Here is a 56,898-nt window from a genome sequence, read left to right on the forward strand (position 1 = left end):
AATCGGAAACCGAACCGGTCAGGGTCGCGAGCGAACCCGTCGCCGGATCAGACGAATCAGAAGCCGAACCCGTGGCCGGATCAGCCGAATCGGAAACCGAACCGGTCAGGGTCGCGAGCGAACCCGTCGCCGGATCAGACGAATCAGAAGCCGAACCCGTGGCCAGATCAGCCGAATCGGAAACCGAACCGGTCAGGGTCGCGAGCGAACCCGTGGCCGGATCAGACGAATCAGAAGCCGAACCCGTGGCCAGATCGCTGGAGCCGAGGTTGGCAATGATCGGGGCGAGTGAACCCGTCGCCGGATCAGCGGAGTCAGAAGCCGAACCCGTGGCCGGATCAGCCGAACCCGTGAGGCCCGACAGCGAACCCGTCGCCGGATCAGCGGAGTCAGAAGCCGAACCCGTGGCCGGATCAGCCGAACCCGTGAGGCCCGAGAGCGAACCCGTGGCCGGATCAGCGGAACCCGTCAGGTCGCTGAGCGAGCCAGTGGCCGGGTCGGCCGAGCCGAGCGCAGCATCGAGATTGAGGCCGAGCCCGAGGGAGTCTCCCAGGCCCAAACCGAGGCCGAGGCCGAGATCGGCGCTGCCCTGTGCGTTGGCGATGCCCGGCAGTCCGGCGAGAACGAGGCCGGAGGCCGCGATAACGGCCATCATGCGCTTTGCATTCTTCATAGAAAGTGCCTTTCGTTGATGTTGACGACCCGGCGACCAGGCTTCGCACCCTGTCGCCCGGTCCAGCGTCGGCTCAAGGCCACCACCGTCGGATCGTTCCATCACCTTATCGGCCACTTATCTGAGCGCGTTACAAAGGGACAGAAACAGCACAGGAAATACCCAGCTACCTGCCCTGCCCCAGACAGCGAGGTCCGACTATGAATTGTGCCGGTGACCCGCTACTTGTGCCGCTACCTCGTGTTATACAAACCTTAATAAGTAAACATTTGTACATATCAGCCGGCACTTATCGGCAATAGTGACCTTGATCACGTTTAAACGTTCTCGAGCCAACCTGCCCGAAGTCGCGCGCAGTCCGGCCTCGCGATGATCGAACTTGAGGATACCCTCGGAAAAGTCACACCCATCCACCCCAGGAGCGATATGTCGTCGAGTAGCACCGGAGTACAGTTCCCCACCGATTCCGACGGGAACCGTTCGACCGCGCGGCTGGCCAAGCAGGTCGTCGCTGATGCTCTCGCCGTCGTCGACCCCGCCGCGGCCGAGCGGGTCCCGAAGATAAAGGACTGGCGGAAGGGCTACATCGCGCCCTTCACCGAGATGGTCAGCGCCGGCGTCGCAGACCCCGCCAAATGGGACGGAGCGGCCCGCGCCGCACTCGACTCGCTCCAGTCCAGGATGGTGGGCGTGCACGAGGTCGACGGGAAACCGGTCGAGACCCCGATGTCGGACTACCTCGCCGTCGTCGAGCCGCGATCCACCCCGGGGACCGAGACGATCCAGGGCACGGCGACCCCCGTCCGCGAGCTCTCCATCCCCTACCGCGGTGAGAACCTCACCGGCGCGGCGCTCCGCGACCGGCTGGACAAGTGGGTCGACGGCGGCGTGATCGAACCGAGCTGCGCTGCCGCGATCCGACTGGTGCAGGACAACCCGGAGTGGCTCTCGCTCCCGGGGCGCGCCATGCTCGTCCTGGGCCTCGGTTCGGAGATGGGTCCGACCGGCCAGCTCCTACGGTGGGGCGCCGACGTCCTGGGCGTCGACCTGCCCTCGAGCCCGGCGTGGGATCGCTTCCGCGGGGAGTCCTCCGCGTTCGCGGGCCGGCTCCACGTTCCGACCGATCCCGAGGGTCGCCCGGGCGTGGACCTGCTGACCCAGCTCCCGGAGATCGCGGCCTGGGCCCGGTCCGCCGCCCCGGCTCCCCTCACCATCGGCAGCTACTTCTACGCCGACGGCGGGACCCACGTCCAGCTCTCCTCCGCAGCCGACGCCCTCGTCGTCGACCTCCTGGGGGACGGGACGGCCGACGCCCTCGCTTATCTCGCCACCCCGATGGACACCTTCGTCGTCCCCACCGACGTGCGGGAGGCCTCGGACGCCGCCCTCACCGCGCGCAAGGCCACCGACGTGAAGAAGATCGTCGGCGCGCTCACCCGCCGCAAGGTGTTCCACCGCAACTACGAGAAGGGTCACGGACCCGCGGTGCACGACGCCCTGGTCCCCCAGCAGGGCCCCAACTACACCCTGGCCAAGCGGGTCCAGCGCTGGCGCGCCACCACCGCGTTCGCGGACGGCCACACCGTCTCCGTCAACGTCGCGCCCGCCACCAACACGCACTCGGTCACCAAGAACAAGATCCTCGCCGCCACGTACAAGGGCGCCCACGTGTTCGGCATCGAGATCTTCGAGGCCGCCACCTCATCGGCACTCCTCGCCGCGCTGATGGTCCACGACCTCAACGTGGGGCGGCCGGACGTGACCGTCCAGTGGGAGCACGAGTCGCACGGCGCGGCCTCCGGCGGGCTGTGGCGCCAGCCGTACCTGCCGCGGACCGCCCTGCCGGTGGCCGCGCTGCTCGGTACCGTCAAGAAGTAGAAGCCGCCGCGAAAGTTAGGAACCGCCATGCCGAACCCGTTCTCCAAGGGCTGGAACTACCTCAAGGCCTCGCTCGACCAGAAGGTCGACGACAACGCGGACCCCAAGATCCTCGTCCGCCAGGCCATGGACAACGCCCGGCAGCAGCACAAGTCGGTGGCGGATCAGGCGGCCGCGGTGATCGGCAACGCCAAGCAGCTCGAGATCACCATGGGAACCAAGGCCCGCCAGCTCGACGAGGTCCAGGGGCAGGTCCGGCAGACCCTGCAGGTGGCCGAGTCGGCGCGGGCCGAGGGCGACGCTGCCAGGGCCGCCCAGTTCGACACCCAGGCCGAGCAGTTGGCCGGCCGGCTGGTCACGCTGGAGCAGGATCTGGAGCACACCCGCCAGCTCCACGGGCAGGCGGTCCAGGCCGCCGAGCAGGCCAAACACGCGGTCAAGGAGTCCGAGCACCGGCTTCGCGAGATCCTCGCCCAGGAGGACCAGCTGCTGCTCCAGGCCACGCAGGCCGAGATGCAGCACCGCAGCTCCGAATCCCTGTCCCTGGAGGGCGTGGGCGGCGGCAACTCCCCGACGTTCGACGAGATCCGCGCCAAGATCGAGGGCCGCTACACCACAGCGCTCGGCAAGCAGGAGCTCGCGGAGGCCACGGGGGCGGCGTCCAGCGCGCAGCTCGACGCCGCCGCGTTCACCCGCGAGTCGCAGGGCCGGTCCAAGCTCGAGCAGATCCGCGCGTCCATGGGCCTGACCGGCGGCGCCGGCGCGGCAGTCGAAGGCGCCGGGTCCGGCTCCGGGTCCAGCCCCCAGCTGACCGAGGGAGCAGGGGAGCCCGGACAGGCCGACGCGGGCGGGCACACCCCGGGGACCTCTGACTCCTCCGGCCCCTCTGACCCCGCCGGCTCCGACCCCTCCGGCCCGACGTTCCCGCGGGACACCCGGGAGTAAGGACTTTCGCCCGGCGGCTGCGGGTTCTATTGTCATCAGCGCGCGGTCCCGGGTTCCCCGTCGGTCGCATGCCCGCCGCGAACGAATGAGGAACCCCGTGACCCACAGCTCCCGTCCGACCGCCCGGCTCGGGGCAGCGCTCGCTCCGGTGCTGGCCCTCGCGCTGATCGGCGGCGCCGCCTCGCCCGTCGCGGCGCAGTCGGTTCCCGGTTCCTCTGCGGACATCGGCGCAATCAACTCGGTCGGGGGCAGCGTGGACCCGTCGAGCGCGGGCGCCGGCTCCGCCCAGGTCGGCTCCACCGGTTCCACGGGGACGGACTCGCTTATCGGCCTGGGCACGCTGCCGCAGCTGGGCACCGGTTCGCAGAACACCCTGGCCACCCCGCCGATCGGCATGGAACCCCAGCCGGTCACCGTCACCGAGGTGCGGGGCAAGGACATCGGCGACCCGCGGGTGGCCGGCGGCGACACCCGCTTCGAGCGCTGGTGGATCGCGTCCAAATCGATGAACCGTGTACTGCCGGTCGAGATCTGGCGGCCCGCCACCGACACCCCGGCCCCGATGCTCTACCTCCTGGACGGCGTCGACTCGCCCTCCCCCAGCGGTTGGCTGCTGCCCGGCAACGTCCAGGACACCTTTGCGCGCGAGCACGTCACCCTGGTCATGCCCGCGCGCGCGGATGGTTCCCTGCACGCCGACTGGAAGAACGACGACCCGGTCCTGAGCCGCAACAAGTGGCAGACCTTCCTCACCGAGGAGCTGCCGCCGCTGCTCGAGGGCGGCGCCCTGCCGTTCAACGGCAAGCGCGGCATCGCCGGTCTGTCCATGGGCGCGGCCAGCGCGGTCACCATCGCCGAGAGTCGCCCGGACCTGTACACCGCGGTCGGCTCGATCTGCGGCTGCTACACCGCCCGCGACGATCTGGGCTTCGCCCTGGCCAAGATCGTCGCCGAGACCCGCAGCGGCAACATCGCCAACATGTGGGGCCCGCGCACCGACCCGGCCTACGCGGAGAACGACGGGCTGCTGCACGCCGAGAAGCTGCGCGGCAAGACCCTGTACTTCGCCACCGCCAACGGCATGCCCGACGCCACCGAGTGGCAGCGCAACAACCGCGACCTGCTCAAGTTCTCCCAGGGCACCGGGCTCGAGATCGCCACCCACGCCTGCACAGTCGAGATGGACCGGCGACTGGACGAGCTGGGCATCGCCGCCACCGTGGACTACCTACCCACCGGCCTTCACAACTGGGATAATTTCAGCCGTTTCCTGGCTCCGATGCGCGATACGCTGATGCCGGTGCTGCGCTAGATCTGAGCCGGACCGGCCCCCGGGCTGAGCCTGAGCTGGACCGGCCCCCGGGCTGAGCCGATACCGCCGTGGCGCCTCTCGAGACCCCCGAGGAGACGCCATGTCCACCACTCCCACCGCCTCCGGCTATCTCAACGACTCCGGGGCCGTCGTGTTTCCCCGCCGCCTGCCGATTTCCCGCGAGCAGGCGTGGGCGGCGGTCACCGATCCGGCCCGCACCGCCCGGTGGATCGGCCCGTGGTCGGGCGACCCGGCATCGGGAACCGTTCAACTCACGATGACCGCGGAGGAGGGCGATCCGGTCGACGGGGTCGAGGTGGTGACCTGTGAGGCGCCGGGCCTCCTCGTCGTCAGGACCGGACCGGACGGGTGGCTCCTCACCGTGCGGGTCGAGGGCGACGACGACGAGGCGGTCATCTCCCTGGAACAGGACATCGCAGACGCCCAGTCCGCCTCCGACATCGGTCCCGGGTGGGATTTCTACCTGGACCGGTTGGTTGAGGCCGAGGCGGGCCGGGACCCGGAGGCACTCAACTTCGAGCCCGACTACCACCCCGGCCTGTCCAATTACTACCGCGAGCTCCTGGGCGGGTGAGCCCGGCTGGTTGATCCGGGCGACCCCGGCTGGTTGATCCGGGCGACCCCGCCCTGCGCTGTCATCGCCGCAGGCAGAGCATCGTGTCGTACCCCGCTGCTAGTCTTTGAATATCGAACACACGGGCGATGCAACAACGGTCAAGAGGAGGGGGCGAGTCGGATGACCACAGAACGCGTTTCGGGTATCGCAGCGGCCGGGCTTGCCGCTCTCGACGCGCTCCGCGCCGAGAACCGCGCAGCCGCCGCCCGTCTGCGTGCCTGCCACGCCCTGCACGACCTGTGCGAGGAAGAACAGTTGCTCCGCGACCTCGAAGCCGGCTACTACGAACCCGACGGCCCCGAGCGCCCGGCGGACCACGCGGTGCTCGACCCTCGTGATGTGGCCTGCGCGGAACTGGTGGCGACGTACGGCGTCCACCACAACCGCGCCGCGGCCATGCTCACCCTGGCCCGCACCCTCGTGACCCGGTACCCGGGGATCGTCGAGGCGATGGAGTCCGGCCTCCTGGACGAGCGCACGGCGGAAATGCTGGCCCGGCATATGCGGACGGTCGATTCTTCGGTCATAGATTCCGTGCACCGCCTCGTGGTGGACTGGTTACTGGACTCCATCAAGTCCGGTGACCGGCCCGGACGTTCGGCGATCCTGGCGCAGACAGACCGCATCATCGCGGCTCACGACCCCGAGGGGGTCCTCGCCCGGGCCGCCGCCGCCGTCCGGGAGCGCCGGGTCCGCATCCGGCGCGCCGTGGACGGAATGGCCGACCTGCACGCCCATCTCACCTCGTCTGAGGCCGAGGCACTGAACGAGGTCCTTGAGGACACCGTCCGCGAGGGCCTCGCCCGCGAGAAACTAGCCCGCGTCGAGGCCGTCCGCAACGGCGCCGGCCAGCCGCTCGATGCCGACTCGCACCGAACCAAGGACGAACGCCGGGCGGACGCCCTGGTCGACGCGGTCCTGGGCACCAGCAACGGTAACGGCACCGGCACCGGCGAAACCTCCGACGACGCCCAGGGAAGAACCCCCGCAGTGCAGATCCGGCCGAACATCACCGTCCTGGGGCCGTTCGGCCCCGGCGACGAGCCCGAGATCTATCACCCCCGCGGAGGTCCGGCGACGATCGACGCGCTCATCGCCCTTCTCACCCGGAGCGCCGGCGCGACCATCGCTGTCCCCAACCCCAAGCCCGGTGCGGTGGACTCCCCCACAGGGGCACGCCGCTACCGCATCAGCGCCGAGCTCGCCAAGCGGATCCGCCTACGCGACGGCACCTGCCGTCACCCGGGGTGTTCGGTTCCAGCAGATGATTGTGACCTCGACCATGTGATTCCCTTCGACCACTCCGGCCCCGACCGGGGCGGACTCACCGTCGAAGGCAACCTCATGTGCCTGTGCAGACGCCATCACCGACTCAAGACGTTCCACACCTGGCACTACCGGCTCGCCCGGGACGGAACCCTCACGGTCACCACCGACACGGGCCACACTCTCGTCACCGATCCGCAAGGGCCTCTCGCCCGCTGGCGCCTGCTGACTTCGCCAGACTCCGACACCCTCACCGAGACGGGGACGATCAAGCGCCCCTGGCTCGACCCGCGGCCCCGCAGCACCCACTGGTTCCGGCGAGCGTGTCGGATCGCCGCCGAGCGCCGCGATAACGTCGCCGCGGCGCGGGGCGACCGTCCGGTCGGCAGGACGGACGACCGGTCCGACGACCCCGACCTTGATCCGCCACCGTTCTGACAGCGCGCCGGGCGCCTCAGCGGTGCTTGAGCAGGACCCCGCGGATCCCTTCGTGGAAGCCGTCACGCAGCCGGACACGCTGAGCCTCGGTCAAGGTGAACTCATTGAGCACCTGGCATGCGAACTGCAGCAACGGGCGGTCGATCGCCGGCGGGAGCACGCCGCCCGAGAGCAGGTGCGCCCCGTCTCGCTGTTCGTCGGAGGCGGCCTGCTCGTACCACCAGGTGGCGTACTGCTGTCCCACGTCAAAGGGGGTCTGCTCGCCGGACGACGTCCACACCTCCTCGGAGAGCGGGACGAACTTGGACCGCAGGGGACGGCGGTGCCGCGCCATCATCGACGGGCTGGGCCGGGACAGGCCGTTGGCCTGGGGACCCGGTCCGGGAGTCGGCACGAGACCGGTCGGTTCGGGATCCTGTTGGGTAGGCTCGGCTTGCTCAGCGGGTGGGACCTGACCGGCGGGCGCGGCCTGACCGATTGGTGGCTCGCGGGTCTCGGGCTTCGAGACGCTCCCCTTCGGAAGGGTCCCGGTGAACGGCTGCGGCTGCGGCCGCGGCTCGGGCTCGGGCTCGGGCTCGGCCCGGATCGCCTCCGGCTGAGGCTCGGATTGGACCGCCCCGGCGACGGCCCCCTCCGCCTGCGTCTCGGTGAGTACAACGCAATCCTGCTCGTCCGCAGCCAACTCCTCAGCGTCGGCGGCTCGCTCCTCGTCGGCGATCGTGAGTCGGGCCTCGTCCGCGACCGAGGTGGCAGCGGCGCGGTCGGACCGGAAGTTGACCTCGACCAGATCCACCGAGCCCTCACCCTCCGCCACCGGGGCTTCGTCGCCGGGAGTCGCGGGCCGCACCGTCGTAGACCGCACCTTCGGCGGGATCGGACCCTCGAGGACGCGGATCTGCATCGCGTCCTTGAAGTCGGTGCGCGGGTCCAGGACCGTCGTGGTGTCGCAGGCGTGACGGAGGGCCGAGGAGATGGAATCCCAGCCGAAGCCCACCAGGTGCATCCGCACGCCGGCGTCCACGGCGACCCGTACCCCCGGGATCATGTCCGCATCGCCGGTCACCAGCACCATGTCCGAGCAGTGACCCTTGTAGGCGGCCAGGATCATGTCCGCCACGAGAAGGGTGTCAACCGCCTTCTGAGTCCGACGCTCGCCCCATTCGATCAACTGCCCCGCCCGGAGCTGCACGCCCTCGATCACGCGAAGGGTCCGCTGGTAGCGGTGGGGGCCGGAATCCGGGATCCCGTCGTACCAATTCTGGCGCTGGACGGGCTGATCTACGAGCCCGTGGGCGACCTGATCTAAACGGTGCACGACCGTGGCCAGCGACAACTCCAACTGTCCTCGCGCACCCTCCTCCCACGAGTTGTAGAAGCTGGCTAATAAATAGGACGTATCCACTAGGACGAGTGTCCGCTGAAGCATGATGATCACTACCTGTCTATTTGTCTACGGTTCACTTCCAGCATGCCGCAGGCTGCACGACCCCGCAGGACAGGCCGCCTAACCCCTAGAGGAGACCCTCGATGTCGCACCCCTCCACCACCCCGCCCGACATGACCGGAAAAGTCGTACTGGTCACCGGAGCCGCCCGCGGGCAGGGTCGGGCGCACTGCGAGGCGTTCGCGGCGGCGGGATGTGGCGTCATCGCCGTGGATCTCTGCCGCGACATCGAGACCGTGCCCTATCCGATGGCGAACCCGGAGGACCTCGAGGCCACAGCGGCGGCCGTGCGCGCCCTCGGTCAGCGCTGCGTGACGGCCCAGGTCGACGTCCGCGATCTGCCCGGGATGAAGAACGCGGTCGACGCCGGAGTCACCGAACTGGGCGGCCTGGACTTCGTGGTGACCAACGCCGGGGTCTCCCCCCAACCGGCCGCGTCGTGGGAGCGCACCGAGGAAGAGTGGGACACCACCCTGGACATCAACCTCAAGGGCACCTGGGTGACGACGACGGCGGCGATCCCCCACATCCTGGCCACCGGCCGGGGCGGGGCGGTCATCATCATCAGCTCGATGGTCGGCCTGCGCGGCGCCCCGTTCACCGCCAGCTACACGACCTCCAAGTGGGCCGTCCGGGGTCTGGCCAAGTCGCTGGCCGGCGAACTCGGCTTCTCCAACGTCCGGTGCAACTCGATCCACCCCGGCAACGTGCGCACGCCGATGATCGACAACCCGTCGATGATCGCGATGATGACGGGCGGCACGGGCACGACGCTCGAGGACGCGGCCGAGACGTTCAGCGGGATGAACCAATTGCCGGCGCCCTGGGTCGAGGCGTCCGCGATCGCCTCGATGGCCCTCTACCTGTGCAGCGATGCAGGGGCGGGCATCACCGGGGCGTCGATCCCAATCGACCTCGGCGGAAGCGAGAAGTTCGGACTCTGACCAGGGGACAGACCAAAAACACCGGCCCGCCCCTCGGATGAGAGGCGGGCCGGCGTGTGTCCGGATCGCTACCCGGCGCGTTCACTCACTCGATGGGAGCGCTCGGGCGGGGCACGCTCAGGGTCGAACCGGTGACGCTCCACACCAGAGTCCAGAAGATGTCGACGACCGGCTGGATGGCCTGGAGGAAAATGGTGTTGAGGCTGGTGCTCATGGTGTGTCCCCTTGATGGTTTGTTGTGCGATCCGTATTACCGCACTTGGAGTCTGCGTGAATTCTCAGAGCCACTGGCCGGTTCCCGGAGTACCTGGAGCCGTCCGCGGCAGTGACGACCCGATTATCGCCACGTACCCGACCGACGTTACACAACCGTGACATCTGCGTCCGAATCAACGAGGTTCCACCCTGGTCAGGGCCCCTCCGCGGGTGAGGGGACGGACTGAAGGAGACGCCTTGCTTACCAGCCCTCTAGTGACAAACCAAACAAACACTACCTACGCGACCGTAAGTTACGGTACCGTAGCTTTATGGCAATCACCGACATCCCGGAATTCGCACACCTTTCCGAGACCGACATCGAAGCCCTCGGTGCCGAGCTCGAGCAGATCCGCCAGGACATCATCGGTTCCCTCGGCGAGCGCGACTCTGACTACATCCACAACACGATCCGCTTCCAGCGCGCCCTCGAAGTGGGCGCCCGCGCACTGCTCGTGGTCGGTTCGCGCAACCGCACGGCATGGGCGATCGGAGCCGGCGCGCTCGGCCTCTCCAAGATCGTCGAGAACATGGAGCTCGGGCACAACATCATGCACGGGCAGTGGGACTGGATGAACGATCCGGAGATCCACTCCACCACGTGGGAGTGGGACATCGTCGGCACCGGCGAGCACTGGAAGCAGACCCACAACTACATCCACCACAAGTACACCAACATCGTCGGCATGGACGACGACGTCGGGTACGGCGTGCTCCGGGTGACGCGCGACCAGCGTTGGTACCCCTTCTACTACGGCAACATCGCCTACAACGCGGCCCTCGCGCTGCTGTTCCAGTGGGGCGTCGGCATCCAGCACCTCGAGCTGGGCAAGGTCGTCAAGGGTCGCGACGACCGCCCCGAGACCAAGCGCAAGGTCGCACTCTTCGCCAAGAAGGCCGGGCGACAGCTCGCCAAGGACTACGTGTTCTACCCGGCGCTCTCGCGCAAGGGCTGGAAGTCCACGGTCACCGCGAACCTCGTCGCCAACGGCATCCGCAACGTGTGGACCAACGCCGTGATCTTCTGTGGGCACTTCCCCGACGGCGCCGAGAAGTTCACCAAGAAGGACGTCGAGAACGAGACGCGCGCCGAATGGTACCTGCGGCAGATGCTCGGCAGCGCCAACATCACCGGCGGACCGGTCGTCGACTTCCTCTCGGGGAACCTGTCGTACCAGATCGAGCACCACATCTACCCGGACATGTCCTCCAACCGCCTGGCGGAGGCGTCGGTGCGGGTTCGCGAGGTGTGCCGTAAGTACGACCTCCCCTACGTGGCGGGTCCGCTGCCGGTGCAGTACTTCAAGACCTGGCGGACGATCGCAAAGCTGTCGCTGCCCAACCACATGCTCCGTCGCACCGCGGACGATGCCCCGGAGACGCACTCCGAGCGGATGTTCGCGGACGTCCCCGAGGTGCTCCCCACCCAGGCGGGACAGCGGGCCGGCCTCAACACTGCGCTCAACTACATCCGCTCGCATCGCGCCGGCAAGGTCGCCACGGCGGCCTGACACGCCCCCGCTTCACAACGGCACGCCCCGACACCGAACCCGGTGCCGGGGCGTGCCGTTGTTTCGGACCGTGAACGGAGCTCCGACGATAGGCTGACGCTCGGATCGGCGGTCACCGTCGACGGCCGGTGCTACAGCGGTCGAGCCAGACGCCACGTGCAACACGACGACGGGAGCCACCATGGAGGACCGGCGCATGCTCATCGCCGACTCGGCGATCGAGGTGGTGGCCAGGGACGGGGTCCGCGCGCTCACCCACCGCGCCGTGGACTCCGAGGCGGGGCTGCCCTCCGGCTCCACGTCCTACTACTGCCGCACCCGTGCGCAGCTCCTCTCCATCACCGTGGACCGGCTCACCTCGCTACTGCGGGGATTCGTCGAGGTCTCGGGGATCCAGGAGCTGTCGTCCTCCGACGCCGACGACGTCCTGTCGTTGCTCACCCGCATGATCGAGGGCCTCCTCGCCGACTACCGGGGCGAGCTCGCGGCCCGCTCCGCGCTCATAATGGAGCTCGCCGGCAAGGAGGACACCACCGACCTCGTGGCCGCCCTGCTCGACCCGAGCGACCTCGCCAGCGCACTCGACGCCGCCGGCCTACGCGATCCGGCGGTGGCGGCACTCGACCTCCTCACCGTGTACGAGGGCCTGCTCTGGGAACGCACCGTGGGCCGACTGTCCGCCACGGAGGTCGATCAGAAGCACGACGCCGAGATCCTCGGCGCCGTCCTGGCTCGCCACGAACACCGCGGTTCGCGCAACCTGTTCGGCCTGCTGCGGTAGTGCCGCAACGGACCGAACAGGTCTGGACCGAACAGGTCCGGGCTGACTAGTCCGCGATCGCCTCGAGCGGGCCCGTCTTGGCGGCCCGGTGCGCCGGCCACAGCGAGGCGAGCACGCCCACGAACGCCGAACACACCAGGACGACCCCGATCGTCCCCCACGGGATGGTGGTCTCACTGAGACCGCTGTCCGCGAGGACGGAGACGAACGCCCAGCCCAGGTAGACGCCCACGGCGGCGCCGATCAGGGCCCCGAACACCGCGATCTGCGTGGATTCGAGGTTGATCGTCCGCCGGATCTGCGACCGCTGCATGCCGATCGCCCGCAGCATGCCGATCTCGGTGCGGCGCTCGATGACCGACAGCGCCAGGGTGTTGACGATCCCCAGCACCGCGATCACCAGGGCCAGGCCGAGCAGGGCGTAGATGATCGTCAGCAGCTGGTCGATCCCACCCGACTGGACGTCGATGTACTGCTGCTTGCTCTGCACGGTCGCGATCGGGATATCAGTGAGCTCCGCGGTCACGCCTTCCAGGACCTCGTCCGGCGACGTGCCCTCGGCCGCCTTGGCCAGCACGATCGCGGTCGAGCGCAGATTTTCCGGCACCAGCCGGTCGTAGACGTCCATACCGGTGTAGAACTCCCCGAGGATCTGGGCGTCGGTGTAGATGCCGGTCACCCGCAGGGTGGACTCCGTGCCGTCGGGGCCGACCAGCGGGACACTGGTGCCCATCGTCCAGCCCTTGTCGCGGGCCAGATCCTGGGAGACGACGAGGGCGTCGGCCTCGGGCTCGAGTGAGCCGTCGACCACCGTCGCCTCGAGCAGTTCCTCGACGGGTCCGCCGGCGGCCGCGATCCCCTGGGGTTCGCCGCCGAGCTGGCCGAAGCCGAACGCCAGCCAGGCCACGTCTCCGACGCCGTCGACGCCGGCGATCCGGTCCTCGATGCCGCCCGCCAACGGGGTCGGCGGGCCCTGGGAGGCCACGCCCTGGACGATCACGTCCGCCGTGATCCCCTGATCGATCAGCCCGCTCACGCTCTCCTTGGTCGTGGCGCCCAGGGTCCCGAACGCTGCCACCAGGGTGAGCCCGAGGGTGAGGGCGAACGCGGTCGCCGCGGTGCGACGGGTGTTGCGGCCGGCGTTGGTGGCCGCCAGCTTGCCGACCGCACCGAACGGGGCGCCGATGAGTCGGCCGATCCCCCCGGCGATGGGCCTGGCCAGAGCGGGCATCACCAGGAAGCTGCCGACGATCAACGCGGCGGCGCCGATGCCCACCGTGATCGCCCCGCTCTTGGTGGTGTCCTGCCAGGTGCCGATGAGCGCGAGCATCAGTCCGCTCACCACGGCGAACACGCCGACCGACGTGCGCCAGGCCCCACCGGCCTCCGCCGACGCCGCCCCGACCCGCATGCCCTGGACCGGGGCCACGCGTCCGGCCCGCCGGGCGGGTGCCCACGCGGAGAACAGGGTGACGACGAAGCCCAGCACGAGCGGGGTGACCACGGACATGGGGGTCAGCGCCAGGTCCCCGGAGGGGATCCCCAGGTCAAAGGCCTCGAGGACCACAAAGATGACCTTGGCCAAGCCGAACCCGGCCAGCACGCCGAGCGCGGACCCGATGAGTCCGGTGAGCGCGGCCTCGGCCAGCACGGACCGGGTGAGCTGACCGCGGGTGGCGCCGATCGCCCGCAGCAGGGCGAGTTCCCGCAAGCGCTGCGCGACGAGCATGGAGAAGGTGTTGTAGATGATGAACGTGCCCACCAGCAGCGCGATCAGGCCGAAGGCCACGAAGAAGTAGTTGACGAAGTCCAGGATGGTCGAGAGCTGCTCGGAGAGCTTCTCCTTGACCTCCGCCCCGGTGCTCACCGAGTACTCGGGGAACTCGGCGGCGAGGGTGTCGCGGACCTCCTCCTGGCTCACCCCGGGCGCGGCCTTGACGGCCACGTTGCGGGCGTTCTCGCCGTCGGTGAACAGCGCACGGGCCCGCTCCGAGGTGAAGCCGACCCCGACGTAACCGCCCACGTCCGTCTCGCTGGCGAAGGAGCCCACGATCGTGACCTCGAGCATGCCGGCGGAGGTGGTGTACACCTGCGCGGGATCCCCGATAGCCAACCCGGCCTTGTCCAGCACCGATACGGGGAGGACCACCTCGTCGTCGTCGGCCGGGGCCCGCCCGTCGGTGATCCAGTCGCTGCTCCCCACCGCGGCCTCGGGATCGACCCACTCCAGGCCCTCCGACGGGGCTCCCCCGGACTGGTAGGGCGTGCCGTCGGAATTGAACAGCACGACCGTGCCGGTCACCCCGGGCGTGGCCGCCTCGACCCCGGGGAGTTCGAGAGCCCGCTCGGCGACCTCGAACCGCACGCCGGCGCCCCGGGGATCCTCGGGCTCGATCATCGCGGACAGGTCCTGCGTGCCCTGGTCGAGCAGCCCGTCAAAGGTGCTCTTGAGCGTCGAGGTGAACACCAGCGACCCGGTGACGAACGCGGTACCCAGCACCACGGAGAGGACCGAGAGGACCAGGCGCAGTTTGTTTGCCGCGATGTTGCGCAGCGAGACCTTCAGCATCGGCCGGGAGTTCCCGGAGGAGTGTCGGGCGGCGTTCCCGGAGGCGTGGCGGGCGCTGCCCTCCCCGGCGACGGCCATCACAGCTCCTCGAGGGCGCCCATGGCTGCCAGGATGTCGTCAGCGGTGGGGTGCTCGAGTTCGCGGACGACCCGGCCGTCGGCCAGCAGCAGGACGCGGTCGGCGTAGGTGGCCGCGCGCGGATCGTGGGTGACGATCACGACCGTCTGTTGGAAGTCGTCGGCCGCGCTGCGCAGGATCGCCAGCACCTCCGCCGACGAGGTGGAGTCGAGGTTGCCGGTGGGCTCGTCGCCGAACAGGATGTCCGGCCGCCCCACCAGGGCACGCGCGCAGGCCACGCGCTGCTGCTGACCACCGGACAGCTCCGACGGCCGGTGCGAGAGCCGGTTCCCGATCCCCAGGCGCCCGATCACCTCGTCGAACCACGCGCGGTCGATGCCGTGGCCCGCGATGTCCTGCGGGAGCGTGATGTTCTCCTCCGCGGTCAGCGTGGGGACGAGGTTGAAGGACTGGAACACGAACCCGATCCGGTCGCGGCGCAGCGCGGTGAGGTCCTTGTCCGCCAGACCCACGATCTCGGTCTCCCCGATCCGCACCGACCCCGACGTCGGCCGGTCCAGGCCCGCCATGCAGTGCATGAGCGTGGACTTGCCGGAGCCCGAGGGGCCCATGATGGCGGTGAAGCGTCCGCGCTCGAACGAGGCGCTGACGTGATCCAGCGCGCGGACCTCGGTCTCGCCCTCGCCGTAGGTCATGACGAGGTCGGTGGCGACGGCAGCGAACTGCGTCCCCTCCGCCCGGTGCTGGGTCTCGGCCTGCGTGGTCATCTGTTCTCCCAGATCATTGTGGTCGGACTAGAGCTTGCAGGAATTCGGAGCCGATGCCGATGGGGGATGGCCCGGGTTTCCACCCTGAGCTTTCCCGGGTGCCCACGCCTCCAGTGTCCTACGCGTCTGGAACCGCCGGTCCTCACCCGTCACGGGGTCCACGAAAGCGATCGACTCGGCGAGCAACTGCAGCGGCCGGGAGAAGTCGCCCGGTTCGATCTCCCGCACGCGGGGATAGAGGTCGTCACCGAGGATCGGCGTGCCGAGCGCGTTCATGTGCACGCGGAGCTGGTGGGTCCGCCCGGTGGTGGGTTCCAGTCGGTACAGGCCGAGCCGCGCGCCCGGGCCCGCGTCCGTGCCCGCGTCCGTGCCCCTCGAGCCCGAGCCCCCCGAGCTCGTGCCCGCCCTGGTCTCGAGCAGCGTGATCCGGGTGTGCGCATCGGGTTCGCCGTCCACCTCGGCCGCCTGGAGGATCCCGCGCGTCTTGTGGATCCGGCTGGACCGCTCGCGCACCTCGGGCGTCCCCGGGGGCGCGGGGGCCACGGCCAGATAGGTCTTGCTGACACGCCGGGCGGCGAATAGATCCTGGTAGGCGCCGCGCACGGACGGGTCGGCGGTGAGGACCAGCACTCCGGCGGTGAGGCGGTCCAGACGGTGCGCGGGCGCCAGGTCGTCCAGCCCGAGGTCGCGGCGGAGCCGGACCAGCGCGGTCTCGGTCACGTGCCCGGCGCGGGGGGTGGTGGCCAGGAAGTGCGGCTTGTCGACGACGACGAGGCGATCGTCAACGTGCAGTATCTCGATCCCGAAGGGCACGGGCACCTCCGGCCCGGGGGTCCGGTACGTCCAGACGTCCATCCCCCGGTGGCGCCGGGTGGCCTCGGTGACAGGTTCCCCGTCGGCGGTCACCACCTGCCCCGCGGCGAGGGCCGAGTCGAGGTCCGCGCGCTGGGCGGGGAAACGCCGGCGCAGCTCCTCGGCGATGCTGCGCGGCCCCTGGCCGGGGTCGGCGAGCCGGACCCGAACCGCGTCGACCCCGTCGCGCAGCGGAAGCGGCCGACGCAGACGTCTGGGCTTCGGCATACGCCGAGCTTAGTCGCTGGGCTACACTCACCTGCGCACCACCAGACCCTCACGCCACTTGCAGCGTCACGCACCACTCTTACCTCGGGAGCACCCATGATCGATGCCGTCGTCGACTTCTTCCTCTTCGGCCCCGGCCGCGCCGTCCTCCCGGCGTTCCAGGGCAGCTTCAACATGGCGTACCCGGCCAACGCCCCCTTCCCGGACGAGTTCTGAAGGCGGGTCCACTGACCGCATGTGACGACTACCCTCAGGGCATGGCCACTCTTGAGAATTCCGTAGTCGTAGGCGTCGACGGGTCGGCCGCGTCCACCGGCGCGGTCGCCTACGCCGCCAACACCGCCGCCACCCGCGGGATCCCGCTCGTGCTCGTGACCACGTACACGATGCCCGCAGCCATGTTCGCCGAGGGGATGATCCCGCCCCGGCCCGTCTACGACGAGCTGGAGAAGGAATGCCTGCCGATCATCGAGCAGGCCAGAGCCAGTGCACTCAAGGTCGCGCCCGACATCGAGGTGTCGCACGCGATCGTCGAGGGCAACCCGTCGCAGGTCCTGATCGACTACACCCGCAAGGCCAAGCTCATCGTCCTGGGCTCACGCGGTCTCGGCGGCATCAAGGGCATGGTCCTCGGTTCGGTCTCCGCCTCCGTGGCCAGCCACGCGTTCTGCCCCGTCGTGGTGACCCGGGAGGACACCGACGACCTCGACCGCTCGGGCCCCGTCGTGGTGGGCATCGACGGCTCCGAGGTCAGCGCCAAGGCCACCGAGTGGGCTTTTGCCGAGGCCTCCGCCCGCAACACCACCCTCATCGCCGTGCACACCTGGATGGACCCGCAGGTCCAGGCCGCGGCCGCCGGGATCGCCCTCACCGAGGAGGACTGGAAGCAACTCGAGGAGCAGCAGCTCGAGACGCTGTCGGAACGCCTCGCGGGCTTCTCCGGTCGCTACCCGGATGTCACCGTCGAACGGTTCGTCACCCGCGATCGGGCGGTCCGAGCACTTGTCGAGAAGGGTCGTGACGCCCAGCTCGTCGTCGTCGGTTCCCACGGCCGCGGCGGCTTCACCGGCATGGTCCTCGGCTCCACCAGCCGCGCGCTGCTGCAGGCCGCGCCGTGCCCGGTCATGGTCGTCCGCCCGGAGTGCCACCCGTGAGCGCCGCCGGGAACGAGGCCGGGAACGAGGCCGCCGAGAACGTGCGGGTGCAGCGCAACGCGGCGGCCGGCCGGTTCGAGATCCTGGTCGACGACGTGGTGGCGGGATACGCGGACTACGGCGATTCCGGCGGCGTGCGCACGTTCCCCCATACCGTGGTGGCCGAGGAGTTCGGCGGCCGAGGGCTCGCCGGGCAGATGGTCGGAGAGGCCCTGCGGATCACCAGCGAAGAGGGACTGCGCGTGCGGCCGGCCTGCTCGTTTGTGGAGCGCTATGTCGAGAAGAACCCCGGCTCGGCGGAACTCGCCTGAAACGCCCCGCGCCAGTTCACTATTATAGCGCGGCTAGATAACGAATAAGCGACGTTTAACAGCACACGGGCTCTCACAGGAAGCAATCAGGGCCGCGACGTGTTCTCCTGTAGAGGTGGCCCGTCCGGGGCCAACACAAGACTCTCGGGAAAGGACCAATCGACATGGGCACAATTATCGCCTGGATCATCATCGGCGGGCTCGCCGGCTGGATCGCCTCGAAGATCATGAAGCGTGACGCTCAGATGGGCATCGTCGCCAACATCGTTGCCGGCATCGTCGGCGCGTTCGTCGTGGGCTGGATCGTCTCGTTCCTCACCAACGACGGCAAGGCCATGCCGGAGGCCTTCTCCATCTTCGGCGTCATCGCCGCGATCGTCGGCGCGTGCCTCGTGATCTGGATCGTCAGCCTCGTCACCGGCCGCCGTAAGGGTCACGCCCGCGTCTGATCGCTTTTCGATCGGAACAGCTCCGACGGCCCGGCCCTGGTATCACTGGGCCGGGCCGTCGGCGCATCGGGCGCATGCCCGGCTAGCGAAAGGATCTGTCATGAGTTTCATCAACAAGATCAAAGATTTCGCAGCAAAGAACCCGGACAAGGTCAACGCCGCCGTCAACAAGGCCGGCGACCTGTTCGACCAGCGCACCGGCGGTAAGCACGCCAAACACACAGATACCGCCCAGGAAAAGGCCGGCGAGTTCCTCACCGGACGCAAGGCGGATGGCCCGGGCAGCACGACAGATGCCACTCGGTCTGCCAACCCGGCTGCGACCCCGCCCGTCACACCGACCGACGCCCCTGACGCGGGCCGTCCCCCGACCGGCGGGCCATCTCCGGCGTGACCACCGGGGCCGGTGTCGCCTCACGCGGCACCGGCCCCGTCGAGTCCGGGTTCACAGCCGATAGTCTGTCCACTGTGACGAGCACACGGTCGACCAAGCCCGGCCCGCGGGAGCGGCTCCTGGCCACGGCGACCCGCCTGTTCTCCACCGACGGGATCCGGGCCGTGGGCATCGACCGGATCCTCCGCGAGGCCGGCGTGGCCAAGGCCAGTCTCTACAACACCTACGGGTCCAAGGACGAGCTCGTCGTCGCGTACCTGACGGCGGTGGCCGGGCGGGACCGAGCCCTGTGGCAACGCCGCGCCGACGCCGCGCCCGACGCCCGCGGACGGATCCTCGCGCTGTTCGACATCGTCCGGGAACGTGTGCAACCCGCCACTCCGGGCTCGTGCCACCTCGCCGCGGCGATCGAGTTCCCCAGCCCCACCTCCGATGGCGAGCGTGCCATCCGCGCGGCCGTCTCCGACCAGCGGCAATGGCTGGCCGACACCCTGCGCTCCGAGCTGGCGGGGATGGGCCTGCAGGACCCCGACAACATCACCGACCTCGCCGATCGTCTCGCGATCCTCCACGACGGCACCGTCACCGCCGCCATGCTCGGGGAGGTCGAGACCACGGCGATGACGGCCCGGAGCATGGCCGAGCTCATCCTGGGGATGGTCACGGAACCCTTGTGAGACGCACGCTCCCCGTGAGACGGACTGTGGGCGTCCTGGGCGAACTACTCCTCACGATCGGCGTGGTCCTGGCGCTCTTCGTCGTCTACCAGGTGTGGTGGACCGACATCGGCGCCGCGCGCGGCCAGTCCGCCGCAGACGCGGAACTGGACGAGCGCTGGGCCGCCCCGGGCAATACGCGGGAGCGCGGGGTGTCCCCCGGAGTTGCAGAACTCGACGGGCCGGGCGCCGACGGCACCGCGTTCGCCCGCCTCCATATCCCCGCGTTCGGCTCGGACTACCGGTTCGCCGTGGTCTCGGGAACCACCGGCGCGGACCTGGAGATCGGTCCGGGGCACTACACCGAGACCCAGGCGCCGGGCGAACCGGGGAACTTCGCCGTCGCCGGCCACCGGGTGGGCAGGGGTTCGCCGTTCAACGACCTCGATGCCCTGCGCCCGTGCGACGCCCTCGTGTACGAGACCGCCGACGAGTGGCTGATCTACCGCGTCCTGCCCGTCGACGCCCCGGACCGGGAGACCGCTCGTACCCAGGCCGGGAAGTGCCTCCCCACGGACATCGCTGACCGCGCGACGTCCGGCCCGTACGAGGGCCTGTCCGGAGTGAGCGTGGTCCGCCCCGAGGACGTATGGGTGATCGACGCGGTGCCCGGATTCACCGGGCCGGCCTCCCCCGACCTGCTGCCCCTGGCCACGCTCACCACGTGTCACCCGCAGTTCTCGGCGGCGGAGCGGCTCGTGGTGCACGCCGTGCTCGAGCGGGCCGAACCGCGGATTGCCGGCGATGTCCCCGCCGAACTGAGAGGTCCGTGATGTACGCCTGGCTCTACCGCAAGCTCCCCGGCCCGACCCTCCTCCGGATGGTGCTGCTCCTCGCGCTGGCGGCAGTGGTGTTCCTGCTGCTCATGGAGGTCGTCTTCCCCGCGGTCGAATCGCTGATGCCGTACTCCGACGTCTCCGTCGACCACCCGCGGTAATTCGGCTCCCAGTACCGCTGGCCCGCGACCCGCTACTCCGCCACCAGCCACTCCGCGGACCAGTTACTCCGCGACCCTGGGGGCGACGAGCTCCGCCACCCGCTGGGCCTTGACCGACTGCTCCTGCGTCGACTGCACCGCCAGGACCTGTGTGCCCCGCGCCAGGACCACCAGTGCGCCACTCGGACCGCCGGTCCGGCCCCCGGTCCACCCGCCGTCGACGTCCGAGCGCTCGGACTCGCCGACCGGCGCCGACTCGTCGACCAGCTGCGCGGCCCGGTCCTCCGACGCCACCGAGTACACGTTGGTCGTGAGCTGAACGGCCCCGTCGGCGCCATAGAAGAAGCACGACGCGGGGTCTGTCCGGTCGTCGATCCGCACCTCGGTGGCCAACTCCCCGTTGAGACGCGACGCCTCGTCGGCGGACAGGTACGGGCATTCGGCCTCTGTCACCGGTTCTGCCTGGGGGATTTCCGGCTCGGTGGTCTCCGGCGGAGCCGTCCGGATGGTCCCCATCTCCGGTGCCGGCTCGGAACCGCCGCCACCGCACCCCGCCAGAACTCCGAGCAGTACAACGGACAGGGGGGCGACGAACGAAGTGGTGACGATACGCATAGTGCCAGGATAGGACCTGGGCTACTGGGTAAGGTTTCGTGTACGGCGCTAACAAGTCGACACACTTCGGTGACCAGCGGGGAGGAGACCCCATGGGAAGCTCCACCAGCGAGGGACAGAACAACGACCGCGCTGAGGATCGTCGCCGCGAACTCCGGGAGACCATCTCCTCCGTCGCGATGCGCCTGGCCCTCGAGCGTGGGCTCCACTCCGTGACCGTCGACGAGATCGCCAGGGCTGCCAACGTGTCGCGGCGGACGTTCTTCAACTACTTCCCGTCCAAAGCGGCCGCCTGCATCCCTGATGACTTCCCCCAGGACCGCGAGGCCGTACGACTGTTCCTCACCGATCAGTCGGTGCCGACCCTCACCGCACTCGCCCGCCTCCTGTGGTTGCAGGTCGCGATGGCCCGTCGGGAGACGCCGGAGTTCGCGCTGTTCCACGATATGTGGCGGCGGGAGCCGGAGATCCGTCCCGAGGTGTACGCGGTCCTGACCCGTACCGAGGATGACCTGGCCATGCTGGTCGCCCGCCGCGAGGGCAGGGAACCCGGATCCGTGGAAGCCGCGACGGTGGCGGCCGCTTCCATCGCCGCCCTGCGCGTCGCGGTGGAGCAGTGGCGTTCCGACGAGTCACCGGCGCTGTTGGAGGACCGGATCCGCGAGTCGTTCGCGGCCATCACCCAGGCGGGGTCCCTACCGCCGACCGAGGCCTGACCCTGCACCTGTCCCTGCCCCTGTCGTCAGCCCTGACCCGGGCCCGGCCGGGCGTGTGGGGGTTGCGCTCGGTGCCGGTCGGGACGAGCGGCCCCTTCCCTCCGACGTAGGATCGCTGCATGGAAACGCAGCGGCCCCGCCCCCTCTCCGGGGAACGCGTCGCCCGGATGCTCGTGGCCCTGTCAACCGCGATGGCCGTCTCCGCCTGTTCCGCTCTCGGCCTCTCCGAACCCGCGGACTCGGGCCCGCCCCGGATCTCCCCCAACCCCTTGCCGGAGGTCGCGGCCGCGATGGTCGAGGGTCGGTCCGCCCCCGACACGCGGTTGAACGCTTGTGAACTGCTCGACCTGACGACCGCCCGCGTCATCGCGCTCACCGGCGCCGACATGCCCGAAGTCGAGCCCACCGGATCGGGCGATCTCGGGATGTTGTGCACCTACGGCGGCCCGGGGTCGCCGGAGCGGTACGTCGCGCAGCAGGCCGAGGACGAGGCGGCGGTCGAAGCCGAATCCGCGGCCGAGACCGCTGCGGGGGCGGGGGCTACCGAGGAGTCGGCGGAGGAGTCCGAACCTGCAGACTCCGAGCTCGACCCCGACGCCATCACCACTGCCACGACGACGGCAGCTTCAACCACCACCCGAACCGCCACGGAGGCCCCGGAGTCGACGGCGCTCGTTCCCGACGACGTCCCCGACAGCTTCGCCGCCGGCGTCGTGAAGCCTCCCAGTGGCTCGCGGGCCTCGCTCGCCGGCCAGGCCGCGATGTTGGGCGTGCGTTATGCCTGCTCGGAGATTCGCGGCGAGGACGCCGGGGGCGCGGAGGGCGCCGCACCGCCCCCGCAAGCGCCCGCGCCGGTGCGTCCCGAGCCGGACACCGCGTACATCGACTGCGTGGCGGCCCCGACAGGCGGCGGCGTCGAGGTCCACACGATCCTCGTCGCGGACAACGACCTGTGGCACATCACGTTTGTCAGCCCCGGGACGCCGCGCTCACCGGAGACCGACGCGCGGGCGCTGGCCGGCCTGCACAGGGTCGCCGAGCACATCCTCGCCTGAATCGCGGCAGTGACCGCGGCCGAGACTTCGGGCTGCTGCGGATCGCGGGGGCGACGGAACGGAAAAGGGATCCATAGAACCACCAGAAATGGGAGACGGCGCCGGAGCCCCTCAGCATCCGACGCCGTTCCCTTCACGCGGACTGCGCTGTCGCGCCGTCCGACATCCCTGCTCGCCCTTCGCGGGCGGCGGGCCGGCACCCCCCCAGGTGCCCCGGTTTTCGAAACCGGCCCCTCTTCGTGAAGTAGTAGCCCCTCGCCAGTACTTCACTTCGTCACCGCACCCCCAGCCGGCGACTGGGTAGACCATATGTTGCAGCCATTGCCTTATCAACCCCTTGATCAGGCCTTCTACCATTGACTATGGGTCAATAAGAAACGTTAATGCCTCTACCTGCAGTTCCCGCCCCGCCGTTGCCAATGATCATTGGAACCCTCCAGGCAGGTTCAGTTACAGGTGGGAGTAAGTAAAGCCTGACGGATCTACATCAATGCCAGGACCCGGTCGATGTACTGTTACAGGTGTTACTGCTGGGGCGCGTGGTGTTACTTTGATCAGTGCACCTCAGCTGCCCCCTGGTCGCGCACGCTCTATCCAGCGCAGCCGGGACCAGCGCGCCCATAAACCGCATCGCCGCCCCGTCGCCGGGCTGCCGAAGGAGAACGATGTTCCGTCGATCCCGTCTCATCGCGACCCTGCTGGCCACTGCCGGCCTCGTCGTCGGACTCACTCCCGTCGCCTCGGCGCAGTCCGTCGCCGGCCTGGCCACAGTGGAATCGGCACCCATCTGGACTCCCGCGGGCCTGGGCTTGTCGACGGTTCTCACCATCCCCGTGCCGGCTCCGCCGCGCCCGGCCATCGAGGCCGGGGTGGCCTCCGTCTACCCCACCCGGAACGAGACCGTGGGCGTGGCCCAGCCCGTCATGATCCGGTTCGACCGTCCCGTCGCCGACCGCGCCACAGCAGAAGCCGCCGTGGGGATCCGCACGGCGCCGGCCGTCGAGGGCAAGTTCTACTGGGTCGACGACTCCGAACTCCGCTGGCGCCCCCTGGAGTTCTGGCCGGCCGGCACCTCGGTCACCGTGTGGGCCGGTGGCCGGGAGAACGCCTTCCGCACCGGCGACGCGGTCGTCTCGACCTACGACGACCACACGCACCTCGTCACAGTGACCCGCAACGGCCAGGTCGTCCGCACCATGCGGGCCTCCGCCGGACGCGACGACTACCCGACCCACAACGGCGTCTACTACAACGGGTGGCGCGCCCGCGAGGTCAGGATGGACTCGTCCACCTGGGGGCTGTCGAGGACCGCCGGCGGGTACGACACCACCGTCGCGGACGGCGTGCGACTGAGCTACGACGGCATCTTCATCCACTCCGCCCCGTGGTCGGTGGCCGACCAGGGCGAGCGCAACACCTCGCACGGGTGCATCAACCTCAGCCCTGAGGACGCGGGCTGGTACTACGACAACACGCGCAACGGCGATCCCTTTGTCGTGATGAACGGGCCGGGCAGGCAGTTCGGCGCCTTTGACGGGCAGGGCGACTGGAACTACTGACGAGCCGCCCCCCGGGGGGCCAGCTGAAACACAAACGGAGCGGCGCGCGACATCCCAAGAAACCCCTTGGCTTACGCTGACAGCCACGCACCGCCGCCCCCAGGAGAAGTCATGACCCGTTCGTCCCGGAACTCGGCAGTCGCCACGGTTGTCGCCGCAGTCCTCGCCGCGTCAGCGCTGATCCTGAGCCTGGCCCCGGCGGCCGGCGCGCAGTCCGTGATGCCGATGAGCCCGCCCGGGGTCCCCCAGCTGGAGAACGCGCCGCTACCCACCCCGCTGATCCCGGGCGTCGGCGCGATGCCCGTGCTCACCTACCCGGTGATCGGACCGGCGCGACCCGCCCCCGAGTACGGCGACGTCAACGTCTTCCCGACCCCGAACGAGGTCGTCGGCGTGGCCCAGCCGGTCATGTTCTTCTTCGACCGCCCCATCACCGACCGTGCGCGCGCGGAGGCCACCATCGGGATCCGCACCGAACCACCCGTGGCCGGCAAGTTCTACTGGATCAACAACTCCGAGGTGCGGTGGCGGCCCCACAGCTTCTGGCCGCCCAACACCTCCGTCACCATCTGGGCCGGCGGCAAGCGCCAGCAGTCCTTCCGCACCGGCGACGCGCTGATCGCGGAATTCGACGACCGCACCAAGCACATCACCGTGACCCGCAACGGCCAGCACGTGCGCACCATGCGGGCGTCGGCCGGGCGGCCCGGGTGGGACACCTACAACGGCGTCTACTACACCGGCCAGCGCGGCCGGAACGTGCGGATGAACTCCGCCGCCTTCGGGCTGCGGATCGAGGACGGCGGCTACGACTCGATCGTCAACGACGCGGTCCGGATGAGCTACGACGGCATCTACATCCACTCCGCGCCGTGGTCTGTCGGCGACCAGGGCGTCCGGAACGTCTCGCACGGCTGCATCAACATCAGCCCCGAGGACGCCCGTTGGTACTACGACAATTCGCGCAACGGCGACCCGATCATCGTCAAGAACGGGCCCGGGCGGCCCTTCGGGTCCTTTGACGGCCAGGGCGACTGGAACTACTGAGCCAGAGCTGACACCACGGATATCCCGCTGCACCGCGGCCCGGTCGCGATCCGAGGGCCCTCACCCGAGAGGTGAGGGCCCTCGGCCTTTTCAACGTCTGTACCTTTTCGCCCTCTGCGGGCCAATGGTGGTCTATCGTCCGGACAGAGTCCGTTCATCCACTACGACGAGGCTTCCACCGTGCAGACGTCGTCCCCCCCGGCACCCGAGAAATCGGGCGCCGACAGCCCGCCCGAACGTCGGGCACCGCGGCGGCGGTCCCGCATGGGCGGGTCCCTCGGGGAGAAACTGCTCTTCCTCGCCCTGGTACTGCCGAACCTGGCGTTGCTCGGGGTCTTTGTCTACCGGCCGCTGATCGACAACATCCGGCTGAGCTTCTTCGAATGGAACATCTCCTCCCCGACCTCCACGTTCATCGGCTGGTCCAACTACATCGAGTGGTGGAACCGCGCGGACAGCTGGGTGGTCGTGCAGAACACGGTCGTGTTCACCCTCGCCGCGGTCATCGGGTCCATGGTCCTGGGCCTGGCCCTGGCGCTCCTGCTCGACCAGCAACTGATCGGCCGGGGGCTCGTGCGGTCGGCGGTGTTCGCACCCTTCGTGATCGCGGGTGCGGCCATCGGCGTGGCCTTCCAGTTCCTCTTCGATCCACGCTTCGGCATGATCGCGGCGCTGCTGACGATGGTCGGTCTGCCCGTGCCGGACTTCTACCAGGACCCCGACTGGGCCATGGTGATGATCACCGTCACCTACGTCTGGAAGAACCTCGGCTACAGCTTCGTCATCTACCTGGCCGCGCTCCAGGCCAAGCCGGCCGAACTGTACGAGGCCGCCGAGATGGACGGCGCCAGCCGGTGGACGACCTTCCGCTCGGTCACCCTGCCGCTGCTGCGCCCGACGACGTTCTTCCTGTCGATCACCGTGCTGCTCAACTCGCTGCAGGTCTTCGACATCATCTACGTGATGACCCGCGGCGGACCGCAGGGCAACGGGACCACCACGATGGTGTTCCAGGTGTACCAGGAGACCTTCCAGAACTTCCGGGCCGGTTACGGGGCCACGGTGGCCACGATCATGTTCCTGGTGTTGCTCGGCGTCACCGCGATCCAGGTCCGCGTGATGGACAGGAAGATGACATGAACCCCGTCTCCGGAGGCTCGCGGGCGATGAAGGTGGCCGGCTACCTGGCCATGTTCATGGTGCTGGCGGTCATCGCGCTCCCCCTGTACTGGGTCCTGACCACCTCGTTCAAGACCCCGGACATGGTCTACATCCAGCCCCCCGCGTGGTGGCCGGACCCCGTCACCTCCGGCCCGTACTCCCGGGTGCTCGAGCAGGTGCCGTTCATCCGGTACTTCACCAACTCGCTGATCATCACCGGGGCGCTGGTCTCGGCCAAACTCGTGCTGGGTGTCCTCAGCGCCTACGCCTTTGTCTACCTGCGTTTTCCCGGCCGCGGGGCGGTCTTCATGTTGGTCCTGGCCGCGCTGATGGTGCCCAACCAGATCACCGTCATCTCCAACTACGCGCTGGTCTCGCAGCTGGGCTGGATCAACACCTTCCAGGGCATCATCTTCCCGCTGGCCGGGGTCGCGTTCGGCACGTTCCTCATGCGCAACCACTTCCTCACCCTGCCGTTCGAGATCATCGAGGCCGCCCGCATGGACGGCTGCGGCCACATGAAGCTGCTGCTGCGGGTCCTGCTGCCGATGAGCTGGCCGACCGTGGTGGCGTTCGCGCTCATCACGATCGTCAACGAGTGGAACGAGTACCTCTGGCCCTTCCTGGTCGCCTCCGACGAGACGGTCGCCCCACTCCAGGTGGGGTTGGCGCGGCTCATCTCCACCGACGCCTACATCGACTGGCCCATGGTCATGGCCGCGACGATCCTCACCATCACCCCGATCCTCATCGTCTTCCTGCTCCTGCAGCGCCACATGATCAAAGGCCTCACCTCCGGCGCGGTCAAGGGCTGACCCCTTCAGCCGCCACCCGAGCCACCTTGTCCACCCAGTCCTCTCAGCCCACCCAGTCCACCCGCTACCCGTTCACCGTCCCCGTCAGGTTCGTCTTGCAGAAAGGCACCACCGCCATGAATCCAGTGAACCGCAGGCTCTTCCTCGGCCTCCTCGGCGCGTCCGCAGCCACCGTCACCGTGGCCGGTTGCGCCGGATCCGGCGGCGGCGACTCGGCCGCCGGTGGGGGCGGTGGGGCCGAGGGCGCCACCGACACCATCACCTTCTGGTCCAACCACCCGGGCAACTCCAAGGCCACCGAGGAGCAGCTGATCGAGCGCTTCCAGGGTGAGTCCGGGTTGACGGTCAACCTGGTCGACGGCGGCAAGAACTACGAAGAGGTGGCGCAGAAGCTCAACGCGGCGCTGACCGGGAACGACGTCCCCGACGTCGTGGTGGTCTCGGACGTCACCTGGTTCAACTTCGCGCTCAACGACCAGCTCACCCCGCTCGACGACCTCTTCGCCGAGGCCGGGGTGGACACCTCCACCTATGTCGATGCGCTCGTCGGTGACTACGTCCTCGAGGGCAGGTCCTACGGCCTGCCGTTCGCGCGGTCGACCCCGCTGTTCTACTACAACAAGGAGGTCTGGCAGCAGGCCGGGCTCCCGGACCGTGGCCCCGACAGCTGGGACGAGTTCCTCGACTGGGCCCCGCGCATCCAGGAGGCCGTCGGCGGCGGCAAACACGCGATCGCGCTGTACGACGGCTCCAACTACCTCGACTGGACCATGCAGAACATGATCTGGAACGAGGGCGGGGCCTACTCGGAGGACTGGGACGCCACCTTCACCGCGGCGGGGACCATCGCCGGCGTGGAGAAGCTCAAGCGGATCAACGACGAGGGGTTCCTCGTCGTCTCCAAGGACTCCATCACGGAGTTCGGTTCCGGCCTGGCCGCCTGCGCCGTGGCCTCCACCGGCTCCCTCAAAGCCGCCACCGAGAACGCGCAGTTCGAGTTCGGCACGGCGTTCCTGCCGGGTGCCCGCGACAACTCCTCATGCCCCACCGGCGGCGCCGGCCTGGCCATCCCGGCCAAGATCTCCGACGAGCGCAAGCTCAACGCGCTCAAGTTCATCGACTCGATCACCTCCACCCAGGGGACCGCGATCTTCGCGCAGGCCACCGGGTACATGCCCGTCCGCAAGGACGCCGGTGAAGCCCAGGAGATCAAGGAGTACCTGAAGAAGTCGCCGCAGGCCGCCACGGCGATCGAGCAGCTGGGCTTCACGCGTCCCCAGGACAACGCCCGCGTGTTCGTCCCGAACGGCGGCACCCGGATCGGCGGCGCCCTGGACAAGGTGCTCGCCGGCCAGGACGTCCGCGAGACGATGGAGCAGCTCCAGACGGAGACCCAGCAGGTCATCGACACGCAGCTCAAGCCCAAGCTCGGCTGACCGCCCGGCAGAGCACCTCACGCCCAGGCCTGAGCCTGTCGGCGGGGGGCGGCGGCGAGCTCGTCGTCGTCGACCCCCCGCTCCCCACCACCCCCGCCCCAGGAGACCTCCGACCATGGCCACCGTCCGGTTCGATCACGCCACGCGACGCTTCGACTCGTCCTCGGCGCCCGCCGTCGACTCCCTCGACATCGACATCGCCGACGGCGAGTTCCTCGTCCTGGTCGGCCCCTCGGGCTGCGGCAAGTCCACGAGCCTGCGGATGCTCGCCGGGTTGGAGCCGATCGACTCCGGGCGCGTGCTGATCGACGGCGAGGACATGACCCGGGTGGCCCCGCGCGATCGCGACGTGGCCATGGTGTTCCAGAACTACGCGCTCTACCCCACCATGACCGTGGCGCAGAACATGGGGTTCGCCCTGCGCAACGCGGGCGTCAACAAGTCGGACACGCGCAAGCAGGTCGAGGAGGCGGCGCGGATCCTCCAGCTGGAGGAGCTCCTCGACCGAAAGCCCTCCCAGCTGTCCGGCGGACAACGACAGCGGGTCGCGATGGGCCGCGCGATCGTGCGCAACCCCAAGGTCTTCTGCATGGACGAGCCGCTGTCGAACCTAGACGCCAAGCTGCGCGTGTCCACGCGGGGTGAGATCGCCTCGCTGCAGCGCCGGCTCGGCGTCACCACCGTCTACGTCACCCACGACCAGATCGAGGCCATGACCATGGGCACGAGGGTCGCGGTTCTCAGGGACGGTGTGCTCCAGCAGGTCGCGGAGCCGCGCGAGCTGTACGACCGGCCCGCCAACGCCTTCGTCGCCGGCTTCATCGGCACCCCGTCGATGACCCTCGTCGAGGTGTCGGTCGTCGACGGACGCACCCGCGTCGGCACCGCCGAGGTCGAGGTCCCCGCACCCACCGACGGCCGGGACCGGATCCTGCTCGGCGCCCGACCCGAGGCGTTGGTGCCGGTCGGAGAGGGCGACGACGGCCTCGACCTGCGGGTGGAGCTGGTCGAGGAACTCGGCGCGGAGGCCTTTGCCTACGGCGCCACCGAGGCCGGCGAGCGGGTGGCCGTCCGCCTGGACCGCGGACACCGCGCGGAGGTCGGTTCGCGGATGCGCGTCCGGCCGGTCGCCGCGGAGCTGCACGCCTTCGACGTCGAGACGGGCGAACGCCTCAACTGACGTCGGGAGGCACCAGCATGCTCGGCTATGTGCCGAGCTCCTCAACTCCGCGTTCCTGAGCGGGCACTCCGGGCAGCCGGACCCACGCAGCCGCGCCCGCCGCCTCCTCCCCTGGGGATCCGCACGCGCGCCTGCCACTCTGCTCAAGGGCCGTCTCCTGACGCACACCAAGATGGCGTCTCGCATGCGCATCAGTACACGCGAGACGCCACCTTCGGGGGCGGCTGCAATCCCGCGGGCAGCCGCTCCCGCGCCTGACCGGGGTCAGCGGAGCGGACGCCAGCGCGGGCCCGGGCGGGTCAGCGCAGCGGAACAGGCTCCAGCACGCCAACGATCCCGTCTGCGGGCACGCATCGCGGCGGCCGCGCGTCGGTGCCCGCACCGACACCCTTGCCCGCGCCCCCGCCAACTCCGGCCCCGCCCAGCGCGTCGATCACCAGGTCCACCGCGCGAGGTGAGGCCAGCACGGTCAGGTGGCCGGAGCGGTCGACCTCGCAGCCGTCCTGCAGCCGCACGACCCGGAGGTCCACGTAAGGCGGCACCACGGGCGCGGTGACGGGGCCGGTGAGCTCGTCGTAGTCCGACGACACCGCGACGTACCGCACCCCGCGCGCGAACGGCACGCCCTCCTCGCCCAACCAGGCGAGCGTCGCCTCGGCGTCCTGCCGGGTGGTCTCGGCCGACAACACCCCGAGGATGTCGGTGACGAACTCGGGCGGCCCCTCCCCCGACTTCGCGGGGTCGGCGCCCAGGGTGACCACGGTGCGCACCGCGTCCGTACGGGAGGTGGCAGCGACGTACGACGCGACGATCGCGCCCTGAGAATGGCCCACCAGGTCGACCTCGCGGGCCCCGGTGAGCGCGCGCACGCGGTCGATCTCGGCGGCGAGCTGCGGGGCCGACGCCCCGGTGAGCGAGTCCAGCCCGCCCAGGGAACCCGGTGCACCGCCGAGCCCGGGCGGCCCTCCCACAGGCGGCCCTCCCACCGGCGGGGCCCCGATGGTCGGCGCCCACACGCAGTACCCCTCGGCGGCCAGCGCGGCGCCGAACGTCGCCCACGAGTTGCCGCCGTTGAGGCCGGTGCCGTGCACGAGGATCACCGGTTCGGGCTTGTCGGCGGGCGGCCGGCAGTCGTCGCGGTTCAACCCGGGCGGGTCGGCCAGGCCGTGGGTGAGCTGGTGGACCGCGCCGTCCCACCACCGCCAGCCGGCATGGCCGGTGGGAGAAGGGTCGGCGGGGCTCGCCGTGGCCGACCCCGGGGCGACGACGACGAGGAGCGCCGCCCCGAACAGCCCCGCGATCCCGGCGGCCGACCGACGGACCGGGGCCGAGCGAGCCGCTGCCCTGGTGACCGCCCTGCTCACTGCGCTGGTCACGACCCCGGCAGCGGGGGCGTGGGACCGAGGTACGGAGCGACCGCCTCGCACCGCGCGACTCGAGGATGGGCGGGGTCGAGCGCATTGAGGACGAAGTCGGCGGTCCTGCCGTCCGCGGCGATGGCCAGGTGCTCGGCCTGGTTCTGCTCGCAGCCGTCCTGGATCACGACGTTGGCGGTCTGCGGCCCCTCGACCACACCGGAGGTGTACGGCCGAACCAACTGGTCGTAGCGGGTCACCAGGTTGAGGTACCTCACTCCCGGGGCGTACGGGGAGCCGCCCGCCCACAGCAGCTCGATCGTCGGGGACCCGGCGGCCATCTGCGCGAGCGCCGGGGCGAACTGGACCGCCCGTCCCCGGTCCCCGCTGGCCAGCGCGGTGCCGATCGACGCTGATCCCGTCCCGGTGGAGCCGCGCCACAGCGGGGCCATCGCGGCGACGGTGTTCACCCTGCCCGGACGCCCGACCTTGGCCACGAGGCCCGAGACTACGGTGCCCTGCGAATGGCCGATCAGGTCCACCTGCGCGGCGCCGGTCGAGGCGAGCACCCGGTCGACGAACGCGCCGACCTGCGGGACCGAGACCTCGGTGATGTCGGACAGTCCGCCCAGCAGGCTGACCGGCCACGGCTGACCGGGCAGCGCCCCGTAGGTGAGCGCAAAGACGCAGTAGCCCTCGTTGTGCAGGAGCGGGCCGTAGGTCGCCCAGTTGGTCACGGCCCCGCCGGAGGTGCCGTGGACCAGGACGACCGGCCGGGGTTTGTCCGGGGACGGGCGGCAGTTCCAGTCGTTGGCCCCGGGCAGATCCGCGCCCGGGGCGATCAGGGCCTGCGCGGCGCCGGCGAAGAACGAGTACGGCACCGGCAGTGGTGCCCGCATCGAAGGGTCGGTGGTCGGCGCGGTGGTCGGCGCGGTGGTCGGCGCTGCCGTCGCCGCGCCCGCCCCCGTGACCCCGAGGACGACCGTGGCCGCAATGGCTGCTGCGGCCCTGGCTGCGCGCACGAGGTTCATCCGCCCATTAAGCCACGCCCGGTGATCATGGGTAGGTCCTTCGCGTAGACCAATCCCGGTTCGGCCGCGACCACCGCTTCGACCGAGTTGACCAGCCTCAACGCGGTGACGAGCATCCCTGAGACGTTGTGATCGCCGTGCTCGGCGTGGTGGGTGAACTCCACCCGCATCTCCGGCTCACCGTGGATCTCGATGCGGTAGCACCCGTCGCCGTGGTCGGGTCGGGGCCACTCCGGCGCCTGATCGACGTGGGTGCGGGTGACGTGTTCCAGCACGATGCGATCCTCGCCGTCGACCTGTCCCACCACCTCGAACCGTAGGGCCGCCTGCGTCCCGGCCGGGACCTCGCACGCCAGTAGCGACAGGTCCCGGTCCGTGGCCAGCCGCTCGTGACGCTCCACCAGCGGTTCGTCGAGCGTCACGTCCAGCGCGGCGGCGAGCTGACGGACCACCGATCCCCAGCCGGCGGCGAGCATCCCCGGGCGCAGGAGCGGAGGGAGCCAGTCCATGGGCCGGCCGAAGCCGAACAGCCGCCGCATGGTCTCGCCCTGGTGGTACACCGAGTAGTCGGCGATCTCCCCCACCCGGATCAGGTCGATCCGCCGGGACAGGCTGGTCATGGCCAGCGGCAGCACGTCGTTGGCGAAGCCGGGGTCGATCCCGTTGACGTGCAGGGTGGCGCCGCCGTCCCGGCCGGCCGCGGCGAGCGCGTCGATCATCTCCTCGGGCAGGGTCCCGTGCGGGTACTGCAGCAGCACCGGGCCGGAGGCCACCACGTTGATGCCGGCCCGGAGGAACTCGGTGAAGTCCTCGATCGCGCCCATGAAGCGGGTCTCGGTCTCGGCCGTGTAGACCACCACGTCCGGCCTCAGCGCGAGCAGCGCCGCCCGGTCGTCGGTGGCGAGCACGCCCAGGTCGCGATCCAGTCCCGCGAGTCGACCGACGTCCACGCCTACCTTCGCCGGATCGGAGACGAAGACGCCCACCAGCTCCAACTCGGGGCGCGCGTCAACGGCCTCGACCGCCATCCTGCCCAGATACCCCGTCGACCACTCCACGACCTTGATCGAACCGACCCTGATCGGCACATCCCGATTTCCCGACGCATCCTCGATCGACGCATCCGCGTTCGACACATCCTTGCTCAGCACATCCCGGTTCCCCATGGGACTGGACCCTAGCGGCCGGGCCGTCGTCCTGGACCCGTCTTGTCAGAGACCCGTTCTGCCGACCGGGCCGCCCGATGCGCAGGTGGTCACGCGGTATTGGGCGAAGTCCCGCGCTCGGCCACGTCCTTCGCCGACTCCGGGTCCTTGGCGTTGGAACGGCCGCGCACGTGGGCCTCCGCCCGCATCCGTTCGCTCATGTGCGGGTAGTGCAGTTCGAACGCCGGGCGCTCGGAGCGGATCCGCGGGAGTACCGCGAAGTTGTGGCGTGGTGGCGGGCAGGAGGTCGCCCACTCGAGCGAATTGGCAAAACCCCACGGGTCGTCGACGGTGACGATGTCCCCGTAGCGCCAGCTCCTGATGACGTTCCAGATGAACGGCAACATCGCCACGCCGAGGATGAACGAGCCGACGGTGGAGATCTGGTTGAGCACGGTGAAGTCGTCCGTCGCCAGGTAGTCGGCGTACCGGCGGGGCATGCCCTGGTTGCCCAGCCAGTGCTGCACCAGGAACGTGGTGTGGAAACCGATGAACGTCAGCCAGAAGTGCCACTTGCCCAGCTTCTCGTCGAGCATCCGACCCGTGATCTTGGGGAACCAGAAGTACACGCCGGCGAAGGTCGCGAAGACGACCGTGCCGAAGAGGACGTAGTGGAAGTGCGCCACCACGAAGTACGAATCGTGCACGTGGAAGTCGATCGGGGGAGAGGCGAGCATGATGCCGGTCAGTCCGCCGAACAGGAAGGAGACCAGGAACCCCAGCGAGAAGAGCATCGGTGTCTCGAACGTCATCTTGCCCCGCCACATGGTGCCGATCCAGTTGAAGAACTTCACGCCGGTCGGGACGGCGATCAGGTAGGTCATGAAGGAGAAGAACGGCAGCAGGACGGCACCGCTGACGAACATGTGGTGCGCCCACACGGCCATCGACAATGCGGCGATCGCCAGGGTCGCGAAGACCAGGCCCGCGTAGCCGAAGAGCGGCTTGCGCGAGAAGACCGGCAGGATCTCGGTGATCATCCCGAAGAACGGCAGGGCAAGGACGTACACCTCGGGGTGACCGAAGAACCAGAACAGGTGTTGCCACAGGATCGCTCCCCCGTTCCCGGCGGAGAAGATCCGGCCACCGAACTCGCGGTCGTAGAAGACGCCGAGGGCGGCCGCGGTGAGCAGCGGGAAGATCAGCAGGATCAGCACGGAGGTCACGAGGACGTTCCACGTGAAGATCGGCATCCGGAACATGGTCATGCCCGGTGCGCGCAGGCAGATGATCGTGGTGATGAAGTTGACCGCGCCGAGGATGGTACCGATCCCACCGATGCCCACCCCGAGGATCCACAGGTCCGCACCCACCTGCGGCGAGAACTCCTTGGCGCTCAGCGGCGCGTACATGGTCCAGCCGAACGCCGCGCCGCCACCGGGGGTGACGAAGCCGGAGAGAATGATCGTGCCGCCCGCGGCGAACAGCCAGTAGCCGAAGGCGTTCAGACGCGGGAACGCCACGTCCGGCGAGCCGATCTGCAGCGGCATGATGTAGTTCGCGAACCCCACCACGATCGGGGTGCCGTAGAGCAACAGCATCACCGTGCCGTGCATGGTGAACAGCTGGTTGTACTGCTCGTTGGAGAGGAACTGCATCCCGGGGAGGAAGAGCTCCGCGCGCATGAGCAGCGCCATCAGCCCACCGATGAAGAAGAAGATGAAGCAGGTGACGATGTACATCACGCCGATCTTCTTGTGGTCGGTCGTGGTGAAGAGCTCCCACGCCGTTATCCGGACCGTCCGAGGTGCCGCGGCGGTCTCACGGGCGGCTTGCTGCTGCGCTGGCGGGTTGATTGTCTGAGACATGTCTCTCCCAGTCACGAGGTCGGTTAGACCTGGGCGCTGCCGGCCCAACCGGTTCAGCAGCGCCCATATGCTATGACACCCGTCACATATTTTCTACCGCCAGCTCTCTACCGCGAACGCCCTCCCCTATCTGGGCGACCCCGGCCGCCGACCCCGCCTCACCAGATGCTGACGCGCTCCTCCGGCGCGAGCCACAGCCCGTCGCCCTCGGTCACCCCGAAAGCGGAGTGGAAGTCGTCGAGGTTCTTGACCACCTGATTGCAGCGGAACTCCGGCGGGGAGTGCGGGTCCACGGCCAGCCGGCGGGCGGCCTCCTCGGCGCGGGTCTTGGTGCGCCACACGATCGCCCACGACGTGATCAGCCGCTGGATGCCCGACATGCCGTCGATCTCCGGGCCCACGTCCGTGCCCTCGGCGGGCTCGCCGCCCGTGCCCTGCGCCAGCCGGTAGGCCAGCAGCGCGATGGTGAGTCCACCGAGGTCGCCGATGTTCTCCCCCACCGTGAAAGCCCCGTTGACGTGGTCCTTCGCCGGGTCCAGGCCCTCGGGGGTCAGGCCCTGGTACTGGGCGATCAGCGCGTCCACGCGGGTGCCGAACGAGGTGCGGTCCTCGTCGGTCCACCAGTCGACCAGGTTACCCTCGCCGTCGTACTTCGACCCCTGGTCGTCGAAACCGTGGCCGATCTCGTGGCCGATCACGGCGCCGATCGCGCCGTAGTTGGCGGCGTCGTCCGCATCGGCGTCGAAGAACGGGGTCTGCAGGATGGCGGCCGGGAAGACGATCTCGTTCATCACCGGGTTGTAGTACGCGTTGACCGTCTGCGGGGTCATGTGCCACTCGCCGCGGTCGACCGGGCCACCGAGCTTGCCCAGCTCGAAGGCATGCTCGAACCCGGCGGAGCGGCGCACGTTGCCGAGCAGGTCGTCGGGGCGCACCTCCAGCGCGGAGTAGTCGCGCCACTTGTCGGGGTAGCCGATCTTGGGCACGAACGCCTCGAGCTTGGCCAGCGCGCGCTCGCGGGTCGCCGGGGTCATCCACGGCAGCTGGGCGATCGAGTAGCGGTAGGCGGCGGTGAGGTTCTCCACCAGGCCCACCATCCGCGCCTTGTGGCCGGGCGGGAAGTGCCGGGCCACGTACTCCTTGCCCACCTCCTCGCCGAGCGCGGCCTCGACCGCGCCGACGCCGCGCTTCCAGCGGGCCTTGATCTCCTCGGTGCCGGACATCGCGGTCCCGTAGAAGCGGAAGTTCTCCTCCACCAGATCACCGGTCAGGTAGGGCGCCCGCGAACTGACCACGCGCCAGCGCAGCCACTCCTTCCACGTCTCCAGCGGCTCGGAGGCCCACAGATCGGCAACGGCGGTGAGGAAGTCGGGCTGCATGGCCACGAGCCGGCCGAAGGTCTCCTCGGTCCCACCCACCTCGCGGGCCCAGTCGTGCCACGGGAAGCCGGGGGCGAGCTGCGGCAGCTCGTCCCACGTCACCGGGTTGTAGGTCTTGTCCGCGTCGCGGCGGGCGACCACGTCCCAGTGGGACGCGGCGATCTTGGTCTCCAGGGCGACGATCCGCTCCGCACGGGCGCGGGCGTCGGCCTCCCGCGACTGTCCCGCCAGCACGAGCATCCGCGCGATGTGCTCGGTGTACTGCTCGCGGATCCCCGCGTACTGGTCCTCACGGTAGTACGACTCGTCCGGCAGGCCGATGCCGTACTGCACCAGGTAGAGGATGTACTGGGTGGAGTTCTTGGCGTCGTTGTTGACGTAGGCACCGATCAGCCCGGACACGCCCACCTTCTCCAACCTGGCCATGGCCAGCGCGAGCGCGTCGATGTCTGCGGCTCCGTCGATCTCCGCGAGGTCCGGGGCGAGCGCGCCGACGCCCGCGGCCTCGACCGCGTCGGTGTCCATGAACGAGGCGTAGAAGGCGCCGATCTGGGAGTCGACGGGCGCGTCGGTGATGATGTCGCGCACGCGCTCCTCGGAGAGGTCACGCAGCGCGAGGAACGCCCCGTCGATCGGCCGGTCCGCGGGGATCACGTGGTCGCGGATCCAGGTGCCGTTGACGTGGTTGTAGAGGTCGTCCTGCGGACGCACGTCCCGGTCCACGTATTGCAGGTCGAGGCCCGAGGGCCGGGGGGCGTCGGTGGTGGGGATCTCGGTCGCTGTCATGTGACCAGGTTACGGAAGGTGCGGCGCCGGGTCTCCGGGACGACGACGACGAGGTGGGCCGATCGCCCCGGCCCGTCAGCGGAAACCGTGCCGCGCGTTGTGCTTCTGTGCCCCCTGGTATGCGTCGACCATGCCCCAGATCCAGAAGCCCAACATGATCGGGATCCCGATGAGGACGATCGACAGCAGCACGCCGAGGAAGTAGCCGCCCATGATGGCGATACCCTTGCCCGCCTTGCCGTTGACGATCGTGCCCAGGCCGGGGAGGAAGAACGACAGGATCAGGGGAATCGCGGGCTCCTTGCGGGCGACCGGATACCCCGGGCCCGAGTAACTGGAGACCGGATAACCGGGGGCGTAGGGCTGCATCGCGCCAAATCCCGGTTCGGTGCCGTACTGCGGTAGCAGCCCGTACTGCGGGGACTGACCGTACTGCGGGGACTGACCGTACTGCGGCGCTTGACCGTACTGAGGGGGATGTCCGTACTGCGGCGGCATCCCGTAGGGGTACGGGGACTGGCCGTACGGCGCGCCCAGGTCATCGCTGTAATCGTCGCCGTACGCGTCGGGATCCTCGCGCGGAGTGCTCATGTTTCCCACGGTAGCGCGGAACCCGGACCGGTTGGTCGCGAGCGAATCTCAGTTACGGGCGGCCATCCCGGGCCGGGCCCAGATGTCCGCGCAGTCGACGCAGGAATCCTCGGAGATGACGCCGGCCCGCTGCAACTTCGCGTACATCCAGCAGCCCAGGCAGAACCCGAGGGCCGACTCGGCGAGCGCGGCGATCACCAACACGCCCAGGACGATCGTGCCCCCTGCGGAGAACCCGGTGAGGAACAGTGCGAGGGCGATCGAGGACATCACCAGACCGATCGTCTGCGCGAAACGCTTGGGTGCGCCGGAGACCAGCTTCGGCACGGCACTGACGCGCGGAGCGATGACGTGCACGGAGAGTCGGCCGAACGGCGAGTACCGCGGCCCGCCGGCGACTCGCAGGGCGAATCCCACGACCAGCGCCGCCGCAAACCAGACCTGCGCGGGCGACGGCACGATCATCGTCACCACGGCGAGCGCCACCACGAGCCCCGCGGTGCAGCGGGCGGCGTAGTCGTTCACGGTCTCCGGGAAAGCGAACACCTCGCGCAAGCTCATCTGACAACTCCTTCGACAACACCGATAGACAGACCTGTCTATAGCTGCGTCGAGCGTACGCCTTCATCCGCGGACCGCGCAGTCGCGGGTTATCGTCGGGCCCATGTCACCATCCGGAACCGCAGCAGCCGTCAGGGCGGTCGCCGTCGCGGCCGGCCTCGCCCTGGCCCTCGGTGGCTGCGGGCAACTCACCATGGGCGAACAATCGCCCGACGGCGTCGGATCCGGAACAGCCGCGACGCCCGACCTCACCCCTGGCCCGGCCGCCACACCCGGATGCGAGGAACTGACCGAGCCCGTCCACCGGCTCGTCACCGGCCGGGGCGACACCGATCAGGGCGACACCGAACTGACCTCCTCGGAGGTTCGTCGCCTGGCGGACGGCGTGGCGGACAACGCATTGTCCGCGGTGGCGAGTCGACTCTCCGGCCTGGTCCTGCAGGACACGGTCGACCCCGCCGTCGTCGACGCCGAGTGGGACCAGTTCAGACAACTCTGCGATCTGCCCTGACGGACCGCACACCTAAGCTGGCCCTCGTGCCCCCACCTCTTCGCCGCCGGTCCGGCTCCCCCCGTCCGCCCGCCACCCCGACCGTTCCGCGGCGCGAGCAGCTCCAGCCGCCCGGCACCGATCTCGAGACCGACGGCCTGTGGGACGGAGTGCTCGCCACCGCCGAACACGCTCCTTCGCTTAGCGAGGGCGCAGCGCAGATCGGTGGCGCAGAGATCCGCGAGTCCGTCCTGGAGGGGATCCGGCTGAGCAGTGCGCGCGCCGACTCGATCCGCATGACCGACGTGGTGCTCAGCGGCTGTGACCTCTCGGGGATGGTCGCCGACGGCGCGACCTTCACCCGCGTCCGCTTTGTCGGGTGCCGACTGACCGGCATCGTCCTCTCCGACGCGCGGTTGACCGACGTGGAGTTCGAGGACTGCCACGCCGACATGATCAACCTGCGGATGGCCCGACTCCAGCGGGTACGGCTGTCGGCCACCCGGTGCAGGCAGGCCGACCTGCTCGAGGCCCGGATCGCCGACCTGTCGACGGACGGCGTGGACCTTCGCGGGGCGACCCTGGAGCGGGCCACGTTCGCCGCCGCCGACCTGCGGGGCGCGGATCTCGAGGACGTCCACGGCGCCACCGCACTCCGCGGGGCGATCATCTCACCGGATCAGGTCGTGGGGGTCGGCCTCGCACTGATCGGCGAGGCGGGGATCAGGGTCGAGTAGCAGGGCTAGCCAGGCCCGCCAGAAACCGAAGGTACGGGAGACCCGACGGGCCCAACGGTCCCGGTGAGGTCAGGCCAGGTGCGGTCAGGCCAGGTGCGAGGCGGCCGTGCGCCACTCGTTGACAGCCCGGTTGATCATGGCCTGCAACCGCAGCACCTGATCGCGGTCAGTCAGGGTGATCCCGTCGGCCCCGGTCCGCAACACGAGTTCCGGCGCCCCCCGGCCGGCGCCGTCCTCGTCCAGGAGAACGGTCTCGACGACGGTCACCGCGAGGAACGGGTCGTCGTCCGGACCATCGACCTCGGTGACGAGAGCGTGCCGGTAGCGGGGGGTGGTGAGATCGATCGTCGTGTCGCTCATGAGGGCATCTCCCGACTGGCACGGTGGGACCCCTAAATAATAGGCGAGGAAAAAAGTGAATCGCACCGGTGGGGCGGGGTGTTACGGGTTGTGACGGAGTTGTGACCTGTACCACCGCAGCGAATCTCGGCAACCCTCCGCACCCGGTGTCCGCAGCAGGTATCGGCCCACGTCACCGGGGTCGGCGCGGCCCTCCCGCGCCCCGGCAGGAATGGACGGATCGTTCACCCGACTCCGACCGACGCGGCTGGCCTGAGACCTCCCGACGCAACGGGGGCCCACCGACCCGCGGTGAAATACTTCGGGAATGTTGCGCGAGTTGCTTGTGTGACTATTGGGATTACCTCATACTCGCCACATGACTCCTCCCGGTCGGCCGATCCGACGTGTGCCCGCCCGCGTCCCCGGATCCCGCCTTCTCGTGGCCCTCGCCGCCGCGGTGGCTCTGGCGATCGGCCTCCTCGTCGTCGTCATATCTCCGCGCGCCGACGCCGTCGCGCCCCTCTCCCCCGCCCTCGACGGCCTGGCGCAGGGCGTCGACTCGTCCAGCTGGCAGCACCCGCACGGCGCCCCAGTCTCGTGGCAGGCGGCCGCCGACTCCGGTCAGACCTTCGCCTTCATCAAGGCCACCGAGGGAAGCGGCCCCGCCAACCGGTACTACGAGGCGGACGTCCACGAGGCCCGGGCGGCCGGGATGGCCGTCGGGAGCTACCACAAGGCCCGGCCCGCGATGGACCCCGCGATGCAGGCGCACACCTTCGCCGACCGCCTGCAGTCGGTCGGCGGACCGCAGCTGCCGCCGGTGCTCGACATCGAGACCGACGAGGGCAGGTCTCCCGAGGAACTCATCGGCTGGACCCGCGTATTCCTCGACACCCTCCGGCACCGGACGGGTCGGACCCCGATCGTCTACACCTACCGCTACTTCTGGATCGACCGCATGGGCAACACCCCGCAGTTCGCCGAGTACCCGCTCTGGCTGGCCGAGTACGGCGTGTCCGAGCCGACCCTCCCGGTCATCGGCGGCTGGTCCGAGTGGCTGCTCTGGCAGCGGGCCGACAACGGCGCGGTCCCCGGTTTCAGCGACGCCGTGGACCTCAACGTCTTCGCCGGGACCCGCGAGAACCTGGGGGCATGGCTCGGTCCGGTTGCCCCGGAACCCGCGCCAGCGCCAGCGCCCGAACCCGCGCCAGCGCCAGCACCAGCACCCGAGGCTCCGCCCGCCGCACTCGAGGCCCCGCCTGAGCCTCCGCCCGCACCCGCACCCGCGCCGGTCACAGACGGCCCGGCCGAGGCGATCACCGTGCCGCTCCCGCAGAACCTGCCGACCCCGGACGGGGTTCGACTCCCCGAGACCATCACGGTCCCGGGCGAACTGCTCGACTCGATCCCGCCGCTGGCCTGATCAACCGCTGGGCTGACCACCCGCTGGGCTGATCACCCACGCGCCGACTAGCGCCGACGTGCACGCCGACGGGCCAACGCGGCAGCCACGGCCCGCCACCCGATGAGGAACACGGCGATGGCGATCGCGGCCACCATGATGAAACTCCAGTGCGGCACGCGGCCGTCGCCGAGCCCGCGGATGACCATCCCGCCGACCAGCGTGACCAGCCAGACCAGCGCCCCGGACCGGATGGTGGCGGGATCGCGGCGCAGGACCAGCAGCGCCACCCAGCCCACCGCCAGCCCGATGAGGAACGGCCACGCCGTCCCCCAGACCTCCGCTACCCCGAGCCCCTCGGAGTGTGCGCCGCGGCCGAACGTGGCGAACACAGCTACCAGCACGGCATCCAGCAGGAAGAACAGCAGCGTCACCGGGTCACACGTCTTTCTCGTCAGAGGGCTCTGGCTTGTCAAAGGGCGTGGGCGGCATCAGCGAGCAGGAGGCCTCACCGCGTTCATCGATCAGTCGTTCGTCATTTCGGACGCGTAGCAGCGGGATCGGCCCGGAGGCGTGCTGCACCGTCGCCCACCACTGCGCGTTGCGCAGGGGCCACCTCGCCGCCATGCCGGCCGGCGACGAAGCCTGGACCGTCGTCCGAGGGGAGTGCGGACCGGGTGACGACGACGAGGTGGACTCGTCCGGATCGTCGTCCTCTCCGGGGTCGGCATCCGGGTCCACGTCCACCGCACCCCGGTAGAAGAGGAAGAAGATCACCCACCCGGCCAGGGCCACCAGCACGAAGCTGACGATGCGGTAGACGAACACCGCCGCGAACGCCTGATGCGCTCCGAGGCCGCCCGCGGTCATGGTGGTGATGAGCGCGAACTCGACGGTCCCGAGCCCGCCGGGTGTGATCGGCGCGGTGGCGACGATCTTGCCGGTGACGTACGCGATGCACAGCCCGCCGATGCTGTGCTGGGCGCCGACCGCGTTGGCCGCAGCCCACAGGCAACCGATGTCGGCGACCCAGTTGAGCAGGGAGAACGCCGAGGCCTTGGACAGCTGGGTCTTGGTCATGTCGACCGCTTCGGCCTGCTTGACGAACTTGCGGACCCCGTCGGCTCCGTGGTCGGCAGGCCTGCGGCGCCGGGCGTTGATCCAGGCGACCAGCGACAGCAGCGTGCCCTCGATCTTGTGCGGGTTCCGTGCGGCCCACTGCACCACCACGACGATCCCCACGAGCCCGAACGCGGACAGCACCAGCAGGAACGGGTTGGAGACCGAACCCACGAGGAAGAAGCCGAGCAGGGCCAGCAGCACGATGCCGACGGTCGACAGCACGCCGGAGATCACGAGCTGCCACGACGCCACCACCCGGCTGGCGCCCCACTGCCGGGTCTTGCGATAGGTCAGGGTGGTGCCGAAGACCTGGCCCCCGGGAATGCACGTGGAGAACGCGTTGGCGGCAAAGACCAGGCCCACGCTGGCCCAGTGGCCCACCTTGACGCCGGCTGACCGCAGTAGGACCTTCTGCACCCAGCCGTAGCTGGACATGGACAGGTACGAGAACACGAGCGCGACCGCGACCCAGCCCCAGTGCGGGCGGGCGACGGCCTCGAACCCCTCGGCAAAGAACGGCATCTGGCCGCGGAGCCAGTAGAGGATGAAGAAGAGGACGGCAAGTGTCGCGACCGCCTTGAACCACGGATTGCCCAGGACCGCTCGGATTCGACGCCGGATGCCGGCGCCCCGCGTCCTCGTCATCTCGCCACCATAACCAGTGCATCGCTCCCGGCCCGGGCTCCCACTCCGGGGCCCGGGGCGGGCCTCACGCGTCGCGCCCCTGCTCCCGCTCCTGCAGGAGCCGGGCGATCAGGTCGGTTGCGGCGATCTTTCGCCCGGACTCCTGTTCGCGCGGACGGGGTTCCGGTTGGGCGTCGACCGGGTCTGCCGACAGCGGGGAGTCGAGCTCCTCGTCGTCGTCGGTGTTCTCATCGTCGTCAAAGTTCCCGTGGTCGCCGACGTTCCCGTGGTCGTCGTCGATGTTCTCGTCGATATTCTCGTCGACCTTCCCGTAGACCACGGGCGCCGGCTCGGGGGTCGCGGTCCCGCGGTTCAGGAGCTCGGGCTCGTCGCCGATCTCCGCCTCGCCCAGACCGATCCGCTCCTGGATCCGCTTCATCCACTTCGGCGCCCACCAGCAGTCGGGGCCGAGCATCTGCATGACCGCGGGCACCAACAGCATGCGGATCACGGTGGCATCGATGATCAGGGCGGCGATCATGCCGTACGCGATGTACTTCATCATCACGATCTCGGAGAACGCGAACGCGCCGGTCACCACCACGAGGATGAGCGCCGCCGAGGTGATGATGCCGCCGGTGTGGGCGACGCCGCTGCGGATGGCCTCCGAGGTCTTGGCCCCGCGGGATCGGGCCTCGACCATGCGGGAGACCAGGAAGACCTCGTAGTCGGTGGACAGCCCGTAGATGATCGCCATGAGCAGCACCACCACGGGCGAGGTGAGCGGTCCCGGGGTGAATCCCAGCAGGTCGGCGAAGTGTCCGTCGACGAAGATCCACGTGAGGATCCCGAGCGTGGCACCCAGGCCGAGCAGGTTCATGATCGCGGCCTTGATGGGCAGCACGAGCGAGCCGAACGCCAGGAACATCAGGATCGTGGTGGCGATCAGCACGTACAGCACGAACCACGGCAGGCCGTCGACCAGGGCGTCGACCGAATCGGACTCCATGGCCGGGTTGCCGCCCACGTACACCTCGGTGCCGGCCGGGATCGGGAACGACTGCAGGTACTCGACGGTCTCGCCCGGGGCGTTGCGGTCGACCACCCCGGACTGCAGGACCACCACGTCGCGCCCCTGCTCGTCCTGCTTCCCGGACCGGGCGAACTGGAACGGGCCGGTCAGCCCGGGGGCCTTGTTGGCCTCGGACCGGATCTGCGAGAGGGTATTGCCGTCGGAGCCGGTCACCACGAGCTTGACCGGGTCGGTTCGGGTGCCGGGGAAGTTCTGGTCGTACTGCTCCTGCGCCACGCGGGTGGTGTTGTCGGGCGGGAGGTAGGTCTCGTTGATGCCGCCGAACTTGACCCCGGAGAACGGGATGATGAGCGCCACCAGGACCACCACGACGGGCGCCGCGACCGCCACCGGGTGCTTCATGGAGAAGTCGGCGATCCGGCCGAACGGCCCGCGCTCGACCTGCTCGCGCGTGCGGTGACGCTGCAGGCGCTTGATGCCCAGGCTGTCCACGCGGTGGCCGAGCATCACGAGGACCGCCGGCAGGAGCGTCACGGAGAGCAGCGCGGCCAGGAACACGGCGGCGATCGCGCCGTAGGCCACGGACTTGAGGAACGCCTGGGGGAAGATCAGCAGGCCGGACAGGGTCACGCCCACCATCACCGCGGAGAACACCACGGTGCGGCCGGCGGTGGCCACGGCTCTGCGGACGGCCGCGTCCGGTGGGTACCCCTCGGCCATCTCCTCGCGGAAGCGGCTCACCACGAACAGTCCGTAGTCGATCGCCAGGCCCAGGCCGATCAGCGTCACGACGTTCTGGGCGAACGAGTTGACCGGGGTGATCAGGGACAGCAGGTGCAGCGCGCCGATCGAGCCGAGGATCGTCAGGACGCCCACGGCGACGGGGAGGAACGCGGCCACCACGCCGCCGAACACCACGATGAGCAGGATGAACACCAGCGGCAGCGCGATGAGCTCGGCGCGCACGAGGTCGGCGTCCATGCCGTCCTGCAGCGCCCCGGCGACGGCCTGGACACCGGCGACGTCGGCCTCGATGCCCTCGACGGGGATCCGGTCCTCGATCACCCGGAAGTTCTCCAGGATCTCCTCGTCCTCGCCTGCGAGCTGGATGGAGGCCACCGCGATTCCGGCGTCTCTGTTGACCAGGGCCGGGGACTGGTTGAAGACGAAGCTGGTCACGCCGGTGACCTGACCCGGGAACTCCGCGCGGAGCGCGTCGAGGGAGGCCCGGATCGGTTCCTGGAAGGCCGGATCGTCGACCGTCGTGCCCTCGGGGGCGTGATAGGTGACGACGACGTCGCCGAGCGCGTCGCGGCCGTACGCCTCCTGCTCGAGTTGCTCGGCGGTCGCCCACCCGCTCTTCGGGTCCTCGAAGCCACCCTGGCCGAACGGCTTTCCGAGCATGCTGCCGGCGGCGCTGAGGACGGCCATCACCAGGACCATGAAGACCAGGACGAGGACGCGTCGGTGGGCGACGAACCGCCCGAGTGAGTTGAACACGGGTGCGTGCGCTCCTAACGCGAGTTGAGCAGGGCTGCGAGCGGCCGGAGCGGCTGCAGCCAGGCGCCCTCGTCGGGCAGGTTCTCGAGGCTGAGGCGGGGCAGGGCCTCGCGGAAGACCCCGGGGATGTCCTCGAGGTCGAGGAAGGTGATGGTGTCGTGCTGCACGGCCCAGGTGGCGTGCTCGCGGAACCCGATGACGGTGACGGGGACCTCGTCCGCCAGCTCCTCCAGCGGCTCGCGGAACGCCTGGCCGTCGGCCGAGGCCACCACCACACCGGCGAGTCGACCGGACTCGGCCCGCTTGTCGATGTGCTCGAGCATGTCGTCGTCGACATCCGAGTCGTCGCTGGTCTTGGGCTTGGCAAAGACGGCGAAGCCGACGTTGCGCAACGCGTCGACCCAGGGCCGGACGTTGTCGGAGGTGCCCGGGACGATATTGGTGAAGACGGTCGCCTCGGCCTCGAGGGTGTCCCGGGTGCGCGCCGACAGGTCGGCGGTGTAACCGAGCAGCCACCGGCCCAGCGCGTCGAAGCGCGGGCGGTACGCCGCGGTGGGTCGGCCGCCGAGGATCGACCCCAGTCCCATGTCGACGTTGGGCGCGTCCCAGACGAGCAGCACCACACCCGGGCCGTCGGGCGTCTCTACGTCCGTCGTCTCATGGTCAACCGGGCCGTCAACTGGGGTCATCGTGTGCCGCCTCGTTCTTCGCTACAGGGCAATGAAATTTTTACAACGGGGATTACTATTCTCTGCGTCGCCAGAGGAACTCGTTTATGACGCGTTCCTGCAGCAGACCCTTGCCTTCGAACTTCGTCACGGGTCTTTCCAGACTGAACGGTACGTGGCCCGCGTCTGTGGCGGCGTCGAGCCGCTCGAGTGCGGGCTCGGCGTCGCCGGTCGGTCCGATCCACTCGGCGTAGTCCACGTGGTCGGTGGCCACGTGGAGCACACCCCCGGGCCGGAGCCGGGAGGCGATGAGCTCGAACGTCGCCGACTGCAGCAGGCGCCGCTTGTGATGGCGGGCCTTGGGCCACGGGTCCGGGAAGAACACGCGGACCCCGGTCAGGCTCGCGGGCGCGATCATGTTGGTGAGCACGTCTACGCCGTCACCGCGGACCATGCGCACGTTCTCGAGCCCCTCGCGCAGGATCGACCCCAGGAGTTGGGCGAGGCCCAGCTGGTAGACCTCCACCGCGATCACGTCGATGTCCGGCTCCGCGGCCGCCATCGCCGCCGTGGACGTCCCGGTGCCGGAACCGATCTCCACGATCAGCGGTGCGGACCGGCCGAACAGCGCCTGCTGGTCCACGAGCTCGTCCGCCACGTTGCGGCCGTACGTGGGCCAGTGCTCCTGCCAGTTGCGCTGCTGTCCCGGCCGTAGGTCGCCGCTCCGGGACCGGTAGGCCGTGACCCTGGGGAACAGTCGTGGGTCGTCGTCCGGGGTCGCTCCGGCCACGTTTCCGGGGTTCTCGCTCTGGTTCACCCGGACATCATCCCGCAGTTCACGGCCCGGTTCCGAATCCGGCGCCCCGCGCCCGGGGTAGGTCTTGCCGCGGGAGCCCCGCCGGGACACCATGGCCCCGTGCCGATCGTGACGCGCGACACCGCCCTCAAGCCCGCGGCGGACCCGACCCCCGCCGACCCCGCCTCGCGGGTCCGGCGCCTCGTCGGTTCCGCCCGGGAGCGCGGGGACACGGCCACGAAAGCCGGCGTCGGCATCGGCGTCAGCGCTGTCGCCGCCATCGACGGTTTCCGCGAACTCGAATCCGCACTCGCGCGCTTCGACGCGCCGGCGGACATCCGTATCCGCGGCGGGCTGGGCTCGGGCCGCCGCACCCTCGCGGCGGCCCTGCGGACGCGGCGGGGATGGCGACCCGCCGTCGACGACCTGGACCTGGTCGCCGCGGCCGGCGCGCCGGTCGGGGCACCTCCCGACGTGGAGGTCGTCTGCCTGCGCACCGCCCCCTGCCGCCACGAGGAGGCCTGGCTCCGTCGCCCCCGGACGCACGCGCTGCTGGTGGTGGCCACGGGTGTCGACGACGAGGACCCACCCCGATGGGCCCGTGGGCTGCCGGCGGTGGACGCCCGCCGGCCCGGTGACGGCTCGATCGACGTCGTCGTGTCGTTCCTCGACAACGCCCTCGACCCTGCCCTCGGCGGGCTCGCGGCAGTCCGGATCGCCAGACTCGAGGCGGAGCTGGAACGGCTCGCGGTACACGATGAGGTCGGCGGCCTCGCCGAAGCCGCACTGTGCGCGCTCAGCGGCCCGAGCACCTCATGACCGCGACCCAGCCCCCTCAGACCCGGCCCCTGCAGACCCTGGCCGTCCTCGGCCCGCGGGACTCCGCCGTGCCCTCGGTGGCCGAGGCCCTCCTCGCCGCCGCGGGTTCGGCTCTCGACGGCCGCCACCGAGACCTCCGTGTGCTGGTCGACGCCGGACCCGACGACCGACCGGACGCGGCGGTCCTCGTCGTCGACGCCGTCTGCCCGATCCGACCCGACGACCTCGAGGTCGCGCGCGGCGTGGCCGCCCGCATCCCGCTCGCCGTGGCGCTGGCCGGACGCGCCGGATCGTGCACCCCGGAGGCCCTGTCCGAGACGGTCGACGTCACCACCCGGCGCCTCACCGACGCGGGCGTGTCGGCACCGGTCAGGGTGGTCGGAAGCGACGACCCCACCGCACCGGCAGCCCTGCTCGCGATACTGGACGCCGCCACCCCGACCGCCACCCCGACCACCTCCCCGACCATCTCGACCGGTTCGCGGCCGGCCCCCGCGACAGCGACGGTCGACTGGCTCCTCGCGCGGCGCACGGAGGCGATCACCTCCCGCTCCCACTCGCTGCGCCAGGACGTCCAGGCGCTCCGGATGGAGGTGGTCCAGGACCTCCACCGCTCCATGCGCGACCTCGGCAGCCGCGCGCGGGAGGAACTCTCCGCCGCACCCCGGTCGCGGGTGGGAGGGCTCGTGCGGGCCCTGGCCTCCGACGCGGACGCGGCGGTCGCCGGGACCATCTCCCGCGCCCACCGGCGAGCGGACTCGCTCGTGGCCCGCCACCTCGGCGTGGCCGCGCCCGCGACACCACGCATCCCTGCGCCGACCGGCGGCATCACACCGGGCCGCCCGCCCCGGAACCTCGCCGAGGAGGCTCTCGTGATGATGATGGGCGCGGCCGGCGGGACAGGGGTGGGGCGCATGCTCCTGTCCCCGCTCGCCCAGATCCCCGGGGTCGCCACCGCCGTCATCCCGTTGGCGCTGCTCTGCGGCGTGGCCCTGGGCTGGACGACCGTGTCCGTCCGACGCACCCAGGCGCTGCGGACGCACACGGTCGCCGTGGTGACGGAACGGCTCGGCGCGCTGCGCGCCGAGGTGGAGCAGTCGCTGGGCGCCCGGATCCTGGCGGCGGAGTCCAGCATCACCGACGGGTTCGCGCACGATCCAGGGCCCCGGGTCAGCGACCTGGAACGCCGCATCCGCCGATTACGGCAGTCACGGACAGGAAGCTCCTCCCCGTGACCGACCACTTCTACGGCCCGGAGCCTTCCCACCACGCCGTCCCCGACGTGTGCGGCCTCGACGGCGCTCCCCTCGCCGAGCCGACCTCGCTCGGACTGCACGTGCCCGTGGGGGACGACGTCCTGGACCTGGGCTCACCCGAGGCGGACCTGGACGGCGACGGGTTCATGGAAGCCGTCACGCGAGGGGACGGCCGGGGGCTCACCGTCTATACCGATGTCGACGGCGACGGGACCGTGGATCACGTCTCGACCGTCCGGTTTGACGGCAGTTACGACTCCTGGCGCCTCGCCAACCCGACGGAGGGAGTCCCTTTCGGCGGGTTCACCAATGAGGCGAACGCCGAATCCCCCGATTCACCGCCCACACCCGCCCGGTGGGAACGCATCGACCACGGGCAGATCTGAAAACCTGAGGAACCACTCACGTCGGGGTCGGGAAACGGGGGCTCGGACGCCGCGCTTCCAGCGGGTTGACGATAGTGTGTGAGCGACACCATGCACCACGCGCGAGGAGCTGTGATGACCACCACCACCATTTCCGGCCTCGAGGGGCAGGCGCCAACCGATCATGCGGAGATGCTCGCGTGGATCGCGGAGGTCGCCGAGCTCACCCAGCCGGACCGGGTCGTCTTTGCTGACGGCTCCGACGCAGAGTGGGACCGACTCACGGCCGAGCTGGTAGAGCACGGCACGTTTGTCCAGCTCGACGAGGCCAAGAAGCCCAACTCCTTCCTCGCCCAGTCGGATCCGAAGGATGTCGCCCGGGTCGAGTCCCGGACCTTCATCTGTTCGGAGACCGAGGAGGGCGCCGGCCCCACCAACAACTGGCGGGACCCGGCCCAGATGCGCGGCCAGATGACGGACCTGTTCCGCGGCAGCATGCGGGGCCGCACCATGTACGTCGTCCCCTACTGCATGGGCCCGCTCGACGCCGAGGACCCCAAGCTCGGGATCGAGCTGACCGACTCCGCGTACGTCGTGGTGTCGATGAAGATCATGACCCGGATGGGTGCTGCAGCACTCGAGAAGCTCGGCAGCGAGGGCGCATACGTCAAGGGCCTGCACACGGTGGGCGCCCCCCTCGAGCCCGGCCAGAAGGACGTCGCGTGGCCGTGCAACGAGGAGAAGTACATCACCCACTTCCCCGAGACCCGTGAGATCTGGTCGTTCGGTTCCGGTTACGGCGGCAACGCCCTGCTGGGCAAGAAGTGCTTCGCACTGCGCATCGCCTCCGCCATGGCCCGCGACGAGGGCTGGATGGCCGAGCACATGCTCATCCTCAAGCTCATCTCGCCCGCGGAAGAGGTCCACTACATCGCGGCGGCGTTCCCCTCCGCCTGCGGCAAGACCAACCTGGCGATGTTGCAGCCCACCATCGAGGGGTGGCGCGCCGAGGTCGTCGGAGACGACATCGCGTGGATGCGCTTCGGTGCCGACGGGCGTCTCTACGCCGTCAACCCCGAGTTCGGTTTCTTCGGTGTCGCCCCCGGCACCAACTACTCCTCCAACCCCAACGCCATGAAGACGCTGGAGCCGGGGAACGCCATCTACACCAACGTGGCGCTCACCGATGACGGCGACGTGTGGTGGGAAGGCCTCGAGGGCACCCCGGATCACCTCATCGACTGGCTGGGCAACGACTGGACACCGACCGGAGACGGTGGTGCCGGCAACGCCGCGCACCCCAACTCGCGGTACTGCGTGCCGATCGACCAGTGCCCCGTCACCGCGCCCGAGTTCAACTCGCCCGAGGGCGTGCCGATCTCCGCGATCCTCTTCGGAGGCCGCCGGGCCGACACGATCCCGCTGGTGAGCGAGGCCTATTCGTGGAACCACGGCGTGTACATCGGTGCGACGCTCTCCTCCGGTCAGACCGCCGCCGCCGAGGGCAAGGTGGGTGCGGTCCGCCGCGACCCGATGGCCATGCTGCCGTTCGTCGGCTACAACGTCGGTGACTACTTCCAGCACTGGGTGGACATGGGCGCCCGCGGTGGCGACAAGATGCCCAAGATCTTCCTGGTCAACTGGTTCCGCAAGGGTGCCGACGGCCGCTTCCTGTGGCCGGGATTCGGCGAGAACAGCCGCGTCCTCAAGTGGGTCGTGGACCGCATCGAGGGGCGCGTCGAGGGCGACGAGACCGCTGCCGGCCTCACCGCCCGCGCCGCCGACATCGACCTCACCGGGCTCGACACCCCTGTCGGGGACGTCGAGGCCGCGCTGGCCGTCGACCCCGAGGAGTGGCGCCGCGAGCTTCCGCTCATCACCGAGTGGCTCGAGTTCTGCGGGCCCAAGGTCCCGGCCGAGGTCCACGAGCAGTTTGCCGCCCTCAAGGAGCGGCTGGGCTGACTCCCGCCGTCTCGACAGGCACCGTTGACGGGCCGCATCCCCCGGGGTGCGGCCCGTCAACATGCGCAAACAGTGGAGCCTCTTTCCCCGACCATTGATTAGTGTCAAAGTAGTACGGACCCGAGCACACGAACGAACACGGACGAACACGGGAAGGAGCCACATGAGGACTCCCCTTCTCGCGTTCGTCGCACTTCCCGCACTGGTCGGCGGGATCGTGATCACCACCGCAGTTGCCTTTGTCGGCACTGCGGAGGCCCCGACCCCGACCCTCGGCAAGAGCTTCGGGGATCGGGCCAGCAGAGTCGGAACCGCCGGAACCGCCGGAACCGTCCCCGAAACCGGTGACGGGAACCGATCCGGCATCAGCGTCGAATCCGCCGAGAAGACCGAGATCAACGGGAGCCGGCCCCATCTGACAGTCATCGACGGTCGGGCCGCCGTCGCTCCGCTCGGCGCGATCCCCGCAGCCCTCTCCCTGCTCCCGCCTCCCTCGATCGGTCTGCCTCCCCTGTCGGACCTGGGCGGTGAGCTGGTGTGGACCGAGAATGGCGACAGTCCTCGCGAGCGAACCGGGCCCGGGGCAGGCGAGTCCGACGACCCCGGAGCCACCGACGTCCGCTGGACGGACTCGACCTCCCCCGCCGAACCCGGTTCCCTGCCGCCCGTCAAACCCGGGGGCGCGTCACCGCTGATCGTGGTGCCAGAGGTTCCGTCGCAGCCCGACGACCGTGACGTATCGGAGCCGGGGTCCGGTTCCCGGCCGCCACCCACAGCGGGCCGGCCCGGACGGCCGCCCGCGGACACGATCGACGTGCCGCTCCCGTCCGACACCGTCGGTCGTCCCGGCCAGGACACCGGTCGCCCGCCGCCGATGACGGACCCGGAACCGCCCGCGCCGGGCGCGGATCTGGTCACCCCGGACGAGGTCGTTCCGGACAATGTCGTCCCGGACAGTGCCTCCCCGGACAATGTCGTCCCGGACGCGGTCGCCCCCCAGGACAACACTGTTCGGGACTTGAACCTTCTCGTCCGGGTCGCTGTCTCCCCGGAGGAGACCACCGATCCGGACAGCAACGCGGACGGCGGTCAACTGGACGAGGTGGCCCACCCGGCTGCGCAAGATGATCTCGACGAATCCGAGCCCTCCGTCAGGTGAAGAGGGCACTTCGAAGGACTCGCTCGATCCGGTGGTGGTACTCGGCCCGCCTCCGCATCACGTTGGGGATCACGCTCACATCCGCCGCGGTGTTCGCCGGCATGGTGTTCTTCACCCTCCAACTGCTCGACCTCACGTCCGAGCGTGCGATCGACCAGCGCCTCAACCGTGAGGCGGCAGACTTCTCCACCTTCGTGAACGCGGGAATCCTGCCGTCGTTCGAGTCCGAGACACCGACCGCAGAACAGTTGATCCGCGCCTACCTGGCCCAGCAGTATCCTTCCTCCGAGTTGCTGCTCGTCGGAACGGTCACCTCGTCGGGCACCCAGTTCACGCTCTCGAGGTACAGCTCCGAGGACGACCCGCTGTTCCCCCCGAGCGTCCGGTCGCAGATCCAACAGATCGGTCTCTTTTCCCCGGAGAGCACCGGGGTCATCGCCGATTCCGTCCGATGGAACAAGGCGGTGGTCGACGGCCCGGCGGGGCGGGCGAACATCGTCGTGGCGATCAACAACCAGGACACCCAGGGAGAAACCGACAACGTCGCCGACTTCCTGTTGAGCACCAGCGCCGGGGGACTGGCCCTCAGCGCGCTCTTCGCGTGGCTCATCGCCGGTCGGATGATCGTCCCTGTCCGGCGCATCCGAGAGGCCGCCGAGACCATCTCCGCCGCCGACCTCTCGCGGCGGGTACCCGTGGACGGGCCCGACGAGATCGTCTCCCTGGCCGAAACCGTCAACGCGATGCTCGATCGCGTGGAGGACGCGTACCGGACGCAGCGGGAGTTCCTCGACGACGCCGGCCACGAACTCCGCACCCCACTGACCGTGGTGCAGGGCAATCTGGACCTGATGCCAGAGGACCCGGAGGAGCGGGCCGAGACCACGCGGATCATGCAGGACGAGCTGTCCCGGATGACCCGCATCGTCGAAGACCTGCTCACCCTGGCGCGCTCCGACCGCCCCGACTTCCTCCGTACCTCCCCGACCGATGTCGCCGACCTGGTGTTGGACGTCGAGGCCAAAATCGAGGTGATCGCGGACCGCGAGTGGTCAGTGATGCCGTACGCAGAGGGCGTCGCCCTGTTGGACCAACACCGGATCACCCAGGCGCTCGTCCAGTTCTGCTCCAACGCCGTCCGGTTCACCCGCCCGGGCGATCCGATCGAAATCGGCTGCCGGGTCATAGCCCCGGGCGACCCGACGATCGCCGAAGGCCTCGCTGTGGGCCCGCTACCCGCACCGCCCCGCAACGAGACCTACCGACGCCGGCTGCTGTGGTGGGTGCGCGACAACGGCCCGGGCATCCCACCCGGAGAGGAGGAGAGCGTCTTCGAGCGCTTCCACACCGCGCGCGGGCAGCTGCGGGACGGGCGCGGCGGGACGGGCCTCGGTCTGGCCATCGTCGCGACCATCGCCCAGGCACATGGCGGGCGGGCCTTCGTTTACAACGCGAAGGGCGGGGGGGCTGCGTTCTGCATCGTCGTCCCCTTTGTGGCCGCGGCTGTGGAGACGGAGATCTACGCCGGGAAGTCGCAAGATCGCCGACCACGTTCCAGGAGACTTGAGGACACGACCTGAGGACACCGTCATATGTGTTCCCCGCGTGGAATACTCCTCAAACGGAGAAGGAGGGTGCATGACAAATGTTCTCGTTGTCGAGGATGACGACCTCATTCGTTCGGTTCTGGTCAAAGCACTAGGCGGGGCGGGGTACACCGCGCTTGAAGCGGTGGACGGGGAGAGCGCGCAGTCCATCCTGTCGACGATCTCCGATATCGACCTCATGTTGCTGGACATCGGGCTCCCCGACACAGACGGGTTGACCCTGCTCCGTGAGGCACGCGAGCGCGGATTCGCTGCTCCTGTCGTGATCCTCACGGCCCGCGACAGCGTCGCGAACACCGTTGAAGGCCTGGACTCGGGTGCGAACGACTACATGGTCAAGCCTTTCCGGGTTCCGGAGCTGCTGGCCCGCATCCGGCTCCGTCTGCGTGAGCACGAGGCCTCCGAGGACCCGGGCATCCTCGAGCACGGCGGGATGCGGTTGGACATCCGTACCCGGCGCGTCGAGGTGGACGGACGGATCCAGGAGCTCACCAACCGCGAGTACTCGTTGCTGGAGATGCTGCTACGCAACAAGGGCGAGACGATCAGCCGCGAACAGCTGCTGGAGAGCGTGTGGGGAATGGACTTCGATCCGGGCTCGAACATCGTCAACGTCTACATCCGGTCGCTGCGTCGCAAGATCGGCGAGAACAAGGTCCAGACCGTCCGGGGTGTCGGTTACCGCGTGGAGTGACGCCGGGAAGTACCTTGCGAGCGCGGAGACCCCCGGCCATCGGCCGGGGGTCTCCGTTGTGAACGGGAGCGCGTGCGCTCAGGGGCGCTCGGCGGACGTGATGAACGGGGCACAGACGACCGCGATCGTCGCCAGGATCCCGCCGATGACGAACGCGATGTGGGCGCCGCCGAACAGGCCGTCGACGAGTTCGGACCCCGCGCCGGTCTCCGTGGCCGCGACGGTGCTCATGACGGTCACGAAGATCGTGGTACCGATCGCACCGCCGAGTTGCTGACCGGTGTTGAAGATGGCCGAGCCGTGGCCGTAGAGCCTGAACGGGACGTCGCTCAACGCCGCGGACAGCAGGCCGGTCATCAGCATGGCCAGGCCGATGCAGAAGATCGTGTGGAACGCGATGATCAGACCGAGAGAGGTGTCCGGGTCGATCGTGGTGAACAGCCACTGCCCCAGCGCGAGCATGAGGGCACCGGGGATCAACACCGGCCGCGGGCCGTGCTTGTCGAACACGCGGCCGAAGATCGGGCCCACCGCGATCTGCACCAGGCCACCCGGGAGGAGCATCAACCCGATGGTCAAGGTGCTCAGGCCGCTGCCGTTCTGCAGGAAGATCGGCAGGATCACCACGGTGCCCAGCAAGGTGCCCATGGCGATCATGATCATGACGACGCTGAGCGAGAAGGTGCGGTTGGCGAACGGCTCCAGGTTCAGCAGTTCACCACCCGTGCGGGCCAGACGCACCTGGCGGGTCAGGAACAGGGCGAGCGCGGCCGACCCGATGGCCAGGCTGGCGACAGGAAGCGCGGGATTGTCCGCGATGTCACCGAAGGTGGAGATCGCGTAGACCAGCCCGCCGAACGCGAATGCCGAGAGGACCACGGAGATGACGTCGACGGGCACCCTGCGGGTGGCCGAGGGCACCTTGATGTAGACGATGCCCAGGACCAGGATGAGGACGGCCAGCGGGGTCATGGCGCCGAAGATCCAGTGCCAGGACAGCGAGTTGACGATGACGCCCGACACGGTGGGCCCGATCGCCGGGCCGACCGAGATCACGATCGAGTTCAGGCCCATCACCATTCCGCGGTGCTGGATCGGGACGAGCGTCAGGGTGGTGTTCATCAGCAGCGGCATCACGATGGCCGTGCCCACGGCCTGGAGGACGCGGGCGCCCAGGAGGACGCCGAAGGTCGGGGCGACGATGGCCAGGAGGGTCCCCAGCAGGAAGCTGCTCAGCGCAAAGACAAAGAGCCCGCGCAGGGTGAAGCGCTTGAGCAGATAGCCGGTCGTGGGGATGACCACGGCCATGGTGAGCAGGAATCCCGTGGTGAGCCACTGGCCCGCCGCCGCGGAGACCCCGTAGTCCGCCATGATCGACGGCAGCGCCACCGTCAGGACGGTCTCGTTGAGGATCATCAGGAACGCGCCGAGCGCGAGTGCACCGATGATGCCGGTGAGCTGCTTCTTCGACAACGCGGGCGGG

The 56,898-nt window shown here is 69.5% G+C and carries 53 protein-coding genes and 1 pseudogene (1 of these 54 cut by a window edge); 33 read left to right on the plus strand and 21 right to left on the minus strand.

The features are described from left to right. Positions 1–790 (minus strand): annotated as a pseudogene (locus R4P08_RS00165) (hypothetical protein); the annotation flags it as partial. Between the two features lie 309 nt (positions 791–1,099). On the opposite strand from R4P08_RS00165, the gene R4P08_RS00170 reads away from it, so the two are divergent. The 5 genes from R4P08_RS00170 to R4P08_RS00190 all read left to right on the plus strand — a co-directional run bounded on the left by R4P08_RS00170 (position 1,100) and on the right by R4P08_RS00190 (position 7,149). Beyond that, complete coding sequence (locus tag R4P08_RS00170) at positions 1,100–2,551, plus strand: hypothetical protein (protein WP_317811726.1); 1,452 nt, start codon at positions 1,100–1,102, stop codon at positions 2,549–2,551. Between the two features lie 27 nt (positions 2,552–2,578). Next, positions 2,579–3,496, plus strand: coding sequence for a PspA/IM30 family protein (locus tag R4P08_RS00175; RefSeq protein WP_317811727.1), 918 nt, complete (start codon positions 2,579–2,581; stop codon positions 3,494–3,496). A gap of 97 nt (positions 3,497–3,593) precedes the next feature. Next, on the plus strand, positions 3,594–4,808 hold the full coding sequence (locus tag R4P08_RS00180) for an alpha/beta hydrolase family protein (RefSeq protein ID WP_317811728.1): 1,215 nt from the start codon (positions 3,594–3,596) through the stop codon (positions 4,806–4,808). A gap of 100 nt (positions 4,809–4,908) precedes the next feature. Next, positions 4,909–5,403 (plus strand): SRPBCC domain-containing protein, encoded by a 495-nt coding sequence (locus R4P08_RS00185; RefSeq protein WP_317811729.1) that lies wholly within the window; start codon positions 4,909–4,911, stop codon positions 5,401–5,403. Between the two features lie 162 nt (positions 5,404–5,565). Then, positions 5,566–7,149 carry an HNH endonuclease signature motif containing protein gene (locus R4P08_RS00190; RefSeq protein WP_317811730.1) on the plus strand — a complete coding sequence of 528 codons (1,584 nt, stop codon included), beginning with the start codon at positions 5,566–5,568 and terminating at the stop codon, positions 7,147–7,149. A gap of 16 nt (positions 7,150–7,165) precedes the next feature. On the opposite strand, the gene R4P08_RS00195 is transcribed toward R4P08_RS00190, so the two are convergent. Further along, the gene (locus tag R4P08_RS00195; RefSeq protein WP_317811731.1) at positions 7,166–8,575 is read right to left on the minus strand and encodes an NYN domain-containing protein; all 1,410 of its coding nucleotides are present in this window, start codon (positions 8,573–8,575) and stop codon (positions 7,166–7,168) included. A 101-nt stretch (positions 8,576–8,676) separates the two neighbouring features. Between R4P08_RS00195 and R4P08_RS00200 the strand changes: the two genes are divergently transcribed. Then, a complete protein-coding gene (locus tag R4P08_RS00200) occupies positions 8,677–9,537 on the plus strand; it encodes a mycofactocin-coupled SDR family oxidoreductase (protein WP_317811732.1) in 861 nt (286 codons plus the stop codon). An 85-nt stretch (positions 9,538–9,622) separates the two neighbouring features. Here the strand turns inward: R4P08_RS00200 and R4P08_RS00205 are convergent, their stop codons facing one another. Further along, the gene (locus R4P08_RS00205; RefSeq protein ID WP_317811733.1) at positions 9,623–9,751 is read right to left on the minus strand and encodes a hypothetical protein; all 129 of its coding nucleotides are present in this window, start codon (positions 9,749–9,751) and stop codon (positions 9,623–9,625) included. A gap of 313 nt (positions 9,752–10,064) precedes the next feature. On the opposite strand from R4P08_RS00205, the gene R4P08_RS00210 reads away from it, so the two are divergent. After that, entirely contained in the window at positions 10,065–11,303 is a 1,239-nt protein-coding gene (locus R4P08_RS00210; protein WP_317811734.1) for an acyl-CoA desaturase, read from the plus strand. 181 nt (positions 11,304–11,484) lie between these two features. Then, positions 11,485–12,084, plus strand: a complete 600-nt coding sequence (locus tag R4P08_RS00215; RefSeq protein ID WP_317811735.1) for a transcriptional regulator — start codon at positions 11,485–11,487, stop codon at positions 12,082–12,084. A 46-nt stretch (positions 12,085–12,130) separates the two neighbouring features. Here R4P08_RS00215 and R4P08_RS00220 read toward each other — a convergent pair whose 3' ends face one another. The 3 genes from R4P08_RS00220 to R4P08_RS00230 are packed head-to-tail and all read right to left on the minus strand — an operon-like array spanning position 12,131 to position 16,578. Then, positions 12,131–14,731: an ABC transporter permease gene (locus tag R4P08_RS00220; protein ID WP_317811736.1), complete on the minus strand. Its 2,601-nt coding sequence runs from the start codon at positions 14,729–14,731 to the stop codon at positions 12,131–12,133. Continuing rightward, the gene (locus R4P08_RS00225; RefSeq protein WP_317811738.1) at positions 14,731–15,498 is read right to left on the minus strand and encodes an ABC transporter ATP-binding protein; all 768 of its coding nucleotides are present in this window, start codon (positions 15,496–15,498) and stop codon (positions 14,731–14,733) included. The genes R4P08_RS00220 and R4P08_RS00225 overlap by 1 nt, the downstream gene beginning before the upstream one ends. A 27-nt stretch (positions 15,499–15,525) precedes the next feature. Further along, entirely contained in the window at positions 15,526–16,578 is a 1,053-nt protein-coding gene (locus tag R4P08_RS00230) for a pseudouridine synthase (RefSeq protein WP_317811739.1), read from the minus strand. Positions 16,579–16,835: 257 nt separating this feature from the next. Here R4P08_RS00230 and R4P08_RS00235 point away from each other — a divergent pair, with 257 nt between their 5' ends. The 7 genes from R4P08_RS00235 (at position 16,836) to R4P08_RS00265 (ending at position 20,539) form a co-directional block, all read left to right on the plus strand. Continuing rightward, entirely contained in the window at positions 16,836–17,732 is an 897-nt protein-coding gene (locus R4P08_RS00235; protein WP_317811740.1) for a universal stress protein, read from the plus strand. Next, on the plus strand, positions 17,729–18,043 hold the full coding sequence (locus tag R4P08_RS00240; protein ID WP_317811741.1) for a GNAT family N-acetyltransferase: 315 nt from the start codon (positions 17,729–17,731) through the stop codon (positions 18,041–18,043). Before R4P08_RS00235 ends, R4P08_RS00240 begins: the two co-directional genes overlap by 4 nt. 164 nt (positions 18,044–18,207) lie before the next feature. Then, complete coding sequence (locus R4P08_RS00245) at positions 18,208–18,492, plus strand: GlsB/YeaQ/YmgE family stress response membrane protein (protein WP_317811742.1); 285 nt, start codon at positions 18,208–18,210, stop codon at positions 18,490–18,492. A 100-nt stretch (positions 18,493–18,592) separates the two neighbouring features. Continuing rightward, positions 18,593–18,886, plus strand: a complete 294-nt coding sequence (locus R4P08_RS00250) for an antitoxin (protein ID WP_317811743.1) — start codon at positions 18,593–18,595, stop codon at positions 18,884–18,886. 74 nt (positions 18,887–18,960) lie between these two features. Then, a complete protein-coding gene (locus tag R4P08_RS00255) occupies positions 18,961–19,563 on the plus strand; it encodes a TetR/AcrR family transcriptional regulator (protein ID WP_317811744.1) in 603 nt (200 codons plus the stop codon). A gap of 14 nt (positions 19,564–19,577) precedes the next feature. Next, entirely contained in the window at positions 19,578–20,375 is a 798-nt protein-coding gene (locus R4P08_RS00260) for a class E sortase (protein ID WP_317811745.1), read from the plus strand. Then, positions 20,375–20,539, plus strand: coding sequence for a hypothetical protein (locus tag R4P08_RS00265; protein WP_317811746.1), 165 nt, complete (start codon positions 20,375–20,377; stop codon positions 20,537–20,539). The genes R4P08_RS00260 and R4P08_RS00265 overlap by 1 nt, the downstream gene beginning before the upstream one ends. Before the next feature lie 63 nt (positions 20,540–20,602). Here R4P08_RS00265 and R4P08_RS00270 read toward each other — a convergent pair whose 3' ends face one another. Next, positions 20,603–21,154, minus strand: a complete 552-nt coding sequence (locus R4P08_RS00270) for a DUF2020 domain-containing protein (RefSeq protein ID WP_317811747.1) — start codon at positions 21,152–21,154, stop codon at positions 20,603–20,605. A gap of 92 nt (positions 21,155–21,246) precedes the next feature. Here R4P08_RS00270 and R4P08_RS00275 point away from each other — a divergent pair, with 92 nt between their 5' ends. The 8 genes from R4P08_RS00275 to R4P08_RS00310 all read left to right on the plus strand — a co-directional run bounded on the left by R4P08_RS00275 (position 21,247) and on the right by R4P08_RS00310 (position 30,123). After that, positions 21,247–21,870, plus strand: coding sequence for a TetR family transcriptional regulator (locus tag R4P08_RS00275; protein ID WP_317811748.1), 624 nt, complete (start codon positions 21,247–21,249; stop codon positions 21,868–21,870). 119 nt (positions 21,871–21,989) lie between these two features. Then, positions 21,990–22,925, plus strand: a complete 936-nt coding sequence (locus R4P08_RS00280; protein ID WP_317811749.1) for a hypothetical protein — start codon at positions 21,990–21,992, stop codon at positions 22,923–22,925. A 665-nt stretch (positions 22,926–23,590) separates the two neighbouring features. Further along, positions 23,591–24,484 (plus strand): Ig-like domain-containing protein, encoded by an 894-nt coding sequence (locus tag R4P08_RS00285; protein WP_317811750.1) that lies wholly within the window; start codon positions 23,591–23,593, stop codon positions 24,482–24,484. 111 nt (positions 24,485–24,595) lie between these two features. Beyond that, positions 24,596–25,531: a L,D-transpeptidase gene (locus tag R4P08_RS00290; RefSeq protein WP_317811751.1), complete on the plus strand. Its 936-nt coding sequence runs from the start codon at positions 24,596–24,598 to the stop codon at positions 25,529–25,531. Between the two features lie 264 nt (positions 25,532–25,795). Beyond that, positions 25,796–26,671, plus strand: coding sequence for a sugar ABC transporter permease (locus tag R4P08_RS00295; protein WP_317811752.1), 876 nt, complete (start codon positions 25,796–25,798; stop codon positions 26,669–26,671). Beyond that, a complete protein-coding gene (locus tag R4P08_RS00300; RefSeq protein WP_317811753.1) occupies positions 26,668–27,507 on the plus strand; it encodes a carbohydrate ABC transporter permease in 840 nt (279 codons plus the stop codon). The genes R4P08_RS00295 and R4P08_RS00300 overlap by 4 nt, the downstream gene beginning before the upstream one ends. 116 nt (positions 27,508–27,623) lie before the next feature. Beyond that, the gene (locus tag R4P08_RS00305; protein WP_317811755.1) at positions 27,624–28,943 is read left to right on the plus strand and encodes an ABC transporter substrate-binding protein; all 1,320 of its coding nucleotides are present in this window, start codon (positions 27,624–27,626) and stop codon (positions 28,941–28,943) included. 115 nt (positions 28,944–29,058) lie between these two features. Beyond that, complete coding sequence (locus tag R4P08_RS00310; RefSeq protein ID WP_317811756.1) at positions 29,059–30,123, plus strand: sn-glycerol-3-phosphate ABC transporter ATP-binding protein UgpC; 1,065 nt, start codon at positions 29,059–29,061, stop codon at positions 30,121–30,123. A gap of 299 nt (positions 30,124–30,422) precedes the next feature. Here the strand turns inward: R4P08_RS00310 and R4P08_RS00315 are convergent, their stop codons facing one another. From R4P08_RS00315 to R4P08_RS00345, 7 genes are all read right to left on the minus strand, one after another. Continuing rightward, positions 30,423–31,499, minus strand: coding sequence for an esterase/lipase family protein (locus R4P08_RS00315; RefSeq protein ID WP_317811757.1), 1,077 nt, complete (start codon positions 31,497–31,499; stop codon positions 30,423–30,425). Further along, entirely contained in the window at positions 31,496–32,509 is a 1,014-nt protein-coding gene (locus R4P08_RS00320) for an esterase/lipase family protein (protein ID WP_411741130.1), read from the minus strand. The genes R4P08_RS00315 and R4P08_RS00320 overlap by 4 nt, the downstream gene beginning before the upstream one ends. Then, positions 32,506–33,537 carry a diacylglycerol kinase gene (locus tag R4P08_RS00325; RefSeq protein ID WP_411741139.1) on the minus strand — a complete coding sequence of 344 codons (1,032 nt, stop codon included), beginning with the start codon at positions 33,535–33,537 and terminating at the stop codon, positions 32,506–32,508. Before R4P08_RS00325 ends, R4P08_RS00320 begins: the two co-directional genes overlap by 4 nt. Positions 33,538–33,764: 227 nt before the next feature. Next, positions 33,765–35,396, minus strand: coding sequence for a cytochrome c oxidase subunit I (ctaD, locus tag R4P08_RS00330; protein WP_317812230.1), 1,632 nt, complete (start codon positions 35,394–35,396; stop codon positions 33,765–33,767). Positions 35,397–35,680: 284 nt separating this feature from the next. Further along, positions 35,681–37,687: a M13 family metallopeptidase gene (locus R4P08_RS00335; RefSeq protein WP_317811759.1), complete on the minus strand. Its 2,007-nt coding sequence runs from the start codon at positions 37,685–37,687 to the stop codon at positions 35,681–35,683. A gap of 75 nt (positions 37,688–37,762) precedes the next feature. Further along, the gene (locus R4P08_RS00340; RefSeq protein WP_317811760.1) at positions 37,763–38,278 is read right to left on the minus strand and encodes a hypothetical protein; all 516 of its coding nucleotides are present in this window, start codon (positions 38,276–38,278) and stop codon (positions 37,763–37,765) included. A gap of 48 nt (positions 38,279–38,326) precedes the next feature. Continuing rightward, positions 38,327–38,839: a DUF4395 domain-containing protein gene (locus R4P08_RS00345; protein WP_317811761.1), complete on the minus strand. Its 513-nt coding sequence runs from the start codon at positions 38,837–38,839 to the stop codon at positions 38,327–38,329. Positions 38,840–38,942: 103 nt separating this feature from the next. Here R4P08_RS00345 and R4P08_RS00350 point away from each other — a divergent pair, with 103 nt between their 5' ends. Further along, the gene (locus R4P08_RS00350; RefSeq protein ID WP_317811762.1) at positions 38,943–39,350 is read left to right on the plus strand and encodes a hypothetical protein; all 408 of its coding nucleotides are present in this window, start codon (positions 38,943–38,945) and stop codon (positions 39,348–39,350) included. A gap of 26 nt (positions 39,351–39,376) precedes the next feature. Beyond that, entirely contained in the window at positions 39,377–40,066 is a 690-nt protein-coding gene (locus R4P08_RS00355) for a pentapeptide repeat-containing protein (RefSeq protein WP_317811763.1), read from the plus strand. 84 nt (positions 40,067–40,150) lie between these two features. Here R4P08_RS00355 and R4P08_RS00360 read toward each other — a convergent pair whose 3' ends face one another. Next, positions 40,151–40,426 carry a hypothetical protein gene (locus tag R4P08_RS00360; RefSeq protein ID WP_317811764.1) on the minus strand — a complete coding sequence of 92 codons (276 nt, stop codon included), beginning with the start codon at positions 40,424–40,426 and terminating at the stop codon, positions 40,151–40,153. A 358-nt stretch (positions 40,427–40,784) separates the two neighbouring features. On the opposite strand from R4P08_RS00360, the gene R4P08_RS00365 reads away from it, so the two are divergent. Continuing rightward, complete coding sequence (locus R4P08_RS00365; RefSeq protein WP_317811765.1) at positions 40,785–41,831, plus strand: glycoside hydrolase family 25 protein; 1,047 nt, start codon at positions 40,785–40,787, stop codon at positions 41,829–41,831. 47 nt (positions 41,832–41,878) lie between these two features. Here the strand turns inward: R4P08_RS00365 and R4P08_RS00370 are convergent, their stop codons facing one another. From R4P08_RS00370 to trmB, 5 genes are all read right to left on the minus strand, one after another. Beyond that, positions 41,879–42,244 (minus strand): DUF3054 domain-containing protein, encoded by a 366-nt coding sequence (locus tag R4P08_RS00370; RefSeq protein ID WP_317811766.1) that lies wholly within the window; start codon positions 42,242–42,244, stop codon positions 41,879–41,881. Between the two features lie 4 nt (positions 42,245–42,248). Further along, positions 42,249–43,577 carry a lysylphosphatidylglycerol synthase transmembrane domain-containing protein gene (locus R4P08_RS00375; RefSeq protein WP_317811767.1) on the minus strand — a complete coding sequence of 443 codons (1,329 nt, stop codon included), beginning with the start codon at positions 43,575–43,577 and terminating at the stop codon, positions 42,249–42,251. 64 nt (positions 43,578–43,641) lie between these two features. Then, the gene (locus tag R4P08_RS00380) at positions 43,642–46,089 is read right to left on the minus strand and encodes an MMPL family transporter (RefSeq protein WP_317811768.1); all 2,448 of its coding nucleotides are present in this window, start codon (positions 46,087–46,089) and stop codon (positions 43,642–43,644) included. A gap of 14 nt (positions 46,090–46,103) precedes the next feature. Next, positions 46,104–46,778, minus strand: coding sequence for an NYN domain-containing protein (locus R4P08_RS00385; protein ID WP_317811769.1), 675 nt, complete (start codon positions 46,776–46,778; stop codon positions 46,104–46,106). Positions 46,779–46,833: 55 nt separating this feature from the next. Further along, positions 46,834–47,574 carry a tRNA (guanosine(46)-N7)-methyltransferase TrmB gene (trmB, locus tag R4P08_RS00390; protein ID WP_317811770.1) on the minus strand — a complete coding sequence of 247 codons (741 nt, stop codon included), beginning with the start codon at positions 47,572–47,574 and terminating at the stop codon, positions 46,834–46,836. 99 nt (positions 47,575–47,673) lie between these two features. Here trmB and R4P08_RS00395 point away from each other — a divergent pair, with 99 nt between their 5' ends. The 7 genes from R4P08_RS00395 to R4P08_RS00425 all read left to right on the plus strand — a co-directional run bounded on the left by R4P08_RS00395 (position 47,674) and on the right by R4P08_RS00425 (position 55,415). Beyond that, positions 47,674–48,372 (plus strand): hypothetical protein, encoded by a 699-nt coding sequence (locus R4P08_RS00395; protein WP_317811771.1) that lies wholly within the window; start codon positions 47,674–47,676, stop codon positions 48,370–48,372. After that, positions 48,369–49,607 carry a hypothetical protein gene (locus tag R4P08_RS00400; RefSeq protein WP_317811772.1) on the plus strand — a complete coding sequence of 413 codons (1,239 nt, stop codon included), beginning with the start codon at positions 48,369–48,371 and terminating at the stop codon, positions 49,605–49,607. The genes R4P08_RS00395 and R4P08_RS00400 overlap by 4 nt, the downstream gene beginning before the upstream one ends. Then, a complete protein-coding gene (locus tag R4P08_RS00405; RefSeq protein ID WP_317811773.1) occupies positions 49,604–50,014 on the plus strand; it encodes a DUF6802 family protein in 411 nt (136 codons plus the stop codon). The genes R4P08_RS00400 and R4P08_RS00405 overlap by 4 nt, the downstream gene beginning before the upstream one ends. Before the next feature lie 114 nt (positions 50,015–50,128). Further along, positions 50,129–51,955 (plus strand): phosphoenolpyruvate carboxykinase (GTP), encoded by a 1,827-nt coding sequence (locus R4P08_RS00410; protein WP_317811774.1) that lies wholly within the window; start codon positions 50,129–50,131, stop codon positions 51,953–51,955. 163 nt (positions 51,956–52,118) lie between these two features. Further along, entirely contained in the window at positions 52,119–53,114 is a 996-nt protein-coding gene (locus R4P08_RS00415) for a hypothetical protein (protein ID WP_317811775.1), read from the plus strand. Further along, positions 53,111–54,694 (plus strand): HAMP domain-containing sensor histidine kinase, encoded by a 1,584-nt coding sequence (locus R4P08_RS00420; RefSeq protein WP_317811776.1) that lies wholly within the window; start codon positions 53,111–53,113, stop codon positions 54,692–54,694. The genes R4P08_RS00415 and R4P08_RS00420 overlap by 4 nt, the downstream gene beginning before the upstream one ends. Positions 54,695–54,752: 58 nt before the next feature. Further along, positions 54,753–55,415 (plus strand): response regulator transcription factor, encoded by a 663-nt coding sequence (locus R4P08_RS00425; protein WP_317811777.1) that lies wholly within the window; start codon positions 54,753–54,755, stop codon positions 55,413–55,415. A gap of 78 nt (positions 55,416–55,493) precedes the next feature. On the opposite strand, the gene R4P08_RS00430 is transcribed toward R4P08_RS00425, so the two are convergent. Then, positions 55,494–56,898, minus strand: the 3' portion of a protein-coding gene (locus tag R4P08_RS00430; protein WP_317811778.1) for an MDR family MFS transporter. The gene runs 65 nt beyond the window's last position; 1,405 of the gene's 1,470 nt are visible here — the last part of the coding sequence; its start codon lies off the right edge, out of view; the stop codon is at positions 55,494–55,496.

It is taken from the genome of Rhodococcus sp. IEGM 1408 (assembly GCF_033142235.1).
Lineage (GTDB): Bacteria > Actinomycetota > Actinomycetes > Mycobacteriales > Mycobacteriaceae > Dietzia.

Bases quoted from the DNA above. Each gene is read 5' to 3' on its own strand.
- R4P08_RS00170 (WP_317811726.1), top strand. From the start codon at position 1,100: ATGTCGTCGAGTAGCACCGGAGTACAGTTCCCCACCGATTCCGACGGG.
- R4P08_RS00175 (WP_317811727.1), top strand. From the start codon at position 2,579: ATGCCGAACCCGTTCTCCAAGGGCTGGAACTACCTCAAGGCCTCGCTC.
- R4P08_RS00185 (WP_317811729.1), top strand. From the start codon at position 4,909: ATGTCCACCACTCCCACCGCCTCCGGCTATCTCAACGACTCCGGGGCC.
- R4P08_RS00190 (WP_317811730.1), top strand. From the start codon at position 5,566: ATGACCACAGAACGCGTTTCGGGTATCGCAGCGGCCGGGCTTGCCGCT.
- R4P08_RS00195 (WP_317811731.1), bottom strand. From the start codon at position 8,575: ATGCTTCAGCGGACACTCGTCCTAGTGGATACGTCCTATTTATTAGCC.
- R4P08_RS00200 (WP_317811732.1), top strand. From the start codon at position 8,677: ATGTCGCACCCCTCCACCACCCCGCCCGACATGACCGGAAAAGTCGTA.
- R4P08_RS00205 (WP_317811733.1), bottom strand. From the start codon at position 9,751: ATGAGCACCAGCCTCAACACCATTTTCCTCCAGGCCATCCAGCCGGTC.
- R4P08_RS00210 (WP_317811734.1), top strand. From the start codon at position 10,065: ATGGCAATCACCGACATCCCGGAATTCGCACACCTTTCCGAGACCGAC.
- R4P08_RS00215 (WP_317811735.1), top strand. From the start codon at position 11,485: ATGGAGGACCGGCGCATGCTCATCGCCGACTCGGCGATCGAGGTGGTG.
- R4P08_RS00220 (WP_317811736.1), bottom strand. From the start codon at position 14,731: ATGGCCGTCGCCGGGGAGGGCAGCGCCCGCCACGCCTCCGGGAACGCC.
- R4P08_RS00225 (WP_317811738.1), bottom strand. From the start codon at position 15,498: ATGACCACGCAGGCCGAGACCCAGCACCGGGCGGAGGGGACGCAGTTC.
- R4P08_RS00230 (WP_317811739.1), bottom strand. From the start codon at position 16,578: ATGCCGAAGCCCAGACGTCTGCGTCGGCCGCTTCCGCTGCGCGACGGG.
- R4P08_RS00235 (WP_317811740.1), top strand. From the start codon at position 16,836: ATGGCCACTCTTGAGAATTCCGTAGTCGTAGGCGTCGACGGGTCGGCC.
- R4P08_RS00245 (WP_317811742.1), top strand. From the start codon at position 18,208: ATGGGCACAATTATCGCCTGGATCATCATCGGCGGGCTCGCCGGCTGG.
- R4P08_RS00250 (WP_317811743.1), top strand. From the start codon at position 18,593: ATGAGTTTCATCAACAAGATCAAAGATTTCGCAGCAAAGAACCCGGAC.
- R4P08_RS00265 (WP_317811746.1), top strand. From the start codon at position 20,375: ATGTACGCCTGGCTCTACCGCAAGCTCCCCGGCCCGACCCTCCTCCGG.
- R4P08_RS00270 (WP_317811747.1), bottom strand. From the start codon at position 21,154: ATGCGTATCGTCACCACTTCGTTCGTCGCCCCCCTGTCCGTTGTACTG.
- R4P08_RS00275 (WP_317811748.1), top strand. From the start codon at position 21,247: ATGGGAAGCTCCACCAGCGAGGGACAGAACAACGACCGCGCTGAGGAT.
- R4P08_RS00280 (WP_317811749.1), top strand. From the start codon at position 21,990: ATGGAAACGCAGCGGCCCCGCCCCCTCTCCGGGGAACGCGTCGCCCGG.
- R4P08_RS00285 (WP_317811750.1), top strand. From the start codon at position 23,591: ATGTTCCGTCGATCCCGTCTCATCGCGACCCTGCTGGCCACTGCCGGC.
- R4P08_RS00290 (WP_317811751.1), top strand. From the start codon at position 24,596: ATGACCCGTTCGTCCCGGAACTCGGCAGTCGCCACGGTTGTCGCCGCA.
- R4P08_RS00295 (WP_317811752.1), top strand. From the start codon at position 25,796: ATGGGCGGGTCCCTCGGGGAGAAACTGCTCTTCCTCGCCCTGGTACTG.
- R4P08_RS00300 (WP_317811753.1), top strand. From the start codon at position 26,668: ATGAACCCCGTCTCCGGAGGCTCGCGGGCGATGAAGGTGGCCGGCTAC.
- R4P08_RS00305 (WP_317811755.1), top strand. From the start codon at position 27,624: ATGAATCCAGTGAACCGCAGGCTCTTCCTCGGCCTCCTCGGCGCGTCC.
- R4P08_RS00310 (WP_317811756.1), top strand. From the start codon at position 29,059: ATGGCCACCGTCCGGTTCGATCACGCCACGCGACGCTTCGACTCGTCC.
- R4P08_RS00320 (WP_411741130.1), bottom strand. From the start codon at position 32,509: ATGAACCTCGTGCGCGCAGCCAGGGCCGCAGCAGCCATTGCGGCCACG.
- R4P08_RS00325 (WP_411741139.1), bottom strand. From the start codon at position 33,537: ATGGCGGTCGAGGCCGTTGACGCGCGCCCCGAGTTGGAGCTGGTGGGC.
- ctaD (WP_317812230.1), bottom strand. From the start codon at position 35,396: ATGTACATCGTCACCTGCTTCATCTTCTTCTTCATCGGTGGGCTGATG.
- R4P08_RS00335 (WP_317811759.1), bottom strand. From the start codon at position 37,687: ATGACAGCGACCGAGATCCCCACCACCGACGCCCCCCGGCCCTCGGGC.
- R4P08_RS00340 (WP_317811760.1), bottom strand. From the start codon at position 38,278: ATGAGCACTCCGCGCGAGGATCCCGACGCGTACGGCGACGATTACAGC.
- R4P08_RS00345 (WP_317811761.1), bottom strand. From the start codon at position 38,839: ATGAGCTTGCGCGAGGTGTTCGCTTTCCCGGAGACCGTGAACGACTAC.
- R4P08_RS00350 (WP_317811762.1), top strand. From the start codon at position 38,943: ATGTCACCATCCGGAACCGCAGCAGCCGTCAGGGCGGTCGCCGTCGCG.
- R4P08_RS00360 (WP_317811764.1), bottom strand. From the start codon at position 40,426: ATGAGCGACACGACGATCGATCTCACCACCCCCCGCTACCGGCACGCT.
- R4P08_RS00365 (WP_317811765.1), top strand. From the start codon at position 40,785: ATGACTCCTCCCGGTCGGCCGATCCGACGTGTGCCCGCCCGCGTCCCC.
- R4P08_RS00375 (WP_317811767.1), bottom strand. From the start codon at position 43,577: ATGACGAGGACGCGGGGCGCCGGCATCCGGCGTCGAATCCGAGCGGTC.
- R4P08_RS00385 (WP_317811769.1), bottom strand. From the start codon at position 46,778: ATGACCCCAGTTGACGGCCCGGTTGACCATGAGACGACGGACGTAGAG.
- R4P08_RS00400 (WP_317811772.1), top strand. From the start codon at position 48,369: ATGACCGCGACCCAGCCCCCTCAGACCCGGCCCCTGCAGACCCTGGCC.
- R4P08_RS00410 (WP_317811774.1), top strand. From the start codon at position 50,129: ATGACCACCACCACCATTTCCGGCCTCGAGGGGCAGGCGCCAACCGAT.
- R4P08_RS00415 (WP_317811775.1), top strand. From the start codon at position 52,119: ATGAGGACTCCCCTTCTCGCGTTCGTCGCACTTCCCGCACTGGTCGGC.
- R4P08_RS00425 (WP_317811777.1), top strand. From the start codon at position 54,753: ATGACAAATGTTCTCGTTGTCGAGGATGACGACCTCATTCGTTCGGTT.